Genomic DNA, 55,741 nt, shown 5'->3' with positions numbered 1-55,741 from the left:
AGCCGCGGGGCTCTCGACAGCGACGAGCCGATCTTCAGCGGCGCCGCCATTCTTGATCGTCAGGAAGCCGCCGCCGACCTTGGCGCCCGGCAGCATCGCCTTGACCGAACCGCCGGAGATATCGAGATCGCCGAGCTTCGCAGCACCTTCCACTGCGGCCCCGTTTCCACCATGACCGGCATGAGGATTAGCAGCATCGGCCATGGTTACCGTCACGGTCGGTGCCGGGCTCTTCAGGTCATGCGCATTCTGGCCCTCGGCGGCAACCTGGTCCCAGACGACCTTGCCGTCGGTTCCACAAAGCTGTGTGGTCGGGAAGGCAAGCACGGTCTCCTTGTCGAAGCCCGAGAGTTTGCCGCGAACGACGAAGGTGTCGTAGTAGTCGTCGGAGAGGTTGCCGCCCTTCCAACGGATTTCCACCGGACCGGACGAGACCTTCTTGCCATGATTGTCGTAAGTCTTCTGGTAATCGCCCTTGATCACCTCGAGCTCCCAGCCGGGCTTCGGCTGTGGCTTGGCGAAGACGAAGCCTTCCGGCAGCTTGACCTGCACTTCGGTGGTCGGTTTGCCATCGCAGCCATGCGGAACCTGCAACACCGCCTTGAAGGTGGTTTCCACCGGCGCCGTGTCTTTCTCGAAGGTGGCGTGGGCGTGGGCGATTCCGCTTGCTGCAAGGGTGAGGCCGAGCGAAAGCGAAGCGATTCTGGTCTTGGTCATGTCGTAATCTCCTGACCACGCGCGGGCCTTTGCCCGGTTTCCGGTGGTCCAGGCCGCTTGAAGGCGGCGAATTGCAATGGGAATGCGAGAGGAGGATTACGAGCGCGCCGGCGGCCCGCGCGAAGGCGGCAGCAGGCGCAGATGCTGATTGGGCGTGGCGCTGTAAGCGAAAACCGGCGAAAGCTGCCACTCGCCCACATCGGCGCGAACGCTCTCGGTCGGTGGATGCGGCAGGAGGACCGAGCCCGACAGCCGGCAGGCTTCGCAGACCGGGGCCATGGGCTGGCCCTTTCCGCTTTGGTGGTCGACTCCGTCCATGCCGAAGCAGATTTCGGCGATCGAACCGTCAGGCAGCTGATAGGCGGCGATCTCGGCCGACGCCAGCGTCTGGGCGGCGAGCGGCTTGTGGGCAAAGGTCAGAAAAACGAGCGCGAATACGGCGATCAGCCGTACTGCTATCCCGAATTTGCCTTCGCGCCCTATCATGGTCATCCCCGGTATTTCACTTGGGTTATCCTCAACCGGAGAAGAATGCAAAGGCAGAATTGCCGCACCCGCCGTGGCTGCGTCTTTTGGTCATGCGACAAAAATGTGTTTCAGCGCGACACCGCCCTCTTGCCAAGCTCCCGCCTTCGCCGTTATCTGGAGGCGATCTTGTTGGGAGAAGCCGGTTCAGTCCGGTGCCGAAGGAGCAACCGCCCCGGAAACTCTCAGGCCAAAGGACCAGCAAGGTGCCGGTAGGACTCTGGAGAGAAGCGCTTTTGCGCTCGCCGAAGGGATAACAATCTCAGGCAAAGGGACAGAGGGGGCTCGAATCGACGGCGATTGACGCCGGAAGTGTGAGCCGGCGCGGGAGCGCCAGACCTGGAGGCCGGATTTGGAAGACAATCCTCACTTGAAACATACGCCGCTGCATGCGCTGCACCTTTCCCTCGGCGCCCGCATGGTGCCCTTTGCCGGTTACGACATGCCGGTGCAGTACCCCGATGGCGTGATGAAGGAACACCAGCACACCCGTGTTGCCGCCGGCCTCTTCGATGTCTCGCACATGGGCCAGGTCATCGTCCGGCCGAAGTCCGGCAAGATCGAGGACGCAGCACTTGCGTTGGAAAAACTGGTGCCGGTCGACGTGCTCGGCCTTGGCGAGGGTCGGCAGCGCTATGCGATCTTCACCAATGCCGAAGGCGGCATCCTCGACGATCTGATGATTGCCAACCGTGGTGATCATCTGTTCCTCGTCGTCAACGCGGCCTGCAAGGATGCGGATTTCGAGCATCTGAAAAAGGGGCTTGCCGACACCTGTGAAGTCACCATGCTTGACGACCGCGCGCTGATCGCGCTGCAAGGGCCGCATGCCGAAGCCGTGCTTGGCGAATTGTGGGCCGATGTCTCGGCCATGCGCTTCATGGACGTCGCTGAAGCCGATCTGCATGATGTCGCCTGCATCATTTCCCGCTCCGGCTACACCGGCGAAGACGGTTTCGAAATCTCCATTCCCGTGGCATCCGCAGTGGATGTCACCCAGCGGTTGCTCGAACATCCCGATGTCAAGCCGATCGGTCTCGGCGCCCGCGATTCGCTGCGTCTGGAAGCCGGCCTTTGTCTCTATGGCAACGATATCGACACCACGACCACGCCGGTCGAGGGGGCCATCGAATGGGCGATGCAGAAGGCGCGCCGCGCCGGCGGCGCCCGCGAGGGCGGCTTCCCCGGCGCCGATCGCATCCTCGCTCAGCTTGCCGACGGCGCCTCGCGTCGCCGCGTTGGGTTGAAGCCTGAAGGACGCGCGCCGGTTCGCGGCGGCGCCAACCTCTTTGCCGATGCCGAAGGCAAGACGCCGGTCGGTCAGGTGACCTCGGGCGGCTTCGGCCCATCGGTCGATGGCCCGGTCGCCATGGGCTATGTCGATGCCGGTCATACGGAAATCGGCAACACGCTTTTTGCGGAAGTGCGCGGCAAGTATCTGCCGGTGGCGGTCGCTGCCCTTCCCTTCGTCAAACAAACCTACAAACGCTGATCAGGAGAGAGCGATAATGTTGAAGTTCACTGAGGAACACGAGTGGCTGAAGATCGAAGCTGGTGTCGCGACCGTCGGCATCACCGAGCACGCCGCCGGCCAGCTTGGCGACCTCGTCTTCGTTGAACTGCCGGAAACCGGCTCGACGTTTGCCAAGGGCGACACCGCCTCCACCGTCGAATCCGTCAAGGCAGCTTCCGACGTCTATTGTCCACTTGACGGCGAAATCGTCGAAGTGAACCAGGCGATCGTTGACGATCCGTCGCTGGTCAACAGCGACCCGCAGGGCGCTGCCTGGTTCTTCAAGCTGAAGCTTGCCAACCCGAGCGACGCCGACGCCCTTCTCGAAGAAGCAGCCTACAAGGAGCTCGTCGCCTGATGAGCATGCCCAAGGATTTCACCTTTACCGACTACAAGCCGTATGACTTCGCCAACCGGCGTCATATCGGCCCGTCGCCTGCCGAAATGGACGAGATGCTGAAAGTCGTCGGCTATCCGACGCTCGACGCTCTCATCGACGACACCGTTCCGCCGTCGATTCGCCAGAAGACGCCGCTTGCCTGGGGCGCGCCGATGACCGAGCGCGAAGCGCTGGACAAGATGCGCGAGACGGCCAACCGCAACCAGAAGCTCGTCTCGCTGATCGGCCAGGGCTATTACGGCACCATCACGCCGCCGGTGATCCAGCGCAACATCCTGGAAAACCCCGCCTGGTACACGGCCTATACGCCCTACCAGCCGGAAATCAGCCAGGGTCGTCTCGAAGCGCTGCTCAACTACCAGACGATGGTTTGCGACCTGACGGGTCTCGACGTTGCCAACGCCTCGCTGCTCGACGAAGCGACCGCTGCCGCCGAAGCCATGGCCATGGCCGAGCGCGTCTCGAAGTCCAAGGCCAAGGCCTTCTTCGTCGACGAGAACTGCCACCCGCAGACGATCGCACTTCTAAAGACGCGCGCCGAGCCACTCGGCTGGCAGATCGTCATCGGCAATCCCTTCACCGATCTCGATCCGGTCGACGTCTTCGGCGCGATCTTCCAGTATCCGGGCACCTACGGCCACGTGCATGATTTCACCGGCCTGATCGCCCGCCTGCACCAGACCGGCGCGATCGCCACGGTCGCTGCCGATCCGCTGGCGCTGGCGCTCTTGAAGTCGCCTGGCGAAATGGGCGCCGACATCGCCATCGGCTGCACCCAGCGCTTCGGCGTTCCGGTCGGCTATGGCGGTCCGCACGCGGCCTACATGGCGGTCAAGGATGCGCACAAGCGCTCGATGCCCGGCCGTCTCGTCGGCGTCTCGGTCGATGCGCGCGGCAACCGCGCCTATCGCCTGTCGCTGCAGACCCGCGAACAGCACATCCGCCGCGAAAAGGCGACGTCGAACATCTGCACCGCGCAGGTGCTGCTCGCCGTCATGGCCTCGATGTACGCGGTCTTCCATGGACCGAAGGGCATCAAGGCGATCGCCCAGAGCGTTCACCAGAAGACCGTGCGCCTTGCCATGGGCCTAGAAAAGCTCGGCTACACCGTCGAGCCAGACGTGTTCTTCGACACCATCACGGTTGAAGTCGGCAAGCTGCAGGGCATCATCCTCAAGACTGCGGTCGCCGAGGAAGTGAACCTGCGCAAGATCGGCGAGACCAAGATCGGCATCAGCCTCGACGAGCGTTCGCGTCCCGTCACGCTCGAAGCCGTCTGGCGCGCCTTCGGCGGCGATTTCAAGGTGGAAGAGTTCGAGCCGGGCTACCGCCTGCCGCAGCAACTGCTGCGCACCAGCGAGTACCTGACGCACCCGATCTTCCACATGAATCGCGCCGAAAGCGAGATGACGCGCTACATCCGTCGCCTGTCGGACCGCGACCTTGCGCTCGACCGGGCGATGATCCCGCTCGGCTCGTGCACGATGAAGCTCAACGCGACGGCGGAAATGCTGCCGATCACCTGGCCGGAATTTTCGGAAATTCATCCGTTTGTTCCGAAGGACCAGGCGGCTGGCTACCAGCACATGATCGAGAATCTGTCGGAGAAGCTCTGCGCCGTCACCGGCTATGACGCGATCTCGATGCAGCCGAACTCAGGCGCACAAGGTGAATATGCCGGTCTCCTCACGATCCGCGCCTATCACCTGGCGCGAGGCGACGCCCATCGTGACGTCTGCCTGATCCCGACCTCGGCACACGGCACCAACCCGGCGTCCGCCCAGATGGCCGGCATGAAGGTCGTGGTCATCAAGGTCAGCGATAACGGCGACATCGACATGGATGATTTCCGTGCGAAGGCCGAGCAGTATGCAGAAAACCTCTCCTGCTGCATGATCACCTATCCGTCGACCCACGGCGTGTTCGAAGAGAACGTGCGTGAAGTCTGCGAGATCGTGCACAAGCATGGTGGCCAGGTCTACATGGATGGCGCCAACATGAACGCCATGGTCGGCTTGGCCCGCCCCGGCGATATCGGCTCCGACGTCAGCCACCTGAACCTGCACAAGACCTTCTGCATTCCGCATGGCGGCGGCGGTCCGGGCATGGGCCCGATCGGCGTCAAGGCGCATCTGGCGCCTTACCTTCCCGGCCACCCGGAAACGGACGGCCAGGACGGTGCTGTGTCGGCGGCTCCCTTCGGTTCAGCGTCGATCCTGCCGATCTCCTGGAGCTACTGCCTGATGATGGGTGGCGAAGGCCTGACCCAGGCGACGAAGGTGGCAATCCTCAACGCCAACTACATCGCTGCACGGCTGAAGGGCGCCTACGAGGTGCTCTACAAGTCGTCGAAGGGTCGTGTTGCGCATGAGTGCATCATCGACACCCGCCCGCTGGTCGAAAGCGCCGGCGTCACCGTTGACGACGTTGCCAAGCGCCTGATCGACTGCGGTTTCCACGCTCCGACCATGAGCTGGCCGGTGGCCGGCACGCTGATGATCGAGCCGACCGAATCGGAGACCAAGGCCGAAATCGACCGTTTCTGCGATGCGATGCTGGCGATCCGCGAGGAGGCCCGCGCCATCGAAGAAGGCCGGATGGACAAGACCAACAACCCGCTGAAGAACGCTCCGCACACGGTCGAAGACCTGGTCGGCGATTGGGATCGTCCCTATTCGCGCGAACAGGCCTGCTTCCCGCCGGGCGCCTTCCGCGTCGACAAGTACTGGTCGCCGGTCAACCGCGTCGACAACGTCTTCGGTGACCGCAACCTCGTCTGCACCTGCCCGCCGCTCGAAAGCTACGCGGAAGCGGCAGAGTAACAGCGAACAGCCGGCGGAGCGTCTTGTCGCTCCGCCGGCCACCTCCGGCGCTTGCCAAGCGCCAAGGGACACGCGCGATCACGCGCCGGCGCCATCTCGATCCTGGAATTACAGAGAGTGACCGGGACGCTTCAACGCGTCGACCGTGCCTATCGGCGTGTGGTCATGCCTGGCGGCAGGATGGTGCTGTCGATCCAGAAGCGGATGAAGGCATCGGCAAAGCTTCGGTAGCCGGCAACCGAAGCGGGTTTGGCGACATAGGCGTTGGCGCCGGCGGTGTAGCAATGGAGCACGTCGGCCGGGTTGCTGGAGGACGTCAGGACGATCACGGGTGTAACGGTCGTCGCCTGGCTGCGGCGAATGCGGCGCAGCAACTCGATGCCGTCGCTGCCGGGCAGATTGATATCGAGAAGCACATAGTCAAAATGGCCGTGGTTAAGTTGGGCGATCGCTTCGTCTGCATCCGTTGCCAGCACGATATCGATCGTCTCATCCACCTGTGCGAAGGCACGCATGACGAAGCGCGCATCGTGCGCGTCATCCTCGACCAGCAGCAGTCGCTTTGGCGCCGTTGCCACGTTGTGTCGCCCTAACTCGCCTTCCGTAGCCGCCTCGGAAGGAGCACGATGAACCGTGCGCCTTCACGGAAGGTGGTGTCAAGGCGGATCGAGCCGCCATGGCTCTCGGCGATGCGTTTGGCGAGTGCCAGGCCGATCCCCGTGCCACCATAGACGGTCTCGTCCTTGTGCAAGCGCTGGAACACTTCGAAGATGCGCGTGGCAAAGCGGGGGTCGATGCCGATGCCGTTGTCCTCGACCACCAGTTCGACGATCTGGTCCGCAAGCCCACCATGGATGAGGATTTTCGGCTTGCGATCCGGGTGGCGATACTTGATCGCATTGCCGACCAGGTTCTGCACCAGTCGACGCAAAAGCTCGGGGTCGCCCTGAAGTTCCGGCAACGGGCCAATCTCGAAGGTCGCCCCCGCTTCCTGCGCGTCACCGGCAAGGATCGACAGGGTCTCCGAGACGATGTCGTCCAGCCGCACATCCGTCCAGTCGCTGACCCTATGGGCAATCTGTGCATAGTCGAGCAGGCTGTCTATGACCCGGTTCATGCGCCGGACGCTGTCGCGCAGATGGCGTGCATTGTCGATGAGCTCGGCCTGATTGCCCTCGGCCAGATCGTCCTCGATCATCTCGGAAAACATCGAGATGTGCCGGAGCGGAGCCTTGAGGTCGTGGGATACCGTCGCGGTGAACTGGTCGAGTGCCTCGTTCTTGTGCTCGAGTTCCTGCCGCTGGCGCTCGAGAGCCAGCTCGGCGCGCTTCAGGTCGGTGACATCGACGCGCAAGACGACGGTGTTGCCGTCCTTCGTCCTGATGTTCTCGACCCTCAGCCAACGATCGTCGCCATAGCGGAAGATCTTCGCGTGGCCGTCGGGGTAGCGGAAATCGCGCAGGCGCGTGGCGATCCACTCGTCCCCCTCGCGCGTACCCGGCAAGGCATCGGGATAGTGGCCGCCCTGCCGTGCGAGAAGCATGATCTCCTCGGCGGTAATTCCCGGCTTCAGCGCAGTGCTGGCCGGGCCGCAGATGGTCCTATAAGCACCGTTGTAAACCAGCAGCCTTTCGTTGCGGTCGAAGATGGCAAAGCCCTCGGGCATGGCTTCGAGCGCTGCGTCCAGCATTTCCGACGCCTTCTGCCGCGCGCTCACGGCTTCTGCGAGATCGGACACGTCGCGAATGATGCCGATGAGCGCCAGTTCCTCGCCGGTGTCGTCAATCAGCGGCGTTGTGCGCAGGTGGCCGGAGAACGTCGAGCGATCGCGCCGGACATAGAGATAGGTCGATGTCTGGGCGGCGGTTTCGTCCACACGTGCGGCGCGATTGCGCAGGCGTCGCTCGTATTCGGCATCGTTTGCATAGATCAGCCGCACCGACCGGTCGAGGAACTCCTCGGCCGTGTAACCGAACTGGCGAAGGGCGGCATTGTTTGCAGAGCGGATGACCCGTTCGGCATCGATGATAATCACGGGATCGGGGAAATTCTCATAGAGCGCCTTGAAGACGAGATCCTCGTTGAAGGCTGCCATTACCATCCCCCCGTTCCACGCCCACACATCACAGCAGAAAAAAGGCCCGGCGGAAACCCGGGTCTGGCTATCCATTTGGCGGGATGGGGAAACTTAGTTGGCGCGCACCACGGCATCGCCACGGGCGGCAAGCGCTGCGAGGTCGGCAGGCTTCAGTTCGACCGATTCGCCGCAGCCGCAGGCCGACGTCTGGTTCGGGTTGTGGAACGTGAAACCGGAGCGCAGCGTCGTGACTTCGAAGTCCATCTGCGTGCCGAGCAGGTAAAGCACGGCCTCAGGCGCAACCCAGACCCTGGCATCCTGATGCTCGATCAGGTCGTCCTTGGCATTGGGCACGGTCACCAGGTCGATGGCATACTCCATGCCGGCGCAACCGCCCTTCTTGATGCTGACGCGAATGCCCTTGGCATCGCCGCCGGCGTTCTCGACGATCGAACGGACGCGGCCGGCAGCGGCATCGGTCAGGCTCATCACGGCAAAGCCCATGGGCTCATTCTCCTTGTCGTCACCGGGGTAAAGGCCCGGCGCCTTACAGAATCAAATGTAGTATCCGCGTGTTAACGGATCAATATGGACGCGCCCGGTCAGTACCAGCCGACGGCGACCTGCGCCTCTTCCGACATGCGGTCAGGCGTCCACGGCGGATCGAAGGTCATGGAAACCTCGACGCCCGAGACACCTTCGACGGCGCCGACGGCGTTCTCGACCCAACCGGGCATCTCGCCGGCAACCGGGCAACCCGGCGCTGTCAGTGTCATGTCGATCTTGACCATGCGGTCGTCTTCGATGTCGATCTTGTAGATCAGCCCGAGTTCGAAGATGTCGGCCGGGATTTCCGGGTCGTAGACGGTCTTCAGCGCGGCGATGATGTCGTCGCTGAGGCGTGCCAGTTCCTCGGCCGGGATTGCCGAATGCACGATGCCTTCGCGGACATCGACCTTTTCTTCCGTAGCATCAAGGCTCATCTCGGCCTCCTGGACTTTCTATTATGGTTCAGGTTCATGCGAGAACCATTTGAACCTTTTACGAATTTATCAAGCGAAGAACTTGCGCGCATGCTCCAGCGCATCCGCCAGCGCATCGACCTCGGCCCGGGTATTGTACAGACCGAAGGATGCACGGCATGTGGAGGTGACGCCGAAGCGTTTCAAGAGCGGCTGGGCGCAATGCGTACCGGCGCGAACCGCCACCCCGGCGCGATCGATCACCATCGATACATCGTGCGAGTGGATGCCGGCGAGTTCGAAGGCAAAAATGCTGCCCTTGCCGGGCGCGTTGCCGAACACGCGCAGCGAATTGACGGACGACAGGCGCTCGCGCGCATAGGCGGTCAGGTCCGCCTCGTGCGCCTGGATTGCAGCACGGCCAAGCTTCTCCATGTAGTCGAGCGCATAGCCGAGCCCGATTGCCTGCACGATCGGCGGCGTGCCGGCCTCGAAGCGGTGCGGCGGATCGTTGTAGGTGACGGTGTCTTCCGTCACCACCTCGATCATTTCACCGCCGCCGAGGAACGGCCGCATTTCCTTCAGGCGATCGGTCTTGCCGTAGAGCACGCCGATGCCGGAGGGGCCATAGAGCTTGTGGCCGGTCATCACGTACCAGTCGCAATCGATGTCCTGGACATCGACAGGCATGTGCACGGCGCCCTGGCTGCCGTCGATGAGCACCGGGATGCCGCGTTCGCGGGCGATGCGGCAGATTTCCTTCACCGGAACGACCGTGCCCAGCGCATTCGACATATGGGTGATGGCGATGAGCTTGGTCTTGTCGGTCAGGCATTTGACGAAATCGTCGACATTGAGCGCGCCGTCGTCGTCGACTGGAACCCAGACGAGCTTGGCGCCCTGGCGTTCGCGAATGAAGTGCCAGGGAACGATGTTGGAGTGATGCTCCATGATGGAGAGCACGATCTCGTCACCCTCGCCAAGCTTGGGCATGCCGTAGCCATAGGCGACCGTGTTGATCGCTTCGGTCGAGGACTTGGTGAAGATGACGTTGTCGACCGAAGGCGCATTGAGGAAGCGGCGTACCTTTTCGCGCGCCGCCTCATAGGCTTCCGTCGCGGCGTTCGACAGGAAATGCAGGCCGCGATGGACATTGGCATATTCGTTGGCATAGGCATGGGAGATCGCGTCGATCACGACCTGCGGCTTCTGTGCCGATGCGCCGTTGTCGAGATAGACAAGCGGCTTGCCATAGACGGTCCGCGACAGGATCGGGAAATCCTTGCGGATCGTTTCGACGTCGTAGGCGGGCACCGGTACAGAGTGTTCCATGTCTTTCAATCCAATTGCGCTACAGCGCCGCGCGTTCTTGAAGACACGCTAAGTCGCCGTACCATGTTGAACTGCTGCATGGCTCAAGATCGAACCATGCAGAAGCCTGTCAGGCGTGCTTGTCGAGCCAGGCCGAGATGACCTCTTCGAGCGATTCGACCAGCGCCTCGTGGTCCTCAAGCTCTTCGACGATCTCGGCAACGAAGGCATTGACGAGCATCGCCCGTGCCTTGTTCTCCGGAACGCCACGCGCCATCAGATAGAAGAGCTGCGTGTGGTCGATATCAGCGACCGTCGCACCGTGGCCGCACTGCACGTCGTCAGCGAAGATTTCGAGCTCCGGCTTGGCCGAGAGATCGGCGTCGTCGGACAGAAGCAGCGTGTTGCACGCCATCTTCGCGTCGGTCTTCTGCGCGTCCTTGGCGACCAGGATCTTGCCCTGGAACACGCCCTTGGCGCGGTCGAACACGACATTGCGGATGATCTCGGTCGAGGTCGTGTGCGGTACGTTGTGGCCGAGCGTGAAGGTCACGTCCGTGTGGCTTTCGCCGCCGAGCAGGTTGATACCGCGCAACTTGAAGTCAGCGCCCTCGCCGCTCGTCTTGCCGTGAATCTCCTGACGCACCAGCTTGCCGCCGGCGTTGATGACGAAGAGATGCAGCTTGGCGTTCTTGCCGAGGTCGAAGCGGATCTGGCCGAGATGGGTATCGGCAGCGCCCTGCTGCTGCAGGATGATCCAGATGACATCGGCACCTTCGGCAAGCGTCACGTCGCTGACGGAGGAAACGAAGCTCTCGGCGTCCTTGGTCGACAGATGCCGCTCGATCACGGTCGCCTTGGCGCCGGCACCGAAGGTGACCGGGAAGCGCGTATGCGCCTGGCCAAGGCTCTGCACCAGCTGGATTTCCAGCGGATCTTCGAGCGAGGTTTCCGCGGCCACATCGATTTCGAGACCGCCGCGAACGAGACCGCCATTGATGCGGCCGATCGCGTCGTCAAAGCCGAGCACGGCAAGGCCGGCCGTGGCCGAACCGTCGAGCAGGCTGTCGACGTAGGAGCGCACGGTCACGCCATCAGGCAGGTTGCCCTTGATATCTGCGTGGCCGTTGCGGACCGAAAGCACTGTCGAGCCCGGAACCAGCGCGTCGACGCGATCGGCGAATGCCGTCGGGTCAGCGGCCGGCACGGTGCGCAGCAGCGTGCGCAGGTCGGTATAGTGCCAGGATTCGACACGGCGGGTCGGAAGGCCGGCCGTGCGCAGTTCGTGCACCAGCGTGTCACGAACCGAGAGCACCGAACCATCACCCGGCAGATCACCAATCTGGTTGGTATAGGCGTCGACGAGCGCCGTTTCGGCCGCCGTCATCTTGATTGCCTGTTGCATATTCATTCGAACACTCCTTCAACAGGCGTCAAGCCGCGGCCTCGATGATGTCCGCGTAGCCGTTGGCTTCGAGTTCGTGCGCCAGCGTCTTGTCGCCCGACTTGATCACCTGGCCCTTGTAGAGCACGTGAACCGTGTCCGGAACGATGTAGTCGAGCAGGCGCTGGTAGTGGGTGATGACGACGACGGCGCGGTCCGGCGAGCGCAGCGCGTTCACGCCGTCTGCAACGATCTTGAGCGCGTCGATGTCGAGGCCCGAATCCGTCTCGTCGAGCACGCACAGCTTCGGCTGGAGCAGCGACATCTGCAGGATTTCGGCGCGCTTCTTCTCACCGCCGGAGAAGCCGACGTTGAGCGGACGACGCAGCATTTCCGGAGCGATCTTCAGCTCGGCTGCGGCTTCCTTGACGCGGCGCATGAATTCCGGCGTCGTCAGTTCGTCGTCGCCGCGATACTTGCGCTGCTCGTTCATCGCCACCTTCAGGAATTGCATGGTGGCAACGCCGGGGATTTCGACCGGATACTGGAAGGCCAGGAAGATGCCCTTGGCCGCGCGCTCGGAAGCGTCGAGCTCAAGGATGCTCTCGCCGTTGTAGAGAATGTCGCCTTCGGTCACTTCGTAGTCTTCGCGGCCCGAGAGGATGTAGGACAGCGTCGACTTGCCGGAGCCGTTCGGGCCCATGATGGCGGCGACTTCGCCGGCCTTCACGGTGAGGTTCAGGCCACGGATGATTTCAGTGCCGTCTTCGGCGATGCGGGCGTGCAGGTTCTTGATTTCAAGCATTTCTATCGTCCTCTTGGGAAACGAACGTTCGTTCGCGCGCAAACTCTCGGTGCGCGCCATTCAATTTTCAGTCCGGGGCCCTAGCCGACCGAGCCTTCGAGCGAGATGCCGATCAGCTTCTGCGCTTCGACAGCAAATTCCATCGGCAGTTCCTGGATCACTTCCTTGACGAAGCCGTTGACGATCAGCGCGATCGCCGCTTCGGTCGGGATGCCGCGCTGCAGGCAGTAGAACAGCTGGTCCTCGGATATCTTCGACGTCGTCGCCTCGTGCTCGAACTGTGCCGTCGAGTTCTTCGCCTCGATGTAGGGAACGGTGTGCGCGCCGCACTTGTCGCCGATCAAAAGCGAATCGCACTGGGTGAAGTTGCGGGCGTTCTCGGCCTTGCGGTGGGCCGAAACCTGGCCGCGATAGGTGTTTTCCGAAACGCCGGCAGCGATACCCTTGGAGACGATGCGGCTTGACGTGTTCTTGCCGAGATGGATCATCTTGGTGCCGCTATCGATCTGCTGATGACCGTTGGAAACGGCGATCGAGTAGAACTCGCCGCGCGAACCGTCGCCGCGCAGGATGCAGGACGGGTACTTCCAGGTGATCGCCGAACCGGTCTCGACCTGCGTCCAGGAGATCTTGGAGTTCTTGCCACGGCAATCGCCACGCTTGGTGACGAAGTTGTAGATGCCGCCCTTGCCTTCCTTGTCGCCCGGGTACCAGTTCTGCACCGTCGAGTACTTGATCTCGGCGTCATCGAGCGCAACCAGTTCGACAACGGCCGCGTGAAGCTGGTTCTCGTCGCGCTGCGGCGCGGTGCAGCCTTCCAGGTAGGACACATAGGCGCCGTCTTCGGCGATGATCAGCGTGCGCTCGAACTGGCCGGTGTTCTTCTCGTTGATACGGAAGTAGGTCGACAGTTCCATCGGGCAACGAACGCCCTTCGGCACGAACACGAAGGAGCCGTCGGTAAAGACCGCCGAGTTCAGCGTCGCATAGTAGTTGTCGGTCGTCGGAACGACGGAGCCGAGATACTTCTTCACGAGATCCGGATGCTCGCGGATCGCCTCGGAGATCGACATGAAGATCACGCCGGCCTTCTTCAGTTCTTCCTTGAAGGTGGTGACGACCGAGACGCTGTCGAATACGGCGTCGACGGCGATCTTCGACTTCTGCACGCCGGCGAGGATTTCCTGTTCCTTCAGCGGAATGCCGAGCTTTTCGTAGACCTTGAGGATCTCGGGATCGACTTCGTCGAGCGACTTCGGACCGGTCACGCCCTTGGGAGCGGCGTAGTAGTAGATCTCGTTGAAGTCGATCTTCGGATAGCTGACGCGCGCCCAGGTCGGCTCTTCGAGCGTCAGCCAGCGGCGGTAGGCCTCAAGACGCCATTCCAGCATCCATTCCGGCTCGTCTTTCTTCGCCGAGATGAAACGGATGATGTCTTCCGAAAGGCCCTTCGGCGCCTTCTCGACTTCGATAGTCGTCTCGAAGCCATACTTATACTGGTCCACGTCGATCTGGCGGACCTGATCAATGGTTTCCTGCACGGCAGGCATGTCGTTCTCCAATCTTGCCGGATCCAAGGTCCGGCAGCTTGTCAGCGCGGTGTGACTTGGCGCACCGCTTATGTAATGGCTAAAAGGCGCTTTTCACCCTGTTTGCCAAGCGGAAAATTGCTTTTCCGCAATTTCGTCCCACCACGTCGCCTCAGGCGGCCTGCCCCGGCATGCGCCGCCTTGCTGCTACCTTCGCAAAGGCTGCTGCGCAACGTTCGATTTCGGCTTCACTTGTCGTTTCGCCGATCGATATCCTAAGAGCACCCTGACGCGGATCGTAGCCCATCGCCGTCAACACATGGCTCCGCCCGACCTTGCCGGAGGAGCAGGCCGATCCCGCCGAAAGTGCCACCCCTTCGAGATCAAACGCGATCTGTCCGGTTTCCGCCTTCAGGCCAGGAAGCGTGAAGAAGATGGTGTTGCCAACGCGCGAAACGTCGCGGCCATGAATGACCACATCGGCGGCTGCCGCCTGCATCTCGCGCTCGAGGCTGTCGCGGAGTGCTGTGATCGGCGCCATCCGTGCGGCAACGTCCACACCGACCTTGCGGGCGGCTGCGGCAAAGCCTGCAATCGCCACCGGATTTTCAGTCCCCGAGCGGTGCCCCTTTTCCTGTCCGCCACCGCGGATCAGCGGCGCCGGCATCATCACTTCGCCGCGGGCGACGAGCGCGCCTGCGCCCTTGGGGCCGCCGATCTTGTGCGACGACAGAATGAGGAAATCGGCGCCGAGGTCCTCAATCGCAAGCGGAGTGCGGCCGGCGGCCTGCACCGCATCGACGACAAGGATGCCGCCGACAGTGCGAACGATCTCGGCAATCGCGGCAACCGGTTGAATGATTCCAGTCTCATTGTTGACCAGCATGACGGCGACCATCGGCAGGCCGAGCGCACGGTCATGCGCGGCGAGCAGTTCGCGTAGCGCATGCAGGTCGACAACGCCGGCAGAGGTCACCGGAATTTCACTAAGTGCTTCGCGCGGGAAACGTCCACCTTCGCGCACGGCCGGGTGCTCGATCGCCGAAGCATAGAGCTTGCCGATCTTGAGCGGCGTGCGGCCCATGCGGAAGTCCGGCGTAAGCACCAGGTTGGCCGCTTCCGTCGCGCCGCTGGTGAAGATGACGCTTGCGGCCTTCGCGCCACAAAGTCCGGCTACATCGCGACGGGCATTCTCGATCAGCGTGCGCACCGCCCGGCCCTCGCCGTGAACGGACGACGGATTGCCGATGAGGTCGAGCGCAGACAGGCACGCGCTGCGCGCGTCGCTCGAAAGCGGCGCCGTGGCGTTCCAGTCCATGTAGATGCGCGAACCCGACATGATTTCCTTCGCTAGAACAACAGGCTGCAAGCCGGCAACAACCGGCGATGCATTTTCCTTGAATTTTCCGCGCCGCTTGCCTTATGAGACGAAGCACAGGGCGGAATGCCCGCACAGAAGTTTTGAACGGTTCTAAACTAGGTTTTAGAAAAGCTGACTGCTTTCGTCAAGACTGATCGCGATCTGAAACCAAGATTCGAACCAGGAACACGCCCGGAGAGCCAATGCCCGAAATCATCTTCAACGGACCCGCCGGCCGCCTCGAAGGCCGCTATCAGCCTTCGAAGCAGAAGAGCGCGCCGATCGCCATCATCCTGCACCCGCACCCGCAGTTCGGCGGCACGATGAACAACCAGATCGTCTACCAGCTCTTTTACATGTTCCAGAAGCGCGGTTTTACGACACTGCGGTTCAATTTCCGCGGCATCGGCCGCAGCCAGGGCGAATTCGACCACGGCGCGGGTGAGCTTTCCGACGCAGCCTCGGCGCTCGACTGGGTGCAGAGCCTGCATCCGGATTCCAAGAGCTGCTGGGTCGCCGGCTATTCCTTCGGCGCCTGGATCGGCATGCAGCTCCTGATGCGTCGCCCGGAAATCGAAGGCTTCATGGCCGTGGCGCCGCAGCCCAACATCTACGACTTCTCGTTCCTGGCGCCCTGCCCGTCGTCCGGCCTGATCATCAATGGCGATTCGGACAAGGTGGCGCCGGAAAAGGACGTCAACGGTCTCGTTGAGAAGCTGAAGGCCCAGAAGGGCATTCTCATCACGCACCGCACGGTGCCTGGCGCCAACCACTTCTTCAATGGCCAGGTCGAAAGCCTGATGGGCGAATGCGAGGATTATCTCGACCGTCGCCTGAACGGCGAACTGACGCCGGAACCGGCGGCCAAGCGCATTCGCTGATTGGACTTGATCAAGTCGGAGCGCCGCGTACCCCTTGGGTGCGCGGCGCTTTTTTTATGGCGCCAGCCAGCGCTCTCCGCCCGGTCTGACCCGCCGCATCGACCGCAGGGCGCCGCGAGCAATTGCGCTCACCCGTTTTGATGAGTTCCAGGCCGGTGCAAACAGCGTATAGTGCAATCCTAGGGTGTTCGTGGGGAATTCCGGTTATTTTGAGTTGATCGGCCCATGCCCTTGGCATGCGTGTCCTGGATCACGTTCAGCGTCTTTGGGAGGGTGCTAGACGGAAGTGCTGGGCGTGCCATCTGGCGGACCGAAGTGGCTGTCCCTTCCAGATACTCCGGAGCTTCCTCCTGCTGCCCGGTCTGAGGTTGTCCGCGTCCCAGGTGCCGACATTTGGTACGCCTCCTATGGTTCAGGCGAGCCGGTCATCATGCTGCACGGCGGCCTCGCCAATTCCAACTACTGGGGGCGTCAGGTGCCCGACCTTGCCAGATCCTGCCAGGTGATCGTGATGGACACCCGCAGCCACGGGCGCAGCAGCGCTGACGGCCTGGAGATCAGCTATGATCTGATGGTTTGCGATGTCATCGGGCTGATGGACCATCTGAACGTATCGAGCAGCGCCGTGATCGGCTGGAGTGACGGCGCGATTACCGGCCAGAAGATGGCGATGCGTTATCCCGAGCGGATCAGCGGTTTGTTTGCCTTCGGTGCGAACAGCAAACCATCCGGCACCTACGACCTGACCAACTGCGCGATGTTTCAGGCATACGAGGCTCGAGCGAGCGCGGAATACCGGAGCCTGTCTCCCACCCCCGGCGCCTATGGCGCGTTTTATGATCAGATGCTGAAGATGTGGACGACGCAGCCGAACATGACCGAGCGCAACCTCCAGGGGATCCAGGTGCCCGTCTGGGTCGTCGACGGCGATCATGAGGAGGTCATCCAGCGCAGCGACACGCTGTTCATCGCCGACAACATTCCGAACGCTGGTCTCTTCATCCAGCCGGAAGTCAGTCACTTTTCCCTGCTGCAGGACCCGGACCAGTTCACGCAGGACATACTTCGCTTCCTGCAGGCAAAGGGCATCGGCACCGCATCCGGCGCGTCCGCCCGGCGGCTGGCGATGAATGCCCTTGCAGATGCGCCTAGTGGCGGCCGATCCAGTGAGGCACGGCCGGATTGACGATCGTCATCGGCATATCGGCGCATTCGACGCGATTGCGCCCATTCTCCTTGGCCGCATAGAGCGCCTTGTCGGCGCGCTGCATCACGAGGTCGAGCGTCTCGCCGCGACCAACGGCTGCGACGCCGAAGCTCGAGGTTATCCGGGCCGCTTCCGGCAGGCCGGCAATCTGTTGAGACATGATCGCCGCGCGCATCCCATGGGCAACGACGCGCGCCTCCGACAGATCCGTGCAAGGCAGAAACACGGCGAACTCCTCGCCGCCGAGGCGTCCGGCGACGGCACGGTTCGGCATGACGTCCATCAGTACCCGTGCGAAGCGGCGAATCACCTCGTCGCCGGTGTGGTGCCCATAGGTGTCGTTGACGAGCTTGAAGCGATCGAGATCGGCGAGGATCAGCGTCCCTGGCGTTTCGCTCGGGCGGGCGTGCAGCAAAGGCGTGACACGCTCCATGAAACCGCGGCGATTGTAGAGCCCGGAAAGCAGGTCGATTTCCGAGCGGGCCTGGGCGTCGTCGATGATGTCCTTGACCATCACGCCAAGCATCGCAAGGCCGGCGCCGACAATCAGCATCGCGCCCAGCGCCTGGGAAATGAGTGCAAACGGACTGGAAACATAGTCCTGGGCTGTGGCGCCTGATCCGGCCATCACGGCTGCATAAATCTTGATGAGATAGTAGCTGGCCGACAGGGCGAGCAGGCTGAAGAGCAGCCAGTCGAAGAAGGAGCGGCGTCCCGAGCGGAGGACCACGGATGCAGTCCATGCAAGCACGGCAAAGAATGGCAATTGATAGAAGAAGGCATGGCGCAATGTGCTGCGCGGCAGATCGTAGATTGCCAGGTCAAGTGCCACGCCGGCGACAAGGCAGGCGCCAAGCAACGGCCAGCGCACCGGTACCTGATAAAAGAGCCCCAGGCCGAAGCGCAGCAGGCAGAAGCCGCCGAGCACCGAGGCAAAGGCGCCGACGGCAAAGAACTTCGGCGAGGACGAGAACGGCACGATGGCTTCGCAGACGGCGGCAAGCGAGGCAACGGCAAATCCGGCGGCACACCAAAGGGCCGCGCGGCGCTGGCGGCTCTTGGTGGCAATGGTGAGAAATGCGGCCGTGAAGATCTGCGCGATGATGAAGTTCACAGCCAGCAGAGAAATCGCACCACCCATCGACGAATCCGAACTTTCATGCAGCGCAATGTTGTTTTTTCCGCATAATACGTCAGCGGCCGCCGATGTTAACGCTCCGATGCGAAGAATTGATTAATCCCTTTGGTAGCGGGCGGCAGGTTGTGGAGCGCTCAACCGGCGGGCCTTGGCGCGTGGATTCCGCCCGTCACCGGATGGCTGACGCCGGTGGTCCCCGGATAGGTCAATGGCAAGCGGCGTTCTGCGCGAACGGCCAGATAGGCCCAGGCCTCCGCCTCCATCGAGTCGCCGTTGAAGCCGGCGTCCTCGGCGACAATGACGGCGGCGCCTTGCGCTTCGGCAAGTGTACTCAGGTCGCGCATGATCACCGGGTTGAGGCGGCCCCCGCCGCAGACGATGTAGGTCGCTGGCCGCTGCGGCAGGTGTGCCGCCGATTTGACGACTGCCGCTGCCGTCACATGGGCGAGCGTGCGAGCCCCGTCTGCCAGGCCAGCCTCGCGGCCTTCCGGCGGTGAGAAATCATTGCGATCCAGGGAGCGGCGTTGCTTCGCCGTGAAGAAGGCGTTGGAGAGATAGCGTTCGGCGAGTTCCGGCAGAATGGCTCCTTCGCTTGCGATCATGCCGCCCTGGTCATAGGGGATGCCGGCATGCGCCTCCACCCATTGATCGATGAGCGTGTTCCCAGGTCCGCTGTCATAGGCAATCAGCGTATCGCCCGTGCCAATGAAGGTGAGGTTGGAAATGCCGCCGATGTTGACGAACACTACCGGTGCTTTCAGCCCGCGCTCCGTGGCCGCTCCGCGCGAAAGCGCAGCGTGATAGGCGGGGATCAGCGGAGCACCCTGCCCGCCGTGCTCCATGTCGTTGGCGCGCATGTCGTAGATGACATCGATGCCCGTCTCGCGCCCAAGCAGGAAGCCATCGCCGATCTGCACCGTCAATGCTTCGTCCGGGCGGTGCAACACGGTTTGGCCGTGGAACCCGACGAGGTCGATCTCGGCAGCATAAAGACTGTTTTGCTGCAGGAACGCCTTCACCGCCTGAGCGTGCAAGAGGGTCAGTTCGCTTTCAAGGTCCCGCAGTGCTCCCGGCCTTTGATCACGTTGCGTGATCGCCTTGGCGTCGACGAGCCCCTGCTTCAGTCGCTCACGAAAACGCGCATCATAGGCAAAGCCGGCAGACGGCCCGCGCTCGACGACGCTCTCGCCGTCGGTGCGCAGCAGGGCGACGTCGATGCCGTCCATGCTCGTGCCGCTCATCAGGCCGATTGCCGTTCTCATCTGTGTCATCGCGTCAACATTTCCAGAATCACTTTTGGAGTGATTATGCGCAAAAACAGTGCTAAACGCCCGTTCGTTCAAAACCTCCCCGCAAGAGAGACAGATCATGTCCGGTTTCAAGTCCGATTTCCTTCACACCCTCAGCGAGCGTGGTTTCATCCACCAGATCTCCGACGAGTCTGGCCTGGATGAGCTGTTCCGCAAGGAAACCGTGACGGCCTATATCGGCTTCGATCCGACCGCGCCGAGCCTGCATGCCGGCGGCCTGATCCAGATCATGATGCTGCACTGGATGCAGGCTACCGGCCATCGGCCGATCTCGCTGATGGGCGGCGGCACCGGCATGGTTGGCGATCCGTCCTTCAAGGACGAGGCACGCCAGCTGATGACGCCGGCGACGATCGGCGCCAACATCGCCAGCATCAAGACGGTCTTCTCGAACTACCTCACCTATGGCGAAGGCCCCAAGGACGCGTTGATGATCAACAACGCCGACTGGCTGCTGGGCATCAACTACCTCGAATTCCTGCGCGACGTTGGCCGTCACTTCTCGGTCAACCGCATGCTGTCGTTTGACAGCGTCAAGACGCGGCTTGATCGCGAGCAGTCGCTGTCTTTCCTGGAATTCAACTACATGATCCTGCAGGCCTACGACTTCGTCGAGTTGCACAAGCGCACCGGCTGCCGTCTGCAGATGGGCGGTTCGGACCAGTGGGGCAACATCATCAACGGTATCGATCTCGGCCACCGCATGGGCACCGAGCAGCTCTATGCGCTGACCTCGCCGCTGCTGACGACGTCGTCCGGCGCCAAGATGGGCAAGTCGGTCAACGGCGCCATCTGGCTTAACCCTGACATGCTGTCGGCCTACGACTTCTGGCAGTACTGGCGCAACACCGAGGACGCCGACGTTACCCGTTTCCTCAAGCTCTACACGACGCTGCCGATGGCCGAGATCGAGCGGCTTTCCAAGCTTGGTGGCTCGGAGATCAACGAGGTCAAAAAGATCCTGGCGACCGAGATCACCGCCATGCTGCACGGCCGCCCGGCCGCCGAGCAGGCGGCTGAAACTGCGCGCAAGACCTTCGAAGAAGGCGCGCTTGCCGACAACCTGCCTTCGGTCGAGATTCCGACCGCAGAGCTCGAGGCCGGGCTCGGCCTGCTGACGCTGATCGTACGTGCCGGCCTTGCTGCCTCCAACGGCGAGGCGCGCCGTCATGTCCAGGGTGGCGCGGTCAGGATCAACGACGAGGCCGTCAGCGACGAGCGCCGGGTCATCGGCTCCGGTGACGTGACCGGCGACAACGTCGTCAAGCTCTCGCTTGGCAAGAAGAAGCACATCCTGGTGCGTCCGGTCTGAGCCGTGGCTTCATGATGTAGCGCTGAGAGGCCGGCCATTGCGCCGGCCTTTTTCATTGGAACTCGAAAATGCTGCGGAAGACGCCCGGCGCGATGATCGACAATGGGTTGATCGTCAGCTTCGGCTGGTTGAAGGGGCCGTTGAGCTTGAAGGTAATGCCAAGCAGACCACGGTCGCGCCCATTGCCGAGCAGCACGCCGATCAGCGGAAGCTCACCGAAGAGACGGTTCAGCCCATAGGCCGGCATGAAGGTGCCGGTCATGTCCATGTTGCCGTTGTTGTCGCGCACGGTTCCCTGGAAGGTCGCTCCGACGTCGGTACCGCGCAACACCCCGCCATCGATACGGATCGCACCGCGGTCGAGTGCAAGCTGTGCGAAACCGCGCTCGAAGCGGGCGCTGCTGACGTCGATGTCGCGGCGGACCGCCTGGTTGAGGCTGCGTCCGTCGGCGCCCGTCGGCGTCGATACCATCGATTGCAGCCGCTGTTCCCCGACGAGCTGGAACTTGCGGATATCGACGGTCCCGCGCCATGAGCGCCCCCCTCGATCACGCAGTTTCAGATTAAGCAGGCCGCCGCGCATGTTCTGGTAGATGTCGGCAAATCGCGCCAGCGATCCGGCGTCACCGGTGGTCACCTCAAGCGTATTGTCGGCACCGGCCTTGGCCAGCCGCGCGACCAGCGCCTGGCCGCTGTCAGTGACGGCTGAAAGGTTGACGTCCTCGATCTGACGTCCCCGCTCGGCATAGACCAGATTGACGTTGGACAGCGTTTCTCCGTTGAAACCGGTGACACGGTCGAGCTGGGCCTTGATGGTGACGTCGTCGCCGCCGCTCTGGTTCTGGTCGCTCCCGGACTTCAACTGCGCCAGGATTGGCCTTATGTCGGCGGCAGCGCCACTCAGGGTCGCCGTGTAGCCACCCTTGGCGCGATCGACGTCGACCTTGAAATCGTCGCCTTGGGCCAAACGGACACTATCGAGATCCGCCGAGAGCAGGCCACCATCGTCGACCTTCAGCGAGCCACGTGCGCCGAAACCGTCGCCGGCGATCGCAAAATCGCTGATCGTCGCGATCTCGCCCTCGATGCTCGACGTGAACTGCACTTCGGCCGGGATCCCGACACCCTTGCTCCAGCCAATCCAGGGAAGCGACAACGCAGCTTTGGTAAGGCCGACCTTGGCCTTCTGCCTGTTGGCCTCGTCGATCGCGACATCGACCGTGATCGGCCCCGACACGATCCGCGACAGACCGGGAATGAGTTTCTGCCAGACGCCCTCGTCCAGCGTGCCCGAAATTTCGCGCGAACGTTTTACGGTCGAGCTCGCATCGACGGGTTCCGTCAGCGCGATCTTGACTTTGGCGCCTTCGATCCGCGCATCCGCATCGAGCACCGCCTGCTGATTGTCGACCCGGAAGGTTCCGGCGAGGTCCGATACCGCGCGCCCGAACATTGCATTGTTCACGGTGACCTTTTCGAGCTGCATCTCCACCTGCCAGAGTGGCTTCGGCGGATGCTGGTCCGAGATCAGGCCGAAGCGTGCGCCGACGAGAGCGGTCAGCGGACCGCTGAAATCTTCCGGCAGCAACGGTGTTTTCTGCAGCGCCTGGATCGGCTTGTAGCTGACGAGCTCGGCAATCGCGTCGGCATTGCCGCCGACCTCGATCTTCATCTCTGCCATCAGCGGCTTGGTGTAGACGTCGGGAAGAATGAAATCACCGCCATTCAGCGCCACCGAACGACCGGATGGGAAAAAGGCTGTGCCCTGCCCCACCTGGACCGTCATCCGTTGGCCGCTCAGCTTGAACTGGCCGGACGTGTCACGCAGTGGCGGAATTTCGCCTGTGATGTTGATGCGCGTGTCGTCGATATCGAAGTTGATGTTGAGTTCCTGCTCGTTGAGCTTCAACTCACCCTCGGTATTGGCGATCCGACCGGCGGCGAGCGACACTTCGATGCGCGCATTGGTGACGGTACCGCCGAAAAGATTGCCGATGGCCCAGCGCCGAGCACCCTTGGCGATCCACCACGGCCACAATTGCTTGACCGCGGTTGCCTCCAACCGATCGCTGACCGACGCAAAACTGATCTGCGGCGAGGTCTCGCCGAAAGCGACCGAAAGCGATCCAAACATCGAGCCGAGCGGGCTCGATACGGCAAGCTCGTCGAAGATCAGTCGGTGTGTGTCGGATGTGAACCGGCCGGTCGCCTTGGCATCGAAGACCAACGGCTGCTCGGCGATGTCTTCAGGCGCCGAGCTGGCGTTCTTCAAGAGCAGGTCGATGGCAAAGCCCTTTTCCGTGGTGCCAGCCATCTTGTCGAGGTCGATGATGGCCCCGGTGAACGGAAAGTTCGAGCGCCCCATCTTGACCACGGACGGGAGGATCTCGATCGCGGAACGCTCGAAATCGTAGGCGATATCCACCTGCGAAGGATTGACGGTCGAGACAAGACCGCCCGCGTGGAACGCGCCCTTGGAGGTGCGCACCGAAACGCGCAGATCCGGCTTTGCGTTGCCGACCGCGCGTGTGGCCTTGAGTGTCAGCCCAGCCGTCGCATCAATGCCAAAGGCCTGCTCGGCACCCGACTTGCCGTGATAAAAGAATGGCGCAAGCGGCAGGTTGGTGATTGCCGCTTCAAAGCCGGTCACATGCCCGCTCTGACCAAGAGCGCCAGCGCTGAGCTCGACCTCCACCCCGTCTATCGTGACGTTGCCCTTGACGCTCATCGAGCCGTCTGACTCGCGATTGAACTCCAGTTCCGAGGCGACGATCGGCACGACGCGCTTGCGCGCGCCGACGACGGAGAAATTGAAATCGGAAAGCGTTACCGTCTGGCTGCCGCGCCCCGCCGCCATCTGCGACATGCGGTCGACATGGGCGAAGATTGCTTCGAGCGCCTCGCCAACGTCGGCGATGCGGACCTTGGTAAGGTCGAGCGGTTCGCCTCTGGGAAGGAGCCCGGTGTCGAATTCACCGCCGTCCGCTTCCAGACTTGAGACGGCAATGCGTCCGGTCATCAGCGCGACGGGGTCGAGCGCGATCGAAATCGAACGGAGCCTGGCGACGGGCTGGCCGGACGTCGCCTCGCTAAGTGCCACCTCCCGCGCCTTGAGTGCGAGCGCGCCGTTGCTGGTCATGCGGATGACGGTGCTGCCGACTTCGGCACGGTAGGCGTCGCCGAGCGCAGCATTGAGCGCTGTGCGGGCTCGCGCATTCAGCGTGCTGTCCATCATTCCGCTTTCGATGACGGCAACGAGGCTCGCCCCGATCACGAAAGCACAAAGAAACAGGCCCATCGCGACTTTGGCGCAGAAACGGAGGATCCCGTTCTTGCGTGGGGCGTGCACGATGATGGGATCGTGTGCCTGCGCTGAAGGCAACGCATGCAAAGCGACGATGTCTTTCTTGCGAAAGCCGACTTTTTCGCCGCGGATTTCACTCATCAGCGCGGATGCCCTTCGTTCATTTCGAGCGTCAATGCCGCCCCATTGCGTTGCTGCGGCTGGCGACGACTGCTTGCTACTCTAGACCACATGTCGTCATGCAGAGTCACGATGAGACGCGGGACCATGCTGTGGAAAGCCGGCACTCAGCAACGGGAATCGCGCGCGCAGCCGACAGTCACGCTTCGTAGCGGCCCAAGCCGTCCGAAACCTGTCGAATCTAGCACAAATGCGCTGGACGATAGTTGACGAATTTCGATATGCCCTACAGCGCCGCGCGTCTTATCAGACGCGCAAAGGTCGCTGTAGCACTTCGCAGTAGCGTCCGATTGTCTGCAAAACTTGGCGGAAGGAAGGTTTATTCATGGCAAGACCCGTCCCAGGCGATGTCGCTCCCGACTTCACGCTGCCGCGCGACGGTGGCGGCACGATTTCGCTTTCTGCCCTGCGCGGCCGGCCGGTCGTGTTGTTCTTCTATCCGAAGGACGACACGCAGGCTTGCACGCTCGAGGCAATCTCCTTCTCCGAACTGGTCGACGAATTCGCTGCCGCCGGTATCGCCCTGATCGGGCTTTCGCCTGATTCGGTGAAGAAGCACGATCGCTTCGCCAAGAAGCACAACCTAACCGTTACGCTCGCCGCCGACGAAGAAAAGGCTGTCGTCGACGCCTATGGCGTCTGGGTGGAAAAGACGATGTACGGCCGCAAGTACATGGGCGTCGAGCGCAGCACGTTCCTGATCGGCGCTGACGGCGTCGTTCTCAGGGTTTGGGAGAAGGTGAAGGTCGACGGGCACGCCCGTGAGGTCCTGGACGCGGCAAAGGCGCTTTGAGGATGCGGCCATGACCGAACTGCCGGCTTTTCACAGCCTTCGAGGCGCTGCCGTCGAAGCGATCCTGGCCGCCGATCTTGAGGTCAAGACGGAACTGGCGCAGGAGGCCGCCAGGCGCTGGCAGTGCCGCAAGCTGTCCTTGCGCTCGCCGCTCGATCGACCGGTACCGCTGCGACCGGGCCGCCCCGACAAGCCCGAACTCATTCCGCCCACCCAGGTCAAGCGGCGGTCCCTGGTTTCCCTCAAGGGCCGCATAGCCCTGCTTCATTCGATTGCCCATATCGAACTCAATGCCGTCGATCTGGCCCTCGATATCGTCGCCCGCTTTGCGACCGAGCAGGTCCCCAACTCATTTTTCGACGGCTGGATGCGTGTCGCCTTCGAGGAAGCCAAACACTTCCGTCTGGTGCGGCAGCGGCTGAAGGACCTCGGAGCGGATTATGGCGACCTGCCGGCCCATGACGGGCTCTGGCAGGCGGCCCACGACACACGCAACGACCTGACGGCGCGGCTGGCGGTGGTGCCCCTCATCCTTGAAGCGCGCGGCCTCGATGTGACGCCGGCGCTGCAGGCGAAGATGCGCGAAACCGGCGACTTCGAAAGTGCTGCTGTGCTCGACATCATCTATGAGGACGAGAAGGGCCATGTCGCCGTCGGCGCCAAATGGTTCCGCTTCCTGTGTGCGCGCGAAAAGAAAGACCCGGCGACGACGTTCCAGGCGCTGGTGCGCAGCAATTTCCGCGGGCCGCTGAAAGCACCGTTCAACGACATCGCGCGCGCCGAGGCCGGCCTCACGCCGTCCTTCTACCGATCGATGACCGCTTCGACCAACCGTTGACGGCAAACAGCGGTGGCAGACCGTTTCCCGTCGCGCCGGCGCAATCATGATCAATGAATTGTTAACCCTAACAAAGTGTAATGACCCACAGGTGAGCGAGGCAACGCGCACTTGGCGGGAGAGAACGGGTGTCTGGACGTTCGGCAAATCGTGCTTTCGGAAAACGTAAGGAAAATCACGTTCTGATCCTGGCGAGTGGCGACAAGGTTCGTCACATGACAGTGCGGCCGTGGATGGCGGCCCTTGCCGTGTCCTTCGCCGGGGTCTGCAGCATCGGCTATCTCGCCGCCACGTCCTACTTGGTTCTTCGCGACGATCTCATTGGCGGCACGATCGCCCGCCAGGCCCGCATGCAGCACGAATACGAGGACCGAATCACCGCGCTCAGGGCCCAGGTCGATCGGGTCACCAGCCGGCAACTGCTCGACCAGCAGGTGGTCGAGGAAAAGGTCGAGAAGCTTTTGCGCCAGCAGATGGCGCTGACATCGCGCAACGGCAAGCTCGGCGCGCTGGTCGAACGGGCGGAAAGCTCCGGCTTGACGACCGAAACCAACGATACTCCGGCCGTCGAGCCCCTCGCCTATGACAAACGTGCCGATGCGAGCAGCGGGGTGAAGGCGATCGAGAAGCTGATGGGCCTGGGCAGCGCCGCAGTCGACGGTGCAGTTCGGCCAAGGGCGCTCGGTTATGCCGCTCCCAATGTGACCGAATCAACGTCCGATCGCGCCGATCGGTTGTTCTCGAAAGTCACGCTTTCGCTGAAGGACGTTGAACGCGACCAGATGGCGCGGTTGCAGCAACTGACCCAGGGCGCGTCAAAGACATCTCACGCAATTCGCGGCATCGTCGAGCATACGGGCGTGACCCTGCCCGTTGGCGATGTGGCGGAACTCGCTCCGACGGGCGCAACGTCTGCGTCTGCGGAGGGTGCAATCGGTGGTCCCTTTGTCGAGCCGGTGGTAGAAGACGATTTTGGCAGATCGCTGGCGGCGCTCGACAGCGCTCTTGTCGAACTCGAGCGGACCAGGGCGCAGGCGCGCCTGTTGCCGTTCGGCAATCCCTCTCCGGCGAGCGACATCACCAGCGACTTCGGCAACCGCCTCGATCCGTTTCTCGGCCGCCTCGCGCTTCACGCCGGCATCGACTTTCGCGCAACCACAGGCACTCGCATTCGCTCGACCGCGCCTGGCACCGTCACCAATGCCGGGTTGACCGGCGGCTATGGCAACATGGTCGAGATCGACCACGGCAACGGCGTTTCGACCCGCTACGCCCACCTCTCCGCAGTGCTCGTCCGGGTTGGCGATCAGGTGAAGGCCGGCGAGGTCATTGCCAAGTCCGGCAACACCGGGCGATCGACTGGACCGCACCTGCACTATGAAATTCGCCTGAACGGTGCTGCGGTGGATCCGATGCGGTTTCTGGACGCCAGCAGCAAGCTCGCAAGCTACATGAACTGAGCGTTAGGCGCCCGTCGCGCCTTGACAAGAAATGCGACAGATTCGCCGCTGTTTACCTTTTGCCGCTTCAACGTGCTGGATTTCTTGACTTTCGGCGTCGTTCGGCTTAAGAGCGCCGCCACGTGCTCGTGCGTTTTCCATCGATCGATCAGTGTTCTATTGAACCGGAACGGAAACAGATTTCCCTTTGACCAATTTTGCTGACCTTGGCCTGAGCCAAAAAGTTCTCTCCGCTGTTACCGATGCGGGCTACACAACCCCGACCCCAATCCAGGCTGGCGCCATTCCGCCGGCCCTGCAGCGACGTGACATTCTGGGCATCGCGCAGACGGGTACGGGCAAGACGGCCTCTTTCGTGCTGCCGATGCTGACCTTGCTCGAAAAGGGTCGCGCCCGCGCTCGCATGCCGCGCACGCTGATCCTCGAGCCGACGCGCGAACTCGCCGCTCAGGTTGCAGAGAACTTCGACAAGTACGGCAAGAACCACAAGCTCAACATTGCGCTTCTGATCGGTGGCGTTTCCTTCGATGAGCAGGACCGCAAGCTCGAGCGCGGCGCCGACGTGCTGATCTGCACGCCCGGCCGCCTGCTTGACCACTTCGAGCGCGGCAAGCTCCTGATGACCGGCGTTGAAATCCTCGTCATCGACGAAGCCGACCGTATGCTCGACATGGGCTTCATTCCCGATATCGAGCGCATCGCCAAGCTGATCCCGTTCACCCGCCAGACGCTGTTCTTCTCGGCAACCATGCCGCCGGAAATCCAGAAGCTCGCCGACCGCTTCCTGCAGAACCCGGAGCGTGTCGAAGTCGCCCGCCCGGCCTCGACGGCGCAGACCGTGACGCAGCGCTTTGTCGCCGCACACGCCAAGGACTACGAGAAGCGCGCGGTGCTGCGCGATCTGATTCGCGCCCAGGACGAACTGAAGAACGCGATCATCTTCTGCAACCGCAAGAAGGACGTCGCCGACCTGTTCCGTTCGCTCGATCGCCACGGCTTCTCCGTCGGCGCGTTGCATGGCGATATGGACCAGCGCTCGCGCATGACCATGCTTGCGAACTTCAAGGACGGCAACATCAAGCTGCTCGTCGCTTCCGATGTTGCCGCGCGTGGTCTCGATATCCCTGACGTCAGCCACGTCTTCAATTTCGACGTTCCGATCCATGCGGAAGACTACGTTCACCGCATTGGCCGTACCGGTCGTGCCGGCCGTTCCGGTGCTTCCTTCACGCTGGTGACGAAGCGCGACACCAAGTTCTCCGATGCGATCGAAAAGCTGATCGGCCAGAAGGTCGAATGGCTGAACGGCGACCTCAACAATCTGCCCGAACCGATGGAAAGCCACGACAGCGGTCGCCGCGATCGTGGTCGTGACCGCGACGGTCGCAAGGACCGGAAAAAAGATGGGGATCGCGGCTCGAGGGGCCGTTCCGATCATAAATCCGATACCGTCCGTGTTGATAGTGAGGCGGAAGTTGAAACAGTCGCGGAAAGGGCGGAATCGGTGAAACCGGCGCGCAACGCAGAAAACAAGCAGGGACACAACAACCGTGCCGATCGTCCGGTGCGCGCATCGAACCCGGCAAACGACGACAATCGCGACCGCCGCAACCGCCACCGTCGTGACTATGACGACGGCCCGACCCCGGTCGGCTTCGGTGACGAAATCCCTGCCTTCATGCTGATCGTCGGCAAGGCCTGATCAGACCATGGGTCTGCCGGGCGTCGACTTTCCGGGCTTCGGCTGCGGGCTTGCGATCGTGCGCGATGGCAAGCTCCTGCTCTACAAGCGCGTGAACGCACCCGAGGCCGGGCACTGGAACATTGTCGGCGGCAAGGTCGACCATATGGAACGCTCTGAAGCGGCGGCTCGGCGTGAGGCCGAGGAAGAGAGCGGCCTGGTCGTGCATGCGACCGACTTTCTCTGCCTGAGCGAGCAGGTGATTGAAGCCGATCGGCAACATTGGATCTCGATGATCTATGTCAGCCGGAGTTTTTCCGGCGAGCCGCAACTGACAGAGCCGGACAAGTTCTCCGAGTTTGGCTGGTTCGACCTCGATGCCCTGCCCCAACCGCTATCGCGTTTTGCGGCGGACACCGCCGTGGCGCTGTGCAAGGCAGAACAGCGCGCGTAATCGCCGCACCGACGGCCGCACGAGGCGGCTCTTCCATTACTTTCTGAGATTGAGAATTGCGCGGCAGCAGCGTCGCGCGGATAACGCTGGTCGCTCTATTTCCTGGAGCGCAAGGCTGCGTCAAAGGCAAGGCGTACCCAACGCGCCATTTCGTCCGGGTCGTCAAACGCGTCGTCCGGAATGCTCCAATAGGGCATCTTCACCGGCTTGCCCTTGCCGTCATAGGCCCATTGCCGGGAGCCTGCCCCTTCGAAGGCCGGCGCGGTGTGGTCGTCGCCCTTGAGCAGGATTTCACCGTCCACTTCCAGTGCGAAGATCACGCCCTCGAAATAGATGCCCTTGCCGCCAAACATCCGCTTGATGGTGACCGGGCCGAGCGTTTCGAACATGTCCTCGATCGCTGCATTGTCCACGCTTCATCCCTCCAACAAGCCGCCGGCCGCCACAATCTGGTCCGGTGTGTCGAGATCCAGGCGCGCGGCAGTGCCCAGTTCGACGTCGATGACCGGAAGCCCGCATTTCGAGATGATGTGCCTTGCGCCAACGTCCCCAACCAGGTGCATGATCGCCGAAAACGTCGGCCGTGGCAGAATGACCGGATTGCCGCGCTGCCCGTCCGCTGTCGCTCGGACGATGACACCGCCACCTTCATCGGCAAAGCGTTCGACCATCTTGCGCAAATCGCCGCCGGTCACCCCGGGCATATCGGCCAGCATGACCAGCATGCCGCCGGCGCGACTGCCGATCGCGGACAGGCCGGTGATGAGCGACGAGGCCATGCCGCTCATATAGGCCGGATTGGACACGAAGTTGACCGGCAAGCCCTGAAGTGCTGAACGAATATCACCCTCGCGGTGACCGGTAACGACCGTAACCTTTCCGTATCCCGATGCGATTGCGGCTTCGACGCTGCGGCGCACCAGTGGCACTCCGTCGAAGGTCGCCAGCAGCTTATGCCCGCCATCCGGCCCCATGCGACTGGCGCGCCCGGCCGCAAGCACCACGATCTCGACTGTACCAGATGGAGGCGTCGTTGCGAGTTCGCGCGGCTGCGGGCGCGTCGGGATCTCCGTCAGCAATCCGCCGACCCCAAGCCCGGTGATATCGTCGAAACTTGGCCACTCACCCGCAAGGATCCGGTCGAGGATCCAGTCAAAGCCGTTTTCCCGCGGACTGCGGGCGCAGCCGGGCGCCCCGATGACCGGCACGTCCCCGATGCGGCCAACGACAATGAGATTGCCCGGGTCGACAGGCATGCCCACATGGTCGACGCTGCCGCCGGCACGCCGGATTGCAGCCGGGATGACGTCGTGCGGATCGGCAACAGCCGATGCGCCGAAGACGACCAGGAGATCGTGGCTCGCGCGCAATTCCTCAATGGCAGCCACAACCGCGTCCTCTGCATGCGCGACGCGCCGCTCGGTTAGAAGCTCGCTCCCAGACTGCCGCAGACGCGCCGCCAGAATGGCGTGGGTCTTGTCCATGACCTGGGTTTTCAACGACGGCAACTGCGTTGCTATCAGCGCGACTCGGCGCGGTGCGAAGGGTTTGACCTCGAAGGCCGGGTGGTTCTGCAGAAGCTGTTGCGCCTGCTCGACCAGGTGTCCGGCTACCGCAAGCGGGATGATCTTGATCGTCGCCACCATGTCGCCGGGCTGGACCGGAACATGGTCGTCGAGACAGGCAAGCGTGATTGCCGGATCTATCCGGTTCAGCCGGTCGACGGTTGCGCGTGTTGCGACGAACAGGCCGGAAACCCGCGAATAAATGTTGACCCGGCCGGTGGCGGCACGCGAAAAACGCAGATGATCAGGGGCGATCGCCTCGGCTATACGCGCTGCTGCGTCGTCCTCCAGCAAGTCGCCGGGGTCGAGGCGCGCAGCGATGATCTCCTCGATGCCCGCATCTTTCAGCGCGGCGACATCTGCGGCCAGAAGCCGGTGGCCCTTGGCCAGGCGGAGGTCGCCAGATCTTTGCGCATGCGCGAGGACCGCGCCTTCCGCCTCAGCGGTGCTGATGGGCCCGAACTTCATGGCGCGCCTCCAGCGGCCACGCCGACATCGCGCCGCCTGAGCGCCTCGATGATGTCTGCAAGGATCGCGACGGCAATCTCCGCCGGATTGGCGGCACCGATGTCAAGGCCGATCGGTGCGCTGATCCGATTGATCTCGGTGTCGGAGACACCCGCACGCCTGAGGCGTTCAACACGCGACGCATGGGTTTTGCGGCTGCCGAGCGCACCGACATAGAAGCAACGCGCTGCCAGTGCCGCGCGCAACGGTTCGTCATCGATCTTCGGATCGTGCGTGACGGCAACGAGCGCGGTAAAGCGGTCGAGCGGCCTCGATTTCAATGCCTCCTCCGGCCAATCGGCGATCAATTCGACGCCGGCAAAGCGTTCGGGCGTGGCAAAGGCGGTGCGTGGGTCTACGACCGTCATGTCGAAGCCGGCGACCGGCGCCATATGCGCCAGCGCCTGCGAGATGTGTACCGCGCCAATGACGAGGATCCTCGGCGGCGGCAGATAGACGTTGAGGAAGAAGGAGCGTCCATCGGCTTCCACGATGCCCGGCCGCCCGGAGCGCAGCGCGGCGACGATTGCCGGAGACCACGCCTCGGGAAAGCTTTCGCCTTCGAGGAAGACGCGGCTTCCGCCCGAAAGGTCGCCGATCACGACGGTGGCCCGACGTGCCGCGCGCCACAGATTGAGTTTCTGAAGAACTGCCAGTTCCATCGTTCAGCCGTCAATCCGCTCGACAAACACCCGGATCCTGCCGCCGCAGGAAAGTCCGACACGCCAGGCCGTTTCGTCAGCCACGCCGAACTCGAGCACCTTGGCGGTACCGGTGGCGATGACCTCAGCCGCCTCGACGATGACGGCCCCCTCGACGCAGCCGCCGGAGACGGAGCCCTGAAAGTTGCCGCTGCCATCGATTACCAGGTGGCTGCCTGCCGGACGCGGCGCCGATCCCCAGGTCTCGATAACCGTTGCGAGCGCCACCTGCCGGCCCTCCTTCATCCACGCTTCGGCAATGTCGAGTGGTTCGAGAACATTGGCCGCCTCTTGCATTCCACCATCCTCCAGTCGTCAGCGGCGCGCGCTCTTTTCACGATCAGCGGGCTTTACAGTCCACTCTGAACAAAGAAATATAACGCATTGGAATATATCATATTTGCGATCCGCAATCGAACCCATCCTTCTCATGGCCGCGATCCAAGGAAACGTCTTGGATCGGCTTGTCGGGATCCCTGCCCGGACAGCGATCGTACCAAGTCTGCCACCGACTCAAGATTGTGCACCGAGCGGAATTCGTCAACATGCGGCAGCATTGCCTTTACGCCGCGGGCACGAGCCTCGAAGCCATCAAACCGCAACAGCGGGTTTAGCCAGATCAGGCGTCGGCAGGAGCGGTGGAGGCGGTCGATCTCCAGTTCGAGTTCGCTTGTGTCGTCGCGCTCCAGGCCATCGGTGATCATCAGCACGATGGCGCCCTGCCCGAGCACGCGCCGTGACCAGCGCCGGTTGAAGTCATGCAGCGTCTCGCCGATGCGCGTGCCACCGGACCAGTCCCTGACGGCGGCCACGCAATCATCGAGCGCCTTGTCCGGATCGCGGTTTTTCAGCTGTCGCGAGACATTCGTTAGCCGGGTGCCGAACAGGAAGGTGTGTACGCGCTGACGCTGTTCGGTGAGTGCGTGCAAGAAGTGCAGAAAGATCCGGGTGTACTGGCTCATCGAGCCGGATATGTCGGCAAGCACGACAAGCGGCGGGTGCACGAAGCGGCGCTCGCGGAACCGCGGCAGGATCAGTTCGCCACCGAAGCGCATGGCATCGCGCATGGTGGCGCGCGGATCGATGCGGACCTGCTTGTGGGACGGCCGGAAGCGGCGCGTCGCTACGCGATCGAGCGGCAGCGTCAGCGCCGCAAGGGCGCGCTTGGCCTCGGCAAGTTCGACCGTGCTCATCTGGGCAAAATCGGCCCTTCTCAGCAGTTCTCGCCCCGAGACAGTAAAGCGCGCGTCGACCTCGATTTCGGGCTCGTCGCGTGCTGGTCGATCCGCTTCGTGTCCAGACAGCAATGCATCGCTGACGCGTGTCTCGCCGGCTCGCCGCTGTTGGCGTTCGCTTTCGCGCTCGGGCGCCAGCGGCGACATCATCGCAATCATCTTTTCGACGAGGCCGCGCGAGCGCCAGAACAGCCGGAAGGCTTCGTCGAACACCGGCTGGTCTTCGTGGCGCTTGACGAAGATGCATTGCAGGGCGGCATAGAACTGGTCCCGGCCGCCAATGCCAATCAGTGATACGGCGTCGATCGCGTCGGCGACCGCGCCGGGGCCGATCTTGATACCGGCGCGCCGTAGAGCCCGCGCAAAAAACACGATGTTGTCGGCAAGTCGCCCTTCGCCGGTTGCAAGCGGCGGGAAACTGACACCATCGGGGTGCTGCTCTGTCGATACCATTCTCAACCCGCAGCCAGAAGCTCGGCCTTGACCTCCGCGAGCAGTTTTCGCCCTTCTGCCCCATCGATCCTGGCAATATCGTCCTGGTATTTAAGCAGCGTTCCGAGCGTATCGGCGATCGTCTCCGGGTCGAGCGCCAGCCGGTCGAGCTCGGTCAGTGCCGTCGCCCAGTCGATGGTTTCGGCAACTCCCGGGTTCTTGAACAGGTCGATCGTCCGCAGCCGCTGCACATAGGCAATGACTTCGCGCGACAAAATCGCGTTGCAACCGGGAACCTTGCGGCGGATGATTTCCAGCTCCTGCGCTGCCTTGGGGTAATCGACCCAATGATAAAGGCAGCGCCGCTTGAGGGCGTCATGGATTTCGCGCGTACGGTTTGTGGTGATGATGACGATCGGCGGTTCGTCCGCCCGTATCGTCCCAAGTTCCGGAATTGTGACCTGGAAATCGGACAATACTTCCAGCAGGAAGGCCTCAAACGCCTCATCTGTCCGGTCGAGCTCGTCGATGAGGAAGACGGGTGCGCGACCCGCGTTGGAAGAAATCGCCTGCAGAACCGGGCGGCGGATCAGAAAGCGTTCGGAAAAAATGTCGCTTTCGATCCGCTTTCGATCGGCTTTTCCTGTAGCTTCCGACAGGCGGATCTCCAGCATCTGCGCCGGATAGTTCCATTCGTAGACGGCCGAGGCGACATCGAGGCCCTCGTAGCACTGCAGCCGGATCAGCGGCCGATCAAGCGCACGCGCCAGTACTTTGGCAATCTCGGTCTTGCCGACGCCGGCTTCGCCCTCGAGAAACAGCGGCCGCTTCATCCTCAATGCGAGAAACAGCACCGTTGCGAGCGCCGTGCCCGCCAGATAGTCATGCGCCTCCAGCAGCGCCATCGTTTCGTCGATGGACTGCGGCAGGCCGTCGGTTGCCGGTGTTGCCATGTCTCCTCCGCCACGGCCAGATTCGCCCTGTCTGAGTGCTGGCACATCGTCAGATCCGCCGGCTTGCTCAATATGTTACGGCAATGTTCTTGGGTCGCTAAAGGACCTTGCTCGCAACAAAAAACTTATAGCGAGTGATAACCGCGGTCCAGATAAATGAGTGGCGGCCGGGCCGATCCGATCGCCACGTCGACCACCTCGCCGAACAGCACCAGATGCGTTGCAATCGTCTTAACCTCGATCAACCTGCAATCGAACGACGCAACGGCGCCAACGAGAATGGGTGCGCCGGTCGTCAGTTGCGTCCACTGGCCGAGCGAGAAGCGACTGTTCATGTCGAGCTGGTCGCGACCGGAAAACGCGTGCGCAAGTGCGCGCTGATCGTCGCCAAGCAGGTTCAGCGCAAAGCTGTCGCTGCGGGCAAAGATATCGTTGCGCGGATTGGCGCCGTTGAGGCAGGCAAGGATCGTCGGTGGATTGTCTGACACGGAGCATGTGGCCGTCACCGTGACCCCACGCCGTTCGCTGCCATCCGCAACTGTGATGAGTTGCACGTGAGCGGCCATACGGCTCATCGCGTCGCGATAACTAATGGGGTCCAGTCGGGTCTTCTCCAACACATCTTTCTCCAGGCGATGTCAGGCACATACATAGACGCTGCCGGAAAATATGAAACCCGCCGCCAAGAGAATCTTGCGGATCTGCGACATGGCAGCGACGCGGATCGAACTGCGACCGCCAATGCCTCATCTTTTCCTTTGACGCCGGAAGGCACTTCCTTAAAACATGCGGCCACTACCGCTGCGCGCCCCAAGCTTTAGACGAAGGGTGCGGCAGCATTTGTCGGACACGCTGCATAACGTTCTCCTGAAATCGATGGCGATTGCGGGAATGGTGCGGCGGCGGGGAATTTGCATGCTTCGATCGATCGTCACGAGTCTCATTGTTGCCAGCCTGGCCCAGGCGGCACCCGCAGTCGCCGCCGGCCTCAAGGTCGCCGTCGTCGCTCCCACCGAGGGAGCGTTTTCCCTGCTCGGCAAGCAGATCATCGATGGTGCGACATTCCAGGCCGGTGACCGAGGCAGCGAGATCGTCGTCATTCCCGAAAGCTGCGAGCCCGCGGGCGGCGAAGCACTGACGAAGGCCCTGCTTGCGGCCGGCGCCGAAGCCGCGATCGGCTTTCTCTGCACCGAGAGCCTCGACGCGGTACTGCCGGCACTCGCCGAGGCGGGTGTGCCAGCCCTCACCCTCAGCGTGCGCTCGCAAATCCTGATGGAGGACGCGCTGAAGAAGAAATGGCCGCTCTTCCGTCTTGCACCGGCCGGCAACGCCGAGGCTGCAAGCATCGTCGATGCCATCCTCCACCGCTGGAAGGACAAGCCCATCGCCCTCATCGACGATGGCACGATCCACAGCCGGGAACTTGTCGAGAGCGTGCGCACGGCCCTCGGCGAGATCGGGCTGACACCGGTCTTCACCGATACCTACCGCCCGGCGCAGGAGCAGCAGATCAGCCTGGTCCGGCGTCTCGTCAAGAGCGGCGCCACCCACGTCTTCACCGGTGGCGACCGGCAGGATACGGCGGTGATCGCACGCGATGCAGAAGCCGAAGGCGCGAGCCTCACCTTGCTCGGCGGCGACGCCTTGAATGCCGCTGACCTCACCGTACCGCTCGCGGACGGCGTGCTCGCGGTAACGCTGCCGGATGCAACTCAATCACCGGAGGGAAAACCGGTCGCGGATTCCTTGCGTGCGGCCGGCATTGAGCCCGACGGCTATGTCCTGCCCGCCTTTGCTGCCATCTCGCTGCTCGAACAGGCCAAGGATCAGGCCGAAAAGGACGACAAGCCGTTGCTGGATGCGCTTGCCAAGGGACCCTACGCCACGGTGCTCGGGCCGATCGCCTTCAATGGACAGCATGAGCGTGCCGTCAATCCCTACCGTTTGATGCAGTGGCAAGGCGATCGCTTTGTGCCGGCCGAGGGAGGCGCGCAATGATGAAGACCGGCCAACGAAACCTGATTACCGATGTTGCAGGATTGACCGTCGGCAATGTCGAGGAGCACCGGCTGAAATCCGGCGTCACGGCGATCGTCTGCGACCCGCCGGCAACGGCAGCGGTCCAGGTCCTCGGTGGCGCCCCCGGCGCCCGTGAAACAGATCTGCTCGACCCGCACAACACCGTGCAGACCGTCGACGCCCTCGTTCTTTCCGGCGGATCGGCCTTCGGGCTCGATGCTGCCTCCGGCGCACAGGCAGCGCTTCGCGAGATGGGCCGCGGTTTTGCGGTCGGACCGCACCGGGTGCCGATCGTGCCTGCTGCGATCCTGTTCGACCTGATCAATGGCGGCGACAAGGACTGGGGCCGGTACCCGCCCTATCGCGAGCTCGGCTACGAGGCCGTGCGCCGCGCCGCAGCCTCCTTTTCGACCGGCACTGCCGGCGCCGGCGCCGGGGCCTTGACCGCGACACTCAAGGGCGGCCTCGGCTCGGCATCGACCGTGCTTCCAAATGGCATCACCGTCGGCGCCCTGGTGGCCGTCAACGCACTCGGCTCGGCGACGGTGGGATCCAGCCGACATTTCTGGGCTGCGCCCCTCGAGCTCAACGGCGAGTTCGGAGCGCTCGGGCTGCCGCATCCGCTGCCCGCTGATGCCGCCGATATCCGCATCAAGTTCCGCGACCGGCAATCCGCCGCAGCCAATACGACCATCGCGGTGATCGCCACCGATGCCGTGCTGACCAAGGCCGAAGCCAAGCGCCTGGCGATCGCAGCCCATGACGGTTTTGCCCGGGCGTTGTGGCCGGCGCATACGCCGCTCGACGGTGACCTGATCTTCGCGCTGGCCACCGGGGCCAGCGGCAAGACGCCGACACTCGAGGACTTCATCGATCTTGGGGCCGTCGCCGCATCCACCATGGCGCGCGCCATCGCCCGCGGTGTTCATGATGCGACGCCCGCAGAGGGCGACCTCATGCCCTGCTGGTCCGCGCTTTAAGCGGAAGGGTTGCGGCGCGCGGAGGCGCCGGTGTTGCGGTTGAGCTCGTTGCGCGAGATTATCCCGATCGGGCTGACGGAGCTTTGATCGCTGACCGTGTTGTTTGCGCGGCCCAGCGGTGCTATTGCGCGGAAAAACAAGCCGGAGCGCGCCATGACCCATCCCATCCGCATTGCACCGTCGATCCTGGCGGCTGATTTCTCCAAGCTCGGGCAGGAAGTCCGCGACGTCGTCGATGCCGGCGCCGATTGGATCCATCTCGACGTCATGGACGGCCACTTCGTGCCGAACATCACGTTCGGGCCTGACGTAATCAAGTCATTGCGCCGCTACACCGACGCGACCTTCGATTGCCACCTGATGATTTCGCCTGCCGATCCGTTTCTCGAGGCCTTCGCCAAGGCTGGCTGCGATATCCTGACCGTGCATGCCGAGGCCGGTCCGCATCTGCACCGCTCGCTCCAGACCGTGCGGTCGCTCGGCAAGAAGGCCGGTGTGTCGCTCAACCCGGCAACGCCTGAAAGCGCGATCGAATACGTGCTCGATCAGGTCGACCTGATCCTCGTCATGACCGTCAACCCCGGTTTCGGCGGCCAGAAGTTCATCGAGGCCACGGCTGAAAAGATCCGTCGCATCAAGGCGATGATCGGCGACCGGCCGATCGAGATCGAAGTCGACGGCGGTATTGCGCCCGACACCGCAGCCGTTGCCAGCGGCGCCGGCGCCAACGTGCTCGTTGCCGGCTCGGCGATTTTCAAAGGTGGTTCGGTCGATGCCTATCGCTCCGCTATCGAGGCGATCCGTTCGCCGGCGGAAAAGGCCTATCGCTGATGATGCGCGCGGCAATCCCCGGCGTCTTGCTGTTGTCGGCAACGGCTGCTGTCGCGCCGCCGGCAGTCGCCGGTGACTATGCCGCCTTCCAGCCGATCGGCTTTTCGGCCGACGGCAATGTCTTCGCCTTCGAGGAATACGGCGTCCAGGACGGCTCCGGATTTCCCTATTCGACCATTTACGTGATCGACACGCGCAACGACAGCTTTCTGCCGGGCGCGCCGGTCCGGGCGGTCGCGCGCGAGGACGGCAGCCCGCTTTCCAAGGCAAGGCATGAGGCCCGCCGCCGCGCAGCGCCTCTGATCGACGCCTATCGGCTTGCCGATGCGCCGGGGCTGCTTGCCGCCTACAATCCGATCACGGAGGCCAATGGCAAGCCGCTCACGCTGACCTATGATGCGTTTGCGGCCGACGAGGCCTTCCGCAAGACCTATTCGGTTGCTCTCGAGGAGAAGACTTTCGAGCCGGAAGGCATCTGCAAGGACTTCCTGAAGGAGGTAAAGGGCTTTCGCCTGTCGATGACGATGAAGGCCGGCAAGGCCTCCAGCGACGTCCTGCAGGAGGATAGTCGCATACCGGAAAGCCGCCGTTGCCCGACCGGCTATCGCGTCGGTGGCGCTGTCACCCACAGCAACGACGACGGCTCTGAAACCCATGTCATCATGGTGCTGGTGCAATCGCTTGGCTTTGAGGGCACGACCGACGGGCGCTGGATCGCGATCCCCACCCGGATCCAGCAATGAACGATGCAGCCGCCGGCGCCGACACGAGCAAAAGTCATGCGCCGGACGGCACACGGAAACAGGGCCGCCTCGCTCGGGCGATCCCGACGCCGTTGCAGATCGGGCTTGGTGCCCCTTTGTGGGGCGCGGCAATGGCGCTTTCGGCCTGGTGCGGCCTGTGGCTGCGTGAACGCGCCTTGACGTTTCATCTGTCGGAACTGCTCCTGCTCTTCGGCCTCGGCGCCCTCATCGCCTGGCCACCGTCCTTGTTCCTGGCTCGGTTTGCTGCCATCGGCCGCCGGCCGGAAACCCGTTTTGCCGCCTATCTGCTGTTCCTCTCGCTCGGCACCATTGCGACGACGGCCGCGCTCTTCGCGCTTGATTACCGCCAGTTCTACGCCCAGTGGCACGCGCCGGCCGGCAGCAGAACCTGGTTCTTCCAGTTTACGTTCACGTCGCTCATCGCGATCTTCCAGTTTCTGGTGTTGGGCATCCGTCTCTATCTGCCGCTTGGCGGGCTGGTGCTGGTTGCCGCAAGTTTGTGGCTTGCGAGCGGCCGTTCGAGCCAACGGCGTTGAGCTTCGCGGCTATCTTTGCTAGAGGCACGGCCATCCTCCACTGACGACGAAAGCTAAAGCCCATGATCCCGCGTTACTCCCGGCCGGAAATGGTGGCCATCTGGTCGCCGGAAACCAAGTTCCGCATCTGGTTCGAGATCGAGGCTCACGCCTGCGATGCGCTCGCCGAAATCGGCGTGATCCCGAAGGACGCGGCCCGGACGATCTGGGAAAAGGGTGGCGCTGCCACTTTCGACGTCGCGCGCATCGACGAAATCGAGGCCGTCACCAAGCATGACGTCATCGCCTTCCTGACGCATCTTGCCGAATTCGTCGGTCCGGACAGCCGCTTCATTCACCAGGGCATGACGTCGTCTGACGTGCTCGACACCTGCTTCAACATCCAGCTGGTACGTGCGACCGACCTTCTGCTTGCCGATCTCGACAAACTGCTCGAAGCGCTGAGGCGTCGCGCCTTCGAACACAAGGACACGGTGACGATTGGCCGCTCGCACGGCATCCATGCCGAACCGACGACCTTCGGCGTCAAGCTGGCGCTTGCCTATGCCGAATTCGACCGCTGCAAGCAGCGCCTTCTGGCCGCACGCGAGGAAGTCGCGACCTGCGCCATCTCCGGCGCCGTCGGCACCTTTGCCAACATCGATCCGCGCGTTGAAGAGCATGTCGCCAAGGCGCTCGGCCTGAAGCCGGAGCCGGTTTCGACCCAGGTCATCCCGCGTGACCGTCATGCGATGTATTTCGCCACACTGGGCGTCATCGCTTCGTCGATCGAGCGCCTGGCGACCGAAATCCGCCATCTGCAGCGCACCGAAGTGCTTGAGGCCGAAGAATACTTCTCTCCGGGCCAGAAGGGCTCGTCGGCCATGCCGCACAAGCGCAACCCGGTCCTGACCGAAAACCTGACGGGCCTTGCCCGCATGGTTCGCGCCTTTGCCGTGCCGGCCATGGAAAACGTTGCGCTCTGGCACGAGCGCGACATCTCGCACTCCTCGGTCGAGCGCATGATCGGCCCGGACGCGACGGTAACGCTCGACTTCGCGCTCGCGCGGTTGACCGGCGTCATCGACAAACTGCTCGTCTATCCCGAGAACATGACCAAGAACATGAACAAGTTCCGCGGTCTCGTTCATTCGCAGCGCGTCCTGCTCGCGCTGACGCAGGCCGGTGTTTCGCGTGAGGACGCCTATCGCCTCGTGCAGCGCAATGCCATGAAGGTCTGGGAACAGGGCAAGGACTTCCTCGAGGAACTGCTGGCCGACGCCGAAGTCCGGGCCGCGCTGTCTGAGGAAGACATCCGCGAAAAGTTCGACCTTGGCTACCACACCAAGCACGTCGACACGATCTTCAAGCGCGTCTTCGGTTGACGTAAGCGCTCGCAGCGGCGCTCACATCGCGTCGCTGGCCATCAACATCTGGCGGTCATGCCCGCATTTGGCGCACATCGCTCAAATGCGGGCATTTGTTTTAGCCCGAAATTCAGTCATTCCGTGTGATGGTGCTGGCTCGTCAATCCAGGCGCGAGGATCACATGGCCTATAAGGACAGTACTGAGCGTGCCGCACCACGCACACAGACCAAAATAACTGGCACGGTGAGTTGCAAGACCGGGACCAGCAACGGCGTCGTCAAGGACCTTTCGAACGAAGGGATCTGTTTCCAGCTGTTTTTCGACATCGGCGCCAAGACCGGACAGGAGGTGACGATCAGGAGCGAAGAACTGGGTTTCCTGACCGGCATGGTCCGCTGGTACCGCGGCGACAGGATCGGCATCAAGCTCAAGCTGTCTTCCAACACCGCGGCCCAGATCTCGTCCTACTACAAGTTCTTCCGCTAGATCGTTGGCCGGAGGATATCCAAGCTCAAAAGCGCCGCGCGTCGATCGACGCGCGGCGCTTTTCATGTTCGCAGAAGGGACCGGCCCCCCGCGCGGTCGCGCCAGGAACCGTCCGAAGTTACCGTGAGCGGGCGCGCGGACCCGGCTCGACCATCTTGCGATAGAGGTGCCAGGTCGAATGGCCAAGGATCGGCATGATGACCGCGAGACCGACGAAGACGGGTATCGAGCCGATCACCAGGCCAGCGGCAACGATGAAACCCCAGGCCGCGACGGGCACTGGATTGACCAGGGTGGCGCGGATCGAGGTTTCAACTGCGGCAACGGCTCCGACGTCCCGATCGATCATGAGGGGGAACGATACGACGGTGGTCGCAAGCACCACCACGGCAAAGACGAAGCCGACGGCGTTGCCGACGAGGATCAGGTTCCAGCCCTGCTCGGTGCCGATGATGCCATTCCAGAAGGCGGCGATCGAAGCCGGCGGTTCGGCGCCGAAGATCTGCACGTAGAGCGCTTGCGCGACCAGCAGCCAGGCAATGAAGACCACGAAGAGCATGAGCGCAACGGCCATGATCGACGGCAATGCAGGCGAGCGATGCAGCCGCAGGGCGTGCGGCCAGGAATAATCCATCCCAAGTTCACGCCGTCGACTGATCTCATAAAGGCCGATTGCGGCCACCGGGCCGACCAGGGCAAAGCCGGAAACCAGCGGATAAAGCAGCGGCAACATGTTCGCCCCCGCGCTCCAGGTGATCAGCACGGCGCCGGCTATCGGATAAATCAGGCACAGAAAAACGTAATGCGACGGCTTTTCACGAAAATCGTCGATCCCGAGGCGCAACGCATCGAACACGTCCGAGACGGCGATCTTCTTTATTCCGGGGTGGGCGACACTCGCGTCCGCTCCCGACAGAACATGGAATGTTGTCATGGCTCACACTCCTCAACGAACCAGAGCGGCCACGGAACACCGATGCGACAAAACCAAGCCGCACCAACCGCGACCGTCATCCCGATTATACAGAAAATGATGACGCTGTCGCCTTCCCCGTGGATCATCAAACTGTTGCCGATCTAGGGGTGTACCTCAAAGCACATCGATGACCACAGCTTGTCTTGAAGGGCGCGTAGCACTGTAGATCTTGACTTCGGCGTCTTTCGGCGCCACATCGCGGCCACTATGAAAGTTTCCGACGCCCATATCCTCATCGTTCCCGGTTACACCAACTCCGGACCGGAGCACTGGCAGACCCGCTGGGAGCGGAAGATGTCGACCGCACGCCGCGTCGAGCAGGCGGAGTGGGCAAAGCCCGTGCGCGAGGACTGGGTGGCGCGCATGGTCGAAGAGGTCAACGCGGCGGAAAAGCCCGTGGTCATCGTCGCCCATTCGCTTGGCGTCGCAACGGCGCTCCACGCCCTGCCCTATTGCCAGAAGCCGATCGCCGGCGCCTTCCTGGTTGCCCCTCCGGACGTGGCCAATCCGACGATCCGTCCGAAGCATCTGATGACCTTCGGCCCCTACCCGCGCGATCCCTTGCCGTTCCCGTCGCTGATGGTCGCAAGCCGCAACGACCCGTTCGGCTCCTACGAGCATGCGGACGAGATGGCCAATGCCTGGGGCTCGCTGCTGGTCGATGCCGGCGAATCCGGGCACATCAACACCGAATCCGGCCACGGACCCTGGCCGGAGGGCACGATGGTCTTCGCCCAGTTCCTGAGCCGCCTGAAACCCTGAGGCATCATTCCATCCGGCTGATGTCCATTAATCCGACGTTCATTGTCGGCGGTCATCATCAAACGGCTGACTCGACGCTCGTCCTCAGGGGCGAAGCGCTGTCAAACCTTGCGAGCCGCTGTCCGGACCCTATCGGGGCGGGTGCGGCCGCAAACGCTGGACAAGGGATACGTGGCCGTAAACGAACGTCTTACCAAAGGTGCGCCTCGCGCACCGGCGAACTCGGATGCTGTGACGCCGGCCACCCTGGAGCGGTTGCCTGCCGGTGCGATCGTCGTTGATGGCCGTGAACGGATCATTGCGGCCAACGGCCGTGCGGCGGATCTCCTTGAACGAACGCCCGCCTCGCTTGCAAAGGCGCTCCTGCGGGACATCGTGCAACCCGATGACCGGCTCCTGCTTCCGCCGTTCAACAGTCTTGTGTCCCTTTCCGCCGCGCCTGCGACTGTCCGCTTCGAGAGTAGCTCGGGGCCCCTGGTGTTGCTCGTCTCCTGGCAACCCGCGCGTTTTTCAGAACAGGACGCCTGGCTCCTGTTGATGATGCCGGTCGATGATCTCATCAACGAGATCGCCGGACTGCGCAACGACGAGACGCGCTGGAAATACGCACTTGAAAGCGCGCTCGAAGGCGTGTGGGACCACGACTTCGAAACCGGCAACCTGTTTTATTCTGGTACCTGGAAGCGGCTTCGCGGCCTGGCCGACGACGCCGAGGTCGACGGTTCGCTGGAGACCTGGATCCAGAACGTCCACCCGGACGACCATGCGCATGTGCGCGCGGCAATCGAACGGCAGGATTCCGGCGAAGCCGTCTTCAACACCTTCGAGTATCGCGAGCGCCATGCCGACGGCCACTGGATCTGGATCGAGAGCCGGGGGGCGGCGGTCGCCTATTGGCCCGATGGCAGGCCCAGCCGCATCATCGGCACCGATACGGATATCACCGCCCGCAAGGAGGCGGAGGCGCGGCTCGAGGAAGTCTCGCGCCGCCTGCGCCTTGCGCTTGGCGTTTCGAAAATCGGCGTGTTCGATTTCAATCTCGACGCCGAGCGCGACGACTGGGACGACCGCATGTTCGAAATCTACGGTCTCGATCCCAGTGACGGGCCGCCAAGTTCCGAAACCTGGGAGAGCACGCTGCACCCGGAAGACCGTGCCAGGGTCATCGCACGGACCAACGAAGGCATCGCGTCGGGCAAGCCCTACGGCAATGCCTTCCGGATCGTGCGGCCGGACGGTGAGATCCGGCATATCCGCTCGAATGCCGCCACCTATATCGACCATCTGGGAACACGCAAGCTCATCGGTGCCAACTGGGACGTCACCGAAGACATCGCCTTGCAGGAGGACCTGCGCCAGGCCCAGGCCTCGGCTGAGGCACGCAACCGCGAACTCGAGCAGGTGCGCATCCGGATCGAGTACAATGCGCTGCACGACTATCTGACGGACCTGCCCAACCGGCGCTACCTGGACCAGATGCTTGCTGAAAACGTCGCGGTCAACGCCATCCTGCATATCGACCTCGATCGCTTCAAGCAGATCAACGATACACTCGGGCATCAGGCGGGCGACGCCATGCTGACACAGGCCGCTGCCATCCTTCGCGCCCACGCCCGTCATGACGATTTCATCGCTCGTATCGGCGGCGACGAGTTCGTCATACTCTGCCGCAGGGGGCGCAACCTGCCGCAGCTCTCCGAGCTTGCCGAACGGATCGTCCATGCCTTCCGTCGTCCGATTCCCCATGACGGCCAATTGTGCCGGCTCGGGGCGAGCATCGGCATTGCCTGGAAGGGCCACGAGGACGTCGACGCCAAGCAACTCCTGATGAATGCCGATATTGCGCTCTATCGCGCAAAGAGCCTGGGCCGGGATCGGGTCGAGGTCTTTTCCGAACAGATTCAAACACAGATCCTGACCGCCAAGCGGACCGGTGACGACATCCGCCAGGCGATCGAGGAAGGGCAATTCACCGTCTACTATCAGCCGCAGTTCGACGCGAAGTCGTTGGCGATTACCGGCGTCGAGGCGCTGGTGCGGTGGAACCATCCCGAACGAGGCGTGCTCGCTCCCATTCATTTCCTCAGGATTGCCGAGGAAATCAACGTGCTGCCGGCGATCGACAGGAAGGTCGTTGAACTCGCCTATTCCGACTTTCATGCCTGGCAGAAAGCGGGCCTCGGCGTCCCCAAGATCTCCGTCAACATGTCGTCACCACGCCTGCGCGATCCGGGCCTCATTTCGGACCTGCGCGAGATGCGGATAGCTAAAGGTGTGCTCTCGTTCGAACTGCTCGAATCGATCTTCCTCGACGATCCGGAAGACGAGATTGCCGGAACCATCTCCGCTCTTGGCGATCTCGGCATTGAAATCGAGATCGACGACTTCGGCACCGGACACGCTTCGATCATCGGCCTGCTCAACCTCAATCCGGCTCGGCTCAAGATCGACAGGGCGCTTGTCGGTCCGATCACCGAAAGTGCAAAGCAGGCCAAGCTGGTGCGCGCAATCATCGACATCGGACACTCGCTCAATATCAAGGTCGTCGGCGAAGGCGTCGAGACCTGGGACCATGCCGCCATGCTGCGGGATCTTGGATGCGATGTATTGCAGGGCTATGCGCTTGCCCGGCCGATGGACCGCCTGGAGCTCGAGCGGCGGCTAGAGCGTGGATGGAGGCCGGTTTTCGGCGATGCGCAGACGTGAAAACGCCCGGCACGGTGGCCGGGCGCGAATGGTTGGCGCGGGGCCTGTCGGTCAGTTGCTCTGGATCTGCTGAACCGCTTCGGCGAGGAACTCGAGCATCCGTTTGCGGATCTGCTCTTCCGTCTGCGCAACGCCGGCGGCGTCGAAATCCGCCTTGAGCTTGCGCACCACCTCTTCGTGACCGGCTTGCTTGAAATCGGCAGCCAGCACTTCGTTCGCGTAGGCTTCCGCATCGGCCTTGCCGAGCAGGCCGGCCGCCCAGAGGCCGAGAAGCTTGTCGCGGCGCGCTTCGGCCTTGAACCTCAGCTCTTCGTCGAGCGCAAACTTCGCCTCGAAGGCCCTTTCGCGATCCTGCATCGTCGTCATCAACTGACCTCCCTAAGAATTCCTTCCCGACAACAGTTATCGCCACAACCAAATCGGAGGTCAAACCGAAATGCGAGGTTTTCCGGTTTGATGACTTTCATGTTACCCTATGTAAATCAGGGGATGGGAAGATGCGCCGATTGTGAAATCCGATCTTTTCAGCTAAGGACCCGCTAGAGATATCCAATTGCGCGACCCAAGCGCGCCAACAAGCACAGAGACAACATCCATGAATCGTCGCCGCCGTATCTACGAAGGCAAGGCTAAGATCCTCTATGAGGGACCGGAGCCGGGCACGCTGATCCAGTTTTTCAAGGATGACGCGACCGCCTTCAACAAGAAAAAGCATGACGTTATCGACGGCAAGGGCGTGCTGAACAACCGGATCTCCGAGTATATCTTCACGCATCTCAACAAGATCGGCATCCCCACGCACTTCATCCGCCGCCTCAACATGCGCGAGCAGTTGATCAAGGAAGTCGAGATCATTCCGCTCGAGATCGTCGTGCGTAACGTTGCCGCCGGCTCGCTCGCCAAGCGCCTCGGCATCGAGGAAGGCACTGTCCTTCCCCGCTCGATCATCGAGTTCTACTACAAGGCCGACGCGCTCGAAGACCCGATGGTCTCCGAGGAGCACATCACCGCGTTTGGCTGGGCAAGCCCGCAGGAACTCGATGACATCATGGCGCTTGCCATCCGCATCAACGACTTCCTTTCCGGTCTGTTCCTCGGCGTCGGCATCCAGCTCGTCGATTTCAAGATCGAATGCGGCCGGCTGTTTGAGGGCGACATGATGCGCATCGTGCTCGCCGACGAAATCTCGCCGGACAGCTGCCGTCTGTGGGACATCGAGACGCGCGAGAAGCTCGACAAGGACCGTTTCCGCCGCGACCTCGGTGGCCTCGTTGAGGCCTACCAGGAAGTCGCCCGCCGTCTCGGCATCATGAACGAGAACGAGCCGGTGCGTGGCACCGGTCCCGTTCTGGTGAAATAACCTCGGGGAAATCTAGAAGTGATCAAGGCACGTGTAACCGTGACGCTGAAGAACGGCGTTCTCGATCCGCAGGGCAAGGCAATCGAAGGCGCGCTCGGCGCGCTTGGCTTCGATGGCATCGGCCAGGTTCGCCAGGGCAAGGTCTTCGACCTGCAGATCGAATCTGCAGACAAGGCCAAGGCCGAGGAAGACCTCAAGGCCATGTGCGAAAAGCTGCTCGCCAATACGGTGATCGAGAACTACAGCATCTCGTTCGCCTGATCGGTCGAGGCAGGGCCGATGTCGGCTGAAGATCGGGATACGGCTGTATCGAAGTTCATGAGCTACGTTCTGCGGCATGCGCCGCAGGAAGCGGGCCTGGAAATCGACAGTCAGGGCTGGGTCGCCTTTTCCGACCTGGCCACGGCCGTAAGCGCGCGCTTCGATGTCGGCAAGGATGAACTGCTGCGGATCGTCGATGAGAGCCCGAAGAAACGCTTCACCCTTTCGGGAGAGCGGATCAGGGCCGCCCAGGGGCACAGCGTCGCCGTCGATGTGGGGCTTGCCCCGCAGATGCCGCCGAAAACGCTGTATCACGGGACGCAGGCGGACAAGATTGCCGCGATCATGGTGGCCGGCCTTTTGAAGATGGAACGTCAGCATGTCCATCTTTCGATCGATCCGGAGACGGCGAAAACCGTTGCCAGGCGTCGCCGTGGCCAGTCGGCGATCCTGAAAATAGATGCCGAGCGCATGCATTCGGACGGCGGGGTATTCTTCCTGTCGGAAAACGGTGTATGGCTCACCGAAACTGTAAAGCCAGATTACATCTCGCCGCTAACGGAGACAGAGATATGAAGTCAGCCGTCGTCCAGCTTCCGGGCCTCAACCGTGACCGCGACATGATCGCGGCCCTCACCAAGATTTCCGGCAAGGCGCCCGTCACCGTCTGGCAGACGGAAACGGACATCCCTGATGTCGACCTGATCGTCATCCCCGGCGGCTTTTCCTATGGCGACTATCTGCGCTGCGGCGCGATCGCGGCCCGCATGCCGGTGATGCAGGCGATCAAGGCCAAGGCGGAAAAGGGCGTCAAGGTTCTCGGTGTCTGCAACGGCTTCCAGATCCTCGTCGAAGCGGGGCTCCTGCCGGGCGCGCTGATGCGCAACGCCTCGCTGAAGTTCGTCTGCCGCGAGGTGAAGCTCGAGGTGGTCAATGCCGACACCGACTTCACCCGCGCCTACTCGAAGGGGCAGGTCATCCGCTCGCCGGTCGCGCACCACGACGGCAACTACTTCGCCGACGCGCAAACACTGAAGACGATCGAAGGCAACGGCCAGGTCGTGTTCCGCTATGCCGAAGGCACCAACCCGAACGGCTCGATGAACGACATTGCCGGCGTGATGAACGCTAAGGGCAACGTGCTCGGTATGATGCCGCATCCGGAAAACCTGATCGAAGCGGCGCATGGCGGCTCCGACGGCCGCGGCCTGTTTGCTTCCGCGCTCGAAGTAATCGCCGCTTAACCATCCGGCTGATAGAAGGCAGCCGACCCATCCCAAGATTGCGAGCGAGACCGTCGATGCCTTCATTTGCCCCTGCACGCCTAACCGGACTTGCCTGTGCGACGTTCGGCCTTGTGCTTCTCGCCTCGTGCCAGTCGCCCAAGCCGCCGGCCCCGAGTCCGAATACGGCGGCGCTGCCGACCATGGAGCGCGTCGCGCTCGGTGCCAACAGCTGCTGGTTCAAGTCGGGCGATCCGGACTTCAAGTCCTATCGCCTGGCGCCGGAGCTCAATTCCTTCTCCGGCCGCCCGCGCATCCTGATCGTACCGCGCAAGTCGCCGGAAGCGCGTCCGCTCGCGGTCGTCCAGGCCGAGGGCAACCCTGCCCGCCTGCAGGCCTTCGGGCCGCTGATGAGTGAGCCGACGGGCACCCGCATGGCCGCCGATATCAGGCGTTGGGCTGCCGGCGCACAGGGCTGCAAATAGGCCCACGCAATCGCGAACAGCATTCGACAGGCCGGCGCCTCCTGGGCGCCGGCCTTTGTCGTTGTGGCCTACTTGCTGGTGCATCCCAAGCTTGCTGCCGGGACGGCACCTATCGCCAGAACGGCACTTGCGATTCCTGGCGCGCGTCCTTCTCGCAAACTCCGATATCCCTGAGTTGCCAGTCGCTCATTTCGCCGAGCGCAAGCCGGCTGCGCCGCTTGGCTGCGAGCTCGCAATAAAACGTCCAGAGCCGCTTCAGAAGACTTTCGCGCTCCTGCGAATAGTCGTCACCAAACAATGCGGCGGCACATTCGGCAGACTTTGCTTCGGCGCGGGACAAACAAATTGTATCGATTGTACTCATTGATAACCCCAATGCAGCGATTGCTATCGTTGTGTCGGTGATAATTGACATATTTCGTGCTGTAATCTAAAGAATTGTCACTATGACAAATTATTGCATTCGGAAATGCTAATAACGTCAAAGATTTAAGGCGTTACCCGGAGTGAGGGTATACACGGGGTAGAGATTTTCCCGCTCAGAGCGTGTTCGGAGGGCCGATTTCCGGCCTGATTTTACCCTTGGGAAGCGCTTTTCACGGCCCCAAACAGCCCAGATCCGGCTCTTATGGCCACCTATTGGCGGGCCAAAACCTACGTGACAAGACAATGCAATCGTCACAATGGGTACAATTACACGGGATGGCTCGTTTCAAACTCAATCTGAGCGTCTAAAGCGCTTGAAAGATGTTGCCGTGCCCTGTCCTGCTCCTCTTGAGTTTTGGCCTCACCAAGTCGCCTACGGGCTTCTTCCACCTCCCCGGCATACATGCGGCGAAGCTGTTCTGTAATCATCTGTTGAGTGACCATTGGGGTTGTCTCCCTTCGCATCATTGCGGCTCAATACAGTCTCTCACGTCGTCCGGTTGCTTTTGCATCAAACGACTTAGCGTCCGGGCATCGTCCCGGCATGGACGATTGACCTTTGATGGTTGACCCGGCCACCGGCTTCGCCGGGTAGATGCGCGTGTAAGTCAGGACGTCTGAGGCCAGATCAAGGGCCGGGCTTCGCCCTCTCCGCGAGCAAGCTCGCTGCTACCCTTGACTGCCCCATCCGCCTGACAATATCGCATCATCACTCCCGGCTGAAGTCGTGTGGCCTCAGACGATCGACGCCCCCCGGACGGTGGACGATCAGACCCAACACCCGACTAGTCGGGGCGATTTGGCGGGCCGCTGAGAGGGCGTGCAAGTGAGCCGCCCCCATCCATCGTCACAGTGGCGGAAAACGCGTCAGCGTGACCCTGTGGCCCTCAGTGCTTCATCTTGTTCCCATCCCTTGTGATGGATTTCATAGACCCGGTTCATGTGCTCGGCGTCATCGTAGATTTGCCACTTACGGGTATCGGCCATGTCGGATATGTGCACGACGCCCGACCAAGGTAGCTTCACCCGTGAGCCACTCGAAAAATTCGACTACATAGTAACCATCGGACAATTCGTCAGTGATATGTCCCTGATATTCTAAGCGGTGCTTATTATGCTCTGTTTCCACAAAGGTGTGGAAAGCGCGGCCCACCAAACTATTGCGTTTCGGTTCGGGAATATTATCGGGATAGCTTGCCATGCTTTACGCCCTTTCTGCGGCCTCCTGCCGCCTGTTGTCCCCCTCTCCGGTCCGTGTCCCCCGTGTCGGTCCACATGTGGTTCGGCCCGTGTAGCGTTTCAATTTTCAAACCACTTGTGGCGGAGAGGACGGGGTGTGTGATCTTGTCACACTCCTCCTTAAAGTGGAGTCTATTACTCATGTTTCCTATATTAGGGAGTTACAGAGTACCCACTAACGTGTGTACCGTTGGTTGTATGGATGAATGAAGGGGCATAGGTAGGGAGAGAGCTATACATTTTTTAAAACATGGCAACATAGCAACAATCCTTATTTCTCAGGGTGTTCAGATGGAAACACGCACGGCAACAGATTGACAATAAAAGCGGCAACAAACACGAAAAAGGGGCCATGGTGGCCCCCTTATCTACAACCTAGGCGTAAGTTGCCTTTATTTCACCTCAAATCAAAGCCCCCTCCACGCTTGTTCGAACCACGCCCGGTCATAGCCGTGAACCACTTTATCGCCGAACCGAAGCTTTTTGTTCGGGATGGCATACGGTTTCAGCTTCGTCCTCAGGTATTTGCCGTCAGCGGTCACGTGTGGCGTGTCGCCGCCTACCGTGGGGGCCAGATCAACGCCCCGAGCCCTCAGGCTGCTGATTAGGTCGCTTGCCGTAATGCGATCGGTGGCCGCTTCGTCAAACGCGACGCGGATGGCCCGGAGCAACTTGCGCTCTTGTTCGTCCCTCTCGGCAGCCTCGTCATCCGGCCCTGAAATCAACAGGGCCAACTCACGTGCACGTTTCGGCCAACGGCCACCGGCCATGTCAGCGACCGCGATCATCATGCGCCACTTGTCCCGGTCGCGGCCAATGATGCCGTCTGACATCTCGACGTCGACTTGCGCGGTCCGCAGGCCGTCCAGTCCGGCTTTAACGATGGCCCCTATTTGCTTTGCCAGCCCCTCCAGCTGGGGCTTGTCCCGGCCAGATACCCATGATTGCGGCGGCATAGTGCCGGACCTGAGTTTCACCATGTGAACCATAAAGGCGCGATCTTGCAGAGCGGGCCACACCCAATCCACACCGATGCCGGCGACGGCAAACGTCGCGTCGATGCGGTGCGTGACGTTGACGTAATTGTCGTTCGTGCCCTTCTCGCTGACGATGCGCTTGCCGCCCTCTTCGAAAGCAGCGTTGAGCGTGTTTTTCATGTCATCGTGTCGCTTAAAATAGGTGTCGACCTCATCCAACAGCATCGTGGGCCGAACGCCGCCTTTGTTCGCCGCCTCAACGTGTCGGTACAGGGCGGGCGGCGTTATGCTTTCTTGCAAAAAGCTATTCGGTGTTAGAGCAGCGACCATTTTCAACACCGTCGACTTGCCGGAGCCAGGGCCAGATGACGTCAGGGCCAGAATAGGTCGGAAAGAGGCGACGGGTGCCGCGTGCGTGGCCGTGGCCCAGAGCGTGAGCAAATCGAGGTTGTCGGCGCTCATGAACAGCCGAGCTTCCATGAAGGCTCGGGCCTTGTCCATCAATGCGTCAAGGCGTGCGCCAGATGCAACAATTTGGCGTTTTGCCAAGTATTCATGGTGCCATGTGACTGGTATCTGAATAACATTGTCGGTGTTTATGCCGCGTTCCTTCAAGCGTTTCCAGAAAGTTCCGGCATCTTCAACCTTTGGCTCTTCGTCAGTATACTCAGGTTGTGTCATGTGAAGCTCCTATTGGTCTTCGAGTTTCGTATGGTCATTGCAGTCTCCAAATAATAAGCGGTCCTCTGTGGCCGCTTTCTTTTTTGTCCACCGTTCAGGATACGCCCTCACCCGGCATGTACTAGCCCCCAGATTTCGACGTCGAGATATTAGCGTGCTAATGGTTTGCCGGGTCATGGTCGTGTCCTGCCGCGCAGTTCCGTCCAAGTCTGAGCCTGCCACGTGATCCGCTTTTCGATGGCGAGTTGAGCTTCGAGGCGGTCACGTTCACGGCGCAGATACGCGTCAACGGCGGCCTTCTCGGCGGCGGTCCAGCCATCAACCTTGGACGAACCTGTGGCCAACTGCTCAACGAGTGCGGCCACATCGATCCGGGACCGGGCCATCACCATTCGCCCCGCTGGCTCAGCCCGTCATTACGGGTGAAGCGGTCCACGTAGGGCTGAAGGGCTGACTTCCATATGCGCTTGCGTTCGGCCCACTCCGGGTCGCCATCCTCTAGCGGGTCGTGCCACGGCCTTGCGGTCCGCAGCCGCATCTTTGCATCAGGGGCAACGGGGATTTTTGACCTACCGGCCAGATATGCCCGCTTGGATGGGCGGGAAGTGGCCTTTTCAGGATAGAACTCGGTCATAGCCCTGCCCTCCAATCAATCGAGGGATCAGCAGCCTCCAGCGCCCTCAGATACGCGTTCACGCGTTCGGGCCGTTGGTCTAGCAGCCACTTGAGAGCAAAAAACGCGTTGTAGTGGTGCCGTGGTGCACCGGCCTGTGTGTAAGTCGTGATGAGCACCGGGCCGACGTGCTGCTTGCTCAAAATCCATAGCCATTGGCGGCTGTAACCGCTGATCGACGCGAAAGCTTTGATCGATAGGCGGTGGTCGTTCAGTGGGTTGCTGGGTGGTTCGGTCATGATGGGCTCCTTTCAAGATCAGAAAAAGTCGTTTGACACGGCCTAGTTTACACCTTTGCTGATCCATCGTACAATGGGGGCCAGTCACAAGTCGACAATCATGTCAACTGAAATTTTCGACCGTGAGGCCGAATTGCTCAATTAGGAGATCAGAGGATGAGCACACGAAAGCAAAAGCGCGAAGCCGAACTGCTTCAACGGGCAAATGATGAATACGCAAAACAGCTGGCCGATATCGAAAATCAGGTGTCAGCCCTGCCCGCGTCTATCCTGCCGTCACGGTGGAACGAAGCCAGCCTGAGCGATGGGATTACGGCGTGGCAGGTCGCGAGCGGATTGATTGAGCCGGACCCGTCAGGGCGGCTGAGCGTCGGCAATCAAAACATGTTGTACAATTCCGCAGTCGAAGGCTTGCGGCGTTCGCGGGAACGCTGGCCCGAGGGCACGGTGTGGGGTGCTGATGGCCAAGCTTATCAACCCGGTGCTCTCGCCGGGACATGGGTCCCAGCCAAGCCGGTCATCAAGACGAGCGATGACGTTATTCGCGAGCAAGCTGCCAACGAGAGCTATGACAAGTTGTCTGGCCGCATCTGGAATTCGTATCGCCTGCAACACCCCTACGACGACCCGCGCGATGTTGAGGCCGCATTGCGGAGCTTGATGCAGCAAACCGGCGTCAGCGTCGGTGAGTTGGAACAGATGTACGACGACCCGGACGACCGAGCCGCTGCTTTTGAAACGCTCGCCAACGCGGTCGATGAAGTGGCCGGTCAGCGGCAGGCACGCGAGACACGGGCCGAAGTCGAAGCCTACGACCGCACCGACATGCTGGGTGGCGGTGCTGGCGGCAACTCATTCGCATCCACAGCACAGCCCAAAAGTCACAACGCACACGAACCCGGCTCACTGAGCGCAATGCTTCAGCGCATGCGGGACCAGGATTAGGAGTAAAGGAACGTGACCACAATCGTATACATTCGACCGCAGCCCGCACCGGGCCAATCGGCGGACCACATCACCAAGCAACAGCACGCAGCGGCTAACGCAGCTGGCATCCAAGCGGGCCTGCCCTCGCAAAGGGACGGCGACGGCCTCACCCTTCTAGCCCGGACCATGACGGAGCCCGCAGGCGGCGAAAAGACACTCCAGCAAATCCTATCGGCCCTTGGCCCTGACGATGCGTTCGTCACAGCCACGCTTGGAAGCCTCGGGACCACACCGACATCGCTCATTGTGAACGCATCCAAGCTCGTCGCAAGCGGCGCGAAGTTCGTCATCGCGGACCTTCCGTCTGGGCTCGACCTCAATCTCCTACGCGTGATCGCCGCTGCGTTCCGGCCCTTGGAAGAGCGGGCCTCTCGGCTCTCGGCTGAGGTCGATGCGATGTATGCGAGCCGCATCATGGAACGTCAG

The 55,741-nt window shown here is 62.0% G+C and carries 55 protein-coding genes and 1 riboswitch (2 of these 56 cut by a window edge); of the genes, 27 read left to right on the top strand and 28 right to left on the bottom strand.

Annotated features, from left to right (window positions below; genetic code table 11):
* Together MKZ91_RS17505 and MKZ91_RS17500 are read right to left on the bottom strand one after the other, a co-directional pair.
* Positions 1-717, bottom strand: the 5' portion of a protein-coding gene (locus MKZ91_RS17505; RefSeq protein ID WP_336172341.1) for a copper chaperone PCu(A)C. It extends 270 nt beyond the left edge of the window; 717 of the gene's 987 nt are visible here — the first part of the coding sequence; its start codon is at positions 715-717; the stop codon falls past the left edge of the window.
* A 96-nt stretch (positions 718-813) separates the two neighbouring features.
* Positions 814-1,203, bottom strand: coding sequence for a hypothetical protein (locus tag MKZ91_RS17500; protein WP_336172400.1), 390 nt, complete (start codon positions 1,201-1,203; stop codon positions 814-816).
* A 162-nt stretch (positions 1,204-1,365) separates the two neighbouring features.
* Positions 1,366-1,453: riboswitch (glycine riboswitch) on the top strand.
* A gap of 141 nt (positions 1,454-1,594) precedes the next feature.
* Here MKZ91_RS17500 and gcvT point away from each other — a divergent pair.
* Genes gcvT through gcvP form a run of 3 tightly spaced genes read left to right on the top strand, consistent with a single transcriptional unit; the run spans position 1,595 to position 5,977 of the window.
* Complete coding sequence (gene gcvT / locus MKZ91_RS17495) at positions 1,595-2,734, top strand: glycine cleavage system aminomethyltransferase GcvT (RefSeq protein WP_336172340.1); 1,140 nt, start codon at positions 1,595-1,597, stop codon at positions 2,732-2,734.
* A gap of 16 nt (positions 2,735-2,750) precedes the next feature.
* A complete protein-coding gene (gcvH, locus tag MKZ91_RS17490; RefSeq protein WP_336172339.1) occupies positions 2,751-3,113 on the top strand; it encodes a glycine cleavage system protein GcvH in 363 nt (120 codons plus the stop codon).
* Entirely contained in the window at positions 3,113-5,977 is a 2,865-nt protein-coding gene (gene gcvP, locus MKZ91_RS17485) for an aminomethyl-transferring glycine dehydrogenase (protein WP_336172338.1), read from the top strand. Before gcvH ends, gcvP begins: the two co-directional genes overlap by 1 nt.
* 149 nt (positions 5,978-6,126) lie before the next feature.
* On the opposite strand, the gene MKZ91_RS17480 is transcribed toward gcvP, so the two are convergent.
* The 9 genes from MKZ91_RS17480 to MKZ91_RS17440 all read right to left on the bottom strand — a co-directional run bounded on the left by MKZ91_RS17480 (position 6,127) and on the right by MKZ91_RS17440 (position 15,384).
* Positions 6,127-6,555: a response regulator gene (locus tag MKZ91_RS17480; RefSeq protein ID WP_336172337.1), complete on the bottom strand. Its 429-nt coding sequence runs from the start codon at positions 6,553-6,555 to the stop codon at positions 6,127-6,129.
* Positions 6,556-6,566: 11 nt separating this feature from the next.
* On the bottom strand, positions 6,567-8,072 hold the full coding sequence (locus tag MKZ91_RS17475; protein ID WP_336172336.1) for a sensor histidine kinase: 1,506 nt from the start codon (positions 8,070-8,072) through the stop codon (positions 6,567-6,569).
* Positions 8,073-8,165: 93 nt separating this feature from the next.
* The gene (sufA, locus tag MKZ91_RS17470; protein ID WP_336172335.1) at positions 8,166-8,558 is read right to left on the bottom strand and encodes a Fe-S cluster assembly scaffold SufA; all 393 of its coding nucleotides are present in this window, start codon (positions 8,556-8,558) and stop codon (positions 8,166-8,168) included.
* Positions 8,559-8,656: 98 nt separating this feature from the next.
* Positions 8,657-9,037: an SUF system Fe-S cluster assembly protein gene (locus tag MKZ91_RS17465; protein WP_065373631.1), complete on the bottom strand. Its 381-nt coding sequence runs from the start codon at positions 9,035-9,037 to the stop codon at positions 8,657-8,659.
* 69 nt (positions 9,038-9,106) lie between these two features.
* Positions 9,107-10,348: a cysteine desulfurase gene (locus tag MKZ91_RS17460; RefSeq protein ID WP_336172334.1), complete on the bottom strand. Its 1,242-nt coding sequence runs from the start codon at positions 10,346-10,348 to the stop codon at positions 9,107-9,109.
* A gap of 109 nt (positions 10,349-10,457) precedes the next feature.
* Positions 10,458-11,738, bottom strand: coding sequence for a Fe-S cluster assembly protein SufD (gene sufD, locus MKZ91_RS17455; RefSeq protein WP_336172333.1), 1,281 nt, complete (start codon positions 11,736-11,738; stop codon positions 10,458-10,460).
* Between the two features lie 22 nt (positions 11,739-11,760).
* Positions 11,761-12,516 (bottom strand): Fe-S cluster assembly ATPase SufC, encoded by a 756-nt coding sequence (gene sufC, locus MKZ91_RS17450; protein WP_336172332.1) that lies wholly within the window; start codon positions 12,514-12,516, stop codon positions 11,761-11,763.
* Between the two features lie 80 nt (positions 12,517-12,596).
* Positions 12,597-14,066, bottom strand: coding sequence for a Fe-S cluster assembly protein SufB (gene sufB / locus MKZ91_RS17445; RefSeq protein WP_336172331.1), 1,470 nt, complete (start codon positions 14,064-14,066; stop codon positions 12,597-12,599).
* A 151-nt stretch (positions 14,067-14,217) separates the two neighbouring features.
* Positions 14,218-15,384, bottom strand: coding sequence for a cysteine desulfurase family protein (locus tag MKZ91_RS17440; protein WP_336172330.1), 1,167 nt, complete (start codon positions 15,382-15,384; stop codon positions 14,218-14,220).
* 224 nt (positions 15,385-15,608) lie between these two features.
* Here MKZ91_RS17440 and MKZ91_RS17435 point away from each other — a divergent pair, with 224 nt between their 5' ends.
* A complete protein-coding gene (locus MKZ91_RS17435; RefSeq protein WP_336172329.1) occupies positions 15,609-16,286 on the top strand; it encodes an alpha/beta hydrolase in 678 nt (225 codons plus the stop codon).
* 430 nt (positions 16,287-16,716) lie between these two features.
* Positions 16,717-17,472: an alpha/beta fold hydrolase gene (locus tag MKZ91_RS17430; RefSeq protein ID WP_336172328.1), complete on the top strand. Its 756-nt coding sequence runs from the start codon at positions 16,717-16,719 to the stop codon at positions 17,470-17,472.
* On the opposite strand, the gene MKZ91_RS17425 is transcribed toward MKZ91_RS17430, so the two are convergent.
* Both MKZ91_RS17425 and MKZ91_RS17420 read right to left on the bottom strand, forming a co-directional pair.
* A complete protein-coding gene (locus tag MKZ91_RS17425) occupies positions 17,435-18,634 on the bottom strand; it encodes a GGDEF domain-containing protein (RefSeq protein WP_336172327.1) in 1,200 nt (399 codons plus the stop codon). The genes MKZ91_RS17430 and MKZ91_RS17425 overlap by 38 nt on opposite strands.
* 131 nt (positions 18,635-18,765) lie before the next feature.
* Positions 18,766-19,902, bottom strand: coding sequence for an anhydro-N-acetylmuramic acid kinase (locus MKZ91_RS17420; RefSeq protein ID WP_336172326.1), 1,137 nt, complete (start codon positions 19,900-19,902; stop codon positions 18,766-18,768).
* A gap of 97 nt (positions 19,903-19,999) precedes the next feature.
* Between MKZ91_RS17420 and tyrS the strand changes: the two genes are divergently transcribed.
* Positions 20,000-21,253: a tyrosine--tRNA ligase gene (gene tyrS, locus MKZ91_RS17415; RefSeq protein WP_336172325.1), complete on the top strand. Its 1,254-nt coding sequence runs from the start codon at positions 20,000-20,002 to the stop codon at positions 21,251-21,253.
* 52 nt (positions 21,254-21,305) lie between these two features.
* Here the strand turns inward: tyrS and MKZ91_RS17410 are convergent, their stop codons facing one another.
* Complete coding sequence (locus tag MKZ91_RS17410; RefSeq protein WP_336172324.1) at positions 21,306-24,698, bottom strand: YhdP family protein; 3,393 nt, start codon at positions 24,696-24,698, stop codon at positions 21,306-21,308.
* Between the two features lie 364 nt (positions 24,699-25,062).
* Here MKZ91_RS17410 and MKZ91_RS17405 point away from each other — a divergent pair, with 364 nt between their 5' ends.
* The 5 genes from MKZ91_RS17405 (at position 25,063) to MKZ91_RS17385 (ending at position 29,963) form a co-directional block, all read left to right on the top strand.
* Positions 25,063-25,530 carry a peroxiredoxin gene (locus MKZ91_RS17405; RefSeq protein ID WP_336172323.1) on the top strand — a complete coding sequence of 156 codons (468 nt, stop codon included), beginning with the start codon at positions 25,063-25,065 and terminating at the stop codon, positions 25,528-25,530.
* Positions 25,531-25,540: 10 nt separating this feature from the next.
* Positions 25,541-26,368 (top strand): ferritin-like domain-containing protein, encoded by an 828-nt coding sequence (locus tag MKZ91_RS17400; protein ID WP_336172322.1) that lies wholly within the window; start codon positions 25,541-25,543, stop codon positions 26,366-26,368.
* A gap of 128 nt (positions 26,369-26,496) precedes the next feature.
* Positions 26,497-27,828, top strand: a complete 1,332-nt coding sequence (locus MKZ91_RS17395; protein ID WP_336172321.1) for a M23 family metallopeptidase — start codon at positions 26,497-26,499, stop codon at positions 27,826-27,828.
* A gap of 187 nt (positions 27,829-28,015) precedes the next feature.
* Complete coding sequence (locus MKZ91_RS17390; protein ID WP_336172320.1) at positions 28,016-29,530, top strand: DEAD/DEAH box helicase; 1,515 nt, start codon at positions 28,016-28,018, stop codon at positions 29,528-29,530.
* 7 nt (positions 29,531-29,537) lie between these two features.
* Positions 29,538-29,963: an NUDIX domain-containing protein gene (locus tag MKZ91_RS17385; protein WP_336172319.1), complete on the top strand. Its 426-nt coding sequence runs from the start codon at positions 29,538-29,540 to the stop codon at positions 29,961-29,963.
* A gap of 95 nt (positions 29,964-30,058) precedes the next feature.
* Here the strand turns inward: MKZ91_RS17385 and MKZ91_RS17380 are convergent, their stop codons facing one another.
* The 7 genes from MKZ91_RS17380 to MKZ91_RS17350 form a co-directional block, all read right to left on the bottom strand.
* On the bottom strand, positions 30,059-30,376 hold the full coding sequence (locus MKZ91_RS17380; protein WP_336172318.1) for a TfoX/Sxy family protein: 318 nt from the start codon (positions 30,374-30,376) through the stop codon (positions 30,059-30,061).
* 3 nt (positions 30,377-30,379) lie between these two features.
* Complete coding sequence (locus MKZ91_RS17375) at positions 30,380-31,996, bottom strand: NTP transferase domain-containing protein (protein WP_336172317.1); 1,617 nt, start codon at positions 31,994-31,996, stop codon at positions 30,380-30,382.
* Positions 31,993-32,697: an XdhC family protein gene (locus MKZ91_RS17370; protein ID WP_336172316.1), complete on the bottom strand. Its 705-nt coding sequence runs from the start codon at positions 32,695-32,697 to the stop codon at positions 31,993-31,995. Before MKZ91_RS17370 ends, MKZ91_RS17375 begins: the two co-directional genes overlap by 4 nt.
* Positions 32,698-32,700: 3 nt before the next feature.
* The gene (locus MKZ91_RS17365) at positions 32,701-33,033 is read right to left on the bottom strand and encodes an XdhC family protein (protein WP_336172315.1); all 333 of its coding nucleotides are present in this window, start codon (positions 33,031-33,033) and stop codon (positions 32,701-32,703) included.
* Between the two features lie 131 nt (positions 33,034-33,164).
* The gene (locus MKZ91_RS17360; protein ID WP_336172314.1) at positions 33,165-34,424 is read right to left on the bottom strand and encodes a vWA domain-containing protein; all 1,260 of its coding nucleotides are present in this window, start codon (positions 34,422-34,424) and stop codon (positions 33,165-33,167) included.
* 2 nt (positions 34,425-34,426) lie between these two features.
* Positions 34,427-35,356, bottom strand: coding sequence for an AAA family ATPase (locus tag MKZ91_RS17355; RefSeq protein ID WP_336172313.1), 930 nt, complete (start codon positions 35,354-35,356; stop codon positions 34,427-34,429).
* Positions 35,357-35,481: 125 nt separating this feature from the next.
* Positions 35,482-35,931, bottom strand: a complete 450-nt coding sequence (locus MKZ91_RS17350; RefSeq protein ID WP_336172399.1) for a flavin reductase family protein — start codon at positions 35,929-35,931, stop codon at positions 35,482-35,484.
* Between the two features lie 340 nt (positions 35,932-36,271).
* Here MKZ91_RS17350 and MKZ91_RS17345 point away from each other — a divergent pair, with 340 nt between their 5' ends.
* From MKZ91_RS17345 to MKZ91_RS17315, 7 genes are all read left to right on the top strand, one after another.
* Entirely contained in the window at positions 36,272-37,354 is a 1,083-nt protein-coding gene (locus MKZ91_RS17345) for a branched-chain amino acid ABC transporter substrate-binding protein (protein ID WP_336172312.1), read from the top strand.
* Positions 37,351-38,355, top strand: a complete 1,005-nt coding sequence (locus MKZ91_RS17340; RefSeq protein WP_336172311.1) for a P1 family peptidase — start codon at positions 37,351-37,353, stop codon at positions 38,353-38,355. Before MKZ91_RS17345 ends, MKZ91_RS17340 begins: the two co-directional genes overlap by 4 nt.
* Positions 38,356-38,508: 153 nt before the next feature.
* Entirely contained in the window at positions 38,509-39,186 is a 678-nt protein-coding gene (gene rpe / locus MKZ91_RS17335; RefSeq protein ID WP_336172310.1) for a ribulose-phosphate 3-epimerase, read from the top strand.
* Positions 39,186-39,929 (top strand): DUF2259 domain-containing protein, encoded by a 744-nt coding sequence (locus MKZ91_RS17330; RefSeq protein WP_442892307.1) that lies wholly within the window; start codon positions 39,186-39,188, stop codon positions 39,927-39,929. Before rpe ends, MKZ91_RS17330 begins: the two co-directional genes overlap by 1 nt.
* Positions 39,926-40,486, top strand: a complete 561-nt coding sequence (locus tag MKZ91_RS17325; RefSeq protein WP_336172309.1) for a hypothetical protein — start codon at positions 39,926-39,928, stop codon at positions 40,484-40,486. The genes MKZ91_RS17330 and MKZ91_RS17325 overlap by 4 nt, the downstream gene beginning before the upstream one ends.
* Positions 40,487-40,548: 62 nt before the next feature.
* Positions 40,549-41,850, top strand: coding sequence for an adenylosuccinate lyase (purB, locus tag MKZ91_RS17320; RefSeq protein ID WP_336172308.1), 1,302 nt, complete (start codon positions 40,549-40,551; stop codon positions 41,848-41,850).
* A gap of 164 nt (positions 41,851-42,014) precedes the next feature.
* Entirely contained in the window at positions 42,015-42,320 is a 306-nt protein-coding gene (locus tag MKZ91_RS17315) for a PilZ domain-containing protein (protein WP_336172307.1), read from the top strand.
* Between the two features lie 118 nt (positions 42,321-42,438).
* Here the strand turns inward: MKZ91_RS17315 and MKZ91_RS17310 are convergent, their stop codons facing one another.
* The gene (locus MKZ91_RS17310) at positions 42,439-43,254 is read right to left on the bottom strand and encodes a DUF2189 domain-containing protein (RefSeq protein ID WP_336172306.1); all 816 of its coding nucleotides are present in this window, start codon (positions 43,252-43,254) and stop codon (positions 42,439-42,441) included.
* A 249-nt stretch (positions 43,255-43,503) separates the two neighbouring features.
* Between MKZ91_RS17310 and MKZ91_RS17305 the strand changes: the two genes are divergently transcribed.
* Together MKZ91_RS17305 and MKZ91_RS17300 are read left to right on the top strand one after the other, a co-directional pair.
* On the top strand, positions 43,504-44,058 hold the full coding sequence (locus MKZ91_RS17305) for an RBBP9/YdeN family alpha/beta hydrolase (RefSeq protein WP_336172305.1): 555 nt from the start codon (positions 43,504-43,506) through the stop codon (positions 44,056-44,058).
* Positions 44,059-44,289: 231 nt separating this feature from the next.
* Entirely contained in the window at positions 44,290-46,764 is a 2,475-nt protein-coding gene (locus tag MKZ91_RS17300) for an EAL domain-containing protein (protein WP_336172304.1), read from the top strand.
* 51 nt (positions 46,765-46,815) lie between these two features.
* On the opposite strand, the gene MKZ91_RS17295 is transcribed toward MKZ91_RS17300, so the two are convergent.
* The gene (locus MKZ91_RS17295; RefSeq protein WP_336172303.1) at positions 46,816-47,133 is read right to left on the bottom strand and encodes a DUF1476 domain-containing protein; all 318 of its coding nucleotides are present in this window, start codon (positions 47,131-47,133) and stop codon (positions 46,816-46,818) included.
* A gap of 226 nt (positions 47,134-47,359) precedes the next feature.
* Between MKZ91_RS17295 and purC the strand changes: the two genes are divergently transcribed.
* The 5 genes from purC to MKZ91_RS17270 are packed head-to-tail and all read left to right on the top strand — an operon-like array spanning position 47,360 to position 50,093.
* A complete protein-coding gene (purC, locus tag MKZ91_RS17290) occupies positions 47,360-48,124 on the top strand; it encodes a phosphoribosylaminoimidazolesuccinocarboxamide synthase (RefSeq protein ID WP_034794646.1) in 765 nt (254 codons plus the stop codon).
* Between the two features lie 18 nt (positions 48,125-48,142).
* Complete coding sequence (purS, locus tag MKZ91_RS17285) at positions 48,143-48,385, top strand: phosphoribosylformylglycinamidine synthase subunit PurS (protein ID WP_034794427.1); 243 nt, start codon at positions 48,143-48,145, stop codon at positions 48,383-48,385.
* Positions 48,386-48,403: 18 nt separating this feature from the next.
* Positions 48,404-48,961 (top strand): RNA 2'-phosphotransferase, encoded by a 558-nt coding sequence (locus MKZ91_RS17280; RefSeq protein WP_336172302.1) that lies wholly within the window; start codon positions 48,404-48,406, stop codon positions 48,959-48,961.
* Positions 48,958-49,629, top strand: a complete 672-nt coding sequence (purQ, locus tag MKZ91_RS17275; protein WP_336172301.1) for a phosphoribosylformylglycinamidine synthase subunit PurQ — start codon at positions 48,958-48,960, stop codon at positions 49,627-49,629. The genes MKZ91_RS17280 and purQ overlap by 4 nt, the downstream gene beginning before the upstream one ends.
* Before the next feature lie 56 nt (positions 49,630-49,685).
* Positions 49,686-50,093 carry a hypothetical protein gene (locus MKZ91_RS17270; RefSeq protein ID WP_336172300.1) on the top strand — a complete coding sequence of 136 codons (408 nt, stop codon included), beginning with the start codon at positions 49,686-49,688 and terminating at the stop codon, positions 50,091-50,093.
* Positions 50,094-50,202: 109 nt separating this feature from the next.
* On the opposite strand, the gene MKZ91_RS17265 is transcribed toward MKZ91_RS17270, so the two are convergent.
* From MKZ91_RS17265 to MKZ91_RS17245, 5 genes are all read right to left on the bottom strand, one after another.
* Positions 50,203-50,508: a DUF1127 domain-containing protein gene (locus MKZ91_RS17265; protein WP_336172299.1), complete on the bottom strand. Its 306-nt coding sequence runs from the start codon at positions 50,506-50,508 to the stop codon at positions 50,203-50,205.
* 1,657 nt (positions 50,509-52,165) lie between these two features.
* Positions 52,166-53,416: a DUF3631 domain-containing protein gene (locus tag MKZ91_RS17260; protein WP_336172298.1), complete on the bottom strand. Its 1,251-nt coding sequence runs from the start codon at positions 53,414-53,416 to the stop codon at positions 52,166-52,168.
* Between the two features lie 173 nt (positions 53,417-53,589).
* Positions 53,590-53,802 carry a hypothetical protein gene (locus MKZ91_RS17255; protein WP_336172297.1) on the bottom strand — a complete coding sequence of 71 codons (213 nt, stop codon included), beginning with the start codon at positions 53,800-53,802 and terminating at the stop codon, positions 53,590-53,592.
* Positions 53,802-54,050, bottom strand: a complete 249-nt coding sequence (locus MKZ91_RS17250; protein ID WP_336172296.1) for a hypothetical protein — start codon at positions 54,048-54,050, stop codon at positions 53,802-53,804. The genes MKZ91_RS17255 and MKZ91_RS17250 overlap by 1 nt, the downstream gene beginning before the upstream one ends.
* Positions 54,047-54,328 carry a hypothetical protein gene (locus MKZ91_RS17245; RefSeq protein ID WP_336172295.1) on the bottom strand — a complete coding sequence of 94 codons (282 nt, stop codon included), beginning with the start codon at positions 54,326-54,328 and terminating at the stop codon, positions 54,047-54,049. Before MKZ91_RS17245 ends, MKZ91_RS17250 begins: the two co-directional genes overlap by 4 nt.
* 156 nt (positions 54,329-54,484) lie before the next feature.
* Here MKZ91_RS17245 and MKZ91_RS17240 point away from each other — a divergent pair, with 156 nt between their 5' ends.
* Positions 54,485-55,273, top strand: coding sequence for a hypothetical protein (locus tag MKZ91_RS17240; protein WP_336172294.1), 789 nt, complete (start codon positions 54,485-54,487; stop codon positions 55,271-55,273).
* 12 nt (positions 55,274-55,285) lie between these two features.
* Positions 55,286-55,741, top strand: partial view of a hypothetical protein gene (locus MKZ91_RS17235; RefSeq protein WP_336172293.1) — the start only. 483 nt of this gene lie beyond the right edge of the window; the window shows 456 of its 939 coding nt (coding positions 1-456); the start codon lies at positions 55,286-55,288; its stop codon lies beyond the right edge, outside the window.

Source organism: Ensifer sp. MJa1 (assembly GCF_037026475.1).
Taxonomy (GTDB): Bacteria; Pseudomonadota; Alphaproteobacteria; order Rhizobiales; family Rhizobiaceae; genus Ensifer.
The sequence above is the reverse complement of the archived record's forward strand: the minus strand, read 5'-3'. Positions and strand labels throughout refer to the sequence as shown.

Excerpts from the sequence above, each read along its gene's own strand:
- MKZ91_RS17255 (WP_336172297.1), bottom strand. The coding sequence starts at position 53,802 with ATGGCCCGGTCCCGGATCGATGTGGCCGCACTCGTTGAGCAGTTGGCC.
- MKZ91_RS17310 (WP_336172306.1), bottom strand. The coding sequence starts at position 43,254 with ATGACAACATTCCATGTTCTGTCGGGAGCGGACGCGAGTGTCGCCCAC.
- MKZ91_RS17370 (WP_336172316.1), bottom strand. The coding sequence starts at position 32,697 with ATGGAACTGGCAGTTCTTCAGAAACTCAATCTGTGGCGCGCGGCACGT.
- MKZ91_RS17400 (WP_336172322.1), top strand. The coding sequence starts at position 25,541 with ATGACCGAACTGCCGGCTTTTCACAGCCTTCGAGGCGCTGCCGTCGAA.
- MKZ91_RS17385 (WP_336172319.1), top strand. The coding sequence starts at position 29,538 with ATGGGTCTGCCGGGCGTCGACTTTCCGGGCTTCGGCTGCGGGCTTGCG.
- MKZ91_RS17500 (WP_336172400.1), bottom strand. The coding sequence starts at position 1,203 with ATGATAGGGCGCGAAGGCAAATTCGGGATAGCAGTACGGCTGATCGCC.
- MKZ91_RS17280 (WP_336172302.1), top strand. The coding sequence starts at position 48,404 with ATGTCGGCTGAAGATCGGGATACGGCTGTATCGAAGTTCATGAGCTAC.
- MKZ91_RS17425 (WP_336172327.1), bottom strand. The coding sequence starts at position 18,634 with ATGGGTGGTGCGATTTCTCTGCTGGCTGTGAACTTCATCATCGCGCAG.
- MKZ91_RS17405 (WP_336172323.1), top strand. The coding sequence starts at position 25,063 with ATGGCAAGACCCGTCCCAGGCGATGTCGCTCCCGACTTCACGCTGCCG.
- MKZ91_RS17270 (WP_336172300.1), top strand. The coding sequence starts at position 49,686 with ATGCCTTCATTTGCCCCTGCACGCCTAACCGGACTTGCCTGTGCGACG.
- MKZ91_RS17355 (WP_336172313.1), bottom strand. The coding sequence starts at position 35,356 with ATGGCAACACCGGCAACCGACGGCCTGCCGCAGTCCATCGACGAAACG.
- purC (WP_034794646.1), top strand. The coding sequence starts at position 47,360 with ATGAATCGTCGCCGCCGTATCTACGAAGGCAAGGCTAAGATCCTCTAT.
- MKZ91_RS17330 (WP_442892307.1), top strand. The coding sequence starts at position 39,186 with ATGATGCGCGCGGCAATCCCCGGCGTCTTGCTGTTGTCGGCAACGGCT.
- rpe (WP_336172310.1), top strand. The coding sequence starts at position 38,509 with ATGACCCATCCCATCCGCATTGCACCGTCGATCCTGGCGGCTGATTTC.
- MKZ91_RS17325 (WP_336172309.1), top strand. The coding sequence starts at position 39,926 with ATGAACGATGCAGCCGCCGGCGCCGACACGAGCAAAAGTCATGCGCCG.
- MKZ91_RS17375 (WP_336172317.1), bottom strand. The coding sequence starts at position 31,996 with ATGAAGTTCGGGCCCATCAGCACCGCTGAGGCGGAAGGCGCGGTCCTC.
- sufB (WP_336172331.1), bottom strand. The coding sequence starts at position 14,066 with ATGCCTGCCGTGCAGGAAACCATTGATCAGGTCCGCCAGATCGACGTG.
- MKZ91_RS17340 (WP_336172311.1), top strand. The coding sequence starts at position 37,351 with ATGATGAAGACCGGCCAACGAAACCTGATTACCGATGTTGCAGGATTG.
- MKZ91_RS17460 (WP_336172334.1), bottom strand. The coding sequence starts at position 10,348 with ATGGAACACTCTGTACCGGTGCCCGCCTACGACGTCGAAACGATCCGC.
- MKZ91_RS17475 (WP_336172336.1), bottom strand. The coding sequence starts at position 8,072 with ATGGCAGCCTTCAACGAGGATCTCGTCTTCAAGGCGCTCTATGAGAAT.
- sufD (WP_336172333.1), bottom strand. The coding sequence starts at position 11,738 with ATGAATATGCAACAGGCAATCAAGATGACGGCGGCCGAAACGGCGCTC.
- MKZ91_RS17265 (WP_336172299.1), bottom strand. The coding sequence starts at position 50,508 with ATGTCAATTATCACCGACACAACGATAGCAATCGCTGCATTGGGGTTA.
- MKZ91_RS17350 (WP_336172399.1), bottom strand. The coding sequence starts at position 35,931 with ATGAGCCGTATGGCCGCTCACGTGCAACTCATCACAGTTGCGGATGGC.
- MKZ91_RS17465 (WP_065373631.1), bottom strand. The coding sequence starts at position 9,037 with ATGAGCCTTGATGCTACGGAAGAAAAGGTCGATGTCCGCGAAGGCATC.
- MKZ91_RS17260 (WP_336172298.1), bottom strand. The coding sequence starts at position 53,416 with ATGACACAACCTGAGTATACTGACGAAGAGCCAAAGGTTGAAGATGCC.
- gcvP (WP_336172338.1), top strand. The coding sequence starts at position 3,113 with ATGAGCATGCCCAAGGATTTCACCTTTACCGACTACAAGCCGTATGAC.
- sufC (WP_336172332.1), bottom strand. The coding sequence starts at position 12,516 with ATGCTTGAAATCAAGAACCTGCACGCCCGCATCGCCGAAGACGGCACT.
- MKZ91_RS17250 (WP_336172296.1), bottom strand. The coding sequence starts at position 54,050 with ATGACCGAGTTCTATCCTGAAAAGGCCACTTCCCGCCCATCCAAGCGG.
- MKZ91_RS17365 (WP_336172315.1), bottom strand. The coding sequence starts at position 33,033 with ATGCAAGAGGCGGCCAATGTTCTCGAACCACTCGACATTGCCGAAGCG.
- MKZ91_RS17410 (WP_336172324.1), bottom strand. The coding sequence starts at position 24,698 with ATGAGTGAAATCCGCGGCGAAAAAGTCGGCTTTCGCAAGAAAGACATC.
- MKZ91_RS17245 (WP_336172295.1), bottom strand. The coding sequence starts at position 54,328 with ATGACCGAACCACCCAGCAACCCACTGAACGACCACCGCCTATCGATC.
- sufA (WP_336172335.1), bottom strand. The coding sequence starts at position 8,558 with ATGGGCTTTGCCGTGATGAGCCTGACCGATGCCGCTGCCGGCCGCGTC.
- tyrS (WP_336172325.1), top strand. The coding sequence starts at position 20,000 with ATGTCCGGTTTCAAGTCCGATTTCCTTCACACCCTCAGCGAGCGTGGT.
- purQ (WP_336172301.1), top strand. The coding sequence starts at position 48,958 with ATGAAGTCAGCCGTCGTCCAGCTTCCGGGCCTCAACCGTGACCGCGAC.
- MKZ91_RS17305 (WP_336172305.1), top strand. The coding sequence starts at position 43,504 with ATGAAAGTTTCCGACGCCCATATCCTCATCGTTCCCGGTTACACCAAC.
- MKZ91_RS17430 (WP_336172328.1), top strand. The coding sequence starts at position 16,717 with ATGCTGCACGGCGGCCTCGCCAATTCCAACTACTGGGGGCGTCAGGTG.
- gcvH (WP_336172339.1), top strand. The coding sequence starts at position 2,751 with ATGTTGAAGTTCACTGAGGAACACGAGTGGCTGAAGATCGAAGCTGGT.
- MKZ91_RS17240 (WP_336172294.1), top strand. The coding sequence starts at position 54,485 with ATGAGCACACGAAAGCAAAAGCGCGAAGCCGAACTGCTTCAACGGGCA.
- MKZ91_RS17360 (WP_336172314.1), bottom strand. The coding sequence starts at position 34,424 with ATGGTATCGACAGAGCAGCACCCCGATGGTGTCAGTTTCCCGCCGCTT.
- purB (WP_336172308.1), top strand. The coding sequence starts at position 40,549 with ATGATCCCGCGTTACTCCCGGCCGGAAATGGTGGCCATCTGGTCGCCG.
- MKZ91_RS17440 (WP_336172330.1), bottom strand. The coding sequence starts at position 15,384 with ATGTCGGGTTCGCGCATCTACATGGACTGGAACGCCACGGCGCCGCTT.
- MKZ91_RS17420 (WP_336172326.1), bottom strand. The coding sequence starts at position 19,902 with ATGACACAGATGAGAACGGCAATCGGCCTGATGAGCGGCACGAGCATG.
- MKZ91_RS17315 (WP_336172307.1), top strand. The coding sequence starts at position 42,015 with ATGGCCTATAAGGACAGTACTGAGCGTGCCGCACCACGCACACAGACC.
- MKZ91_RS17345 (WP_336172312.1), top strand. The coding sequence starts at position 36,272 with ATGCTTCGATCGATCGTCACGAGTCTCATTGTTGCCAGCCTGGCCCAG.
- MKZ91_RS17435 (WP_336172329.1), top strand. The coding sequence starts at position 15,609 with ATGCCCGAAATCATCTTCAACGGACCCGCCGGCCGCCTCGAAGGCCGC.